General features: G+C 72.6%; 53 protein-coding genes (2 of these 53 running past the window's edge). 26 read left to right on the top strand and 27 right to left on the bottom strand.

Annotation, left to right across the window (positions count from 1 at the left end; genetic code table 11):
* Positions 1 to 552: the 3' portion of a MerR family transcriptional regulator gene (locus ABD999_RS37045; RefSeq protein WP_271276014.1), read on the top strand. The gene continues 90 nt to the left of window position 1, outside the view; only the last 552 of its 642 coding nucleotides appear in the window; its start codon lies off the left edge, out of view; the stop codon is at positions 550 to 552.
* Here the strand turns inward: ABD999_RS37045 and ABD999_RS37050 are convergent.
* The gene (locus ABD999_RS37050; protein WP_271276015.1) at positions 540 to 1322 is read right to left on the bottom strand and encodes an SDR family NAD(P)-dependent oxidoreductase; all 783 of its coding nucleotides are present in this window, start codon (positions 1320 to 1322) and stop codon (positions 540 to 542) included. The genes ABD999_RS37045 and ABD999_RS37050 overlap by 13 nt on opposite strands.
* Before the next feature lie 100 nt (positions 1323 to 1422).
* Between ABD999_RS37050 and ABD999_RS37055 the strand changes: the two genes are divergently transcribed.
* A complete protein-coding gene (locus ABD999_RS37055; protein ID WP_148033668.1) occupies positions 1423 to 1902 on the top strand; it encodes a MarR family winged helix-turn-helix transcriptional regulator in 480 nt (159 codons plus the stop codon).
* A gap of 36 nt (positions 1903 to 1938) precedes the next feature.
* Complete coding sequence (locus tag ABD999_RS37060) at positions 1939 to 2811, top strand: alpha/beta hydrolase (RefSeq protein ID WP_271276016.1); 873 nt, start codon at positions 1939 to 1941, stop codon at positions 2809 to 2811.
* Here ABD999_RS37060 and ABD999_RS37065 read toward each other — a convergent pair.
* Entirely contained in the window at positions 2797 to 3291 is a 495-nt protein-coding gene (locus tag ABD999_RS37065) for an NUDIX hydrolase (protein ID WP_148033670.1), read from the bottom strand. The two genes, ABD999_RS37060 and ABD999_RS37065, sit on opposite strands and share 15 nt — an antisense overlap.
* Positions 3292 to 3323: 32 nt before the next feature.
* Complete coding sequence (locus ABD999_RS37070) at positions 3324 to 3998, bottom strand: ThuA domain-containing protein (RefSeq protein WP_271276017.1); 675 nt, start codon at positions 3996 to 3998, stop codon at positions 3324 to 3326.
* A 126-nt stretch (positions 3999 to 4124) separates the two neighbouring features.
* Here ABD999_RS37070 and ABD999_RS37075 point away from each other — a divergent pair, with 126 nt between their 5' ends.
* From ABD999_RS37075 to ABD999_RS37090, 4 genes are read left to right on the top strand one after another with little or no spacing between them, the layout of a single operon-like run.
* Positions 4125 to 4985, top strand: coding sequence for an RNA polymerase sigma-70 factor (locus ABD999_RS37075; RefSeq protein ID WP_271276018.1), 861 nt, complete (start codon positions 4125 to 4127; stop codon positions 4983 to 4985).
* A gap of 27 nt (positions 4986 to 5012) precedes the next feature.
* Entirely contained in the window at positions 5013 to 5774 is a 762-nt protein-coding gene (locus ABD999_RS37080) for an SDR family NAD(P)-dependent oxidoreductase (protein WP_148033673.1), read from the top strand.
* A gap of 57 nt (positions 5775 to 5831) precedes the next feature.
* Positions 5832 to 7481 carry an NAD(P)/FAD-dependent oxidoreductase gene (locus ABD999_RS37085; protein WP_148033674.1) on the top strand — a complete coding sequence of 550 codons (1650 nt, stop codon included), beginning with the start codon at positions 5832 to 5834 and terminating at the stop codon, positions 7479 to 7481.
* Positions 7478 to 8920, top strand: coding sequence for an ATP-binding protein (locus ABD999_RS37090; protein ID WP_271276019.1), 1443 nt, complete (start codon positions 7478 to 7480; stop codon positions 8918 to 8920). The genes ABD999_RS37085 and ABD999_RS37090 overlap by 4 nt, the downstream gene beginning before the upstream one ends.
* Here ABD999_RS37090 and ABD999_RS37095 read toward each other — a convergent pair.
* Complete coding sequence (locus tag ABD999_RS37095) at positions 8892 to 10118, bottom strand: alpha/beta fold hydrolase (RefSeq protein ID WP_271276020.1); 1227 nt, start codon at positions 10116 to 10118, stop codon at positions 8892 to 8894. The two genes, ABD999_RS37090 and ABD999_RS37095, sit on opposite strands and share 29 nt — an antisense overlap.
* Positions 10119 to 10153: 35 nt before the next feature.
* On the opposite strand from ABD999_RS37095, the gene ABD999_RS37100 reads away from it, so the two are divergent.
* On the top strand, positions 10154 to 11287 hold the full coding sequence (locus ABD999_RS37100) for a M20 family metallopeptidase (protein ID WP_271276021.1): 1134 nt from the start codon (positions 10154 to 10156) through the stop codon (positions 11285 to 11287).
* A 37-nt stretch (positions 11288 to 11324) separates the two neighbouring features.
* Here ABD999_RS37100 and ABD999_RS37105 read toward each other — a convergent pair whose 3' ends face one another.
* Genes ABD999_RS37105 through ABD999_RS37115 form a run of 3 tightly spaced genes read right to left on the bottom strand, consistent with a single transcriptional unit; the run spans position 11325 to position 14587 of the window.
* A complete protein-coding gene (locus tag ABD999_RS37105) occupies positions 11325 to 12569 on the bottom strand; it encodes a cytochrome P450 family protein (RefSeq protein WP_271276022.1) in 1245 nt (414 codons plus the stop codon).
* A 3-nt stretch (positions 12570 to 12572) separates the two neighbouring features.
* Positions 12573 to 13652 (bottom strand): NAD(P)/FAD-dependent oxidoreductase, encoded by a 1080-nt coding sequence (locus ABD999_RS37110; RefSeq protein ID WP_148033678.1) that lies wholly within the window; start codon positions 13650 to 13652, stop codon positions 12573 to 12575.
* Positions 13649 to 14587 (bottom strand): cucumopine synthase-related protein, encoded by a 939-nt coding sequence (locus ABD999_RS37115; protein WP_261808774.1) that lies wholly within the window; start codon positions 14585 to 14587, stop codon positions 13649 to 13651. The genes ABD999_RS37110 and ABD999_RS37115 overlap by 4 nt, the downstream gene beginning before the upstream one ends.
* 128 nt (positions 14588 to 14715) lie before the next feature.
* Here ABD999_RS37115 and ABD999_RS37120 point away from each other — a divergent pair, with 128 nt between their 5' ends.
* Complete coding sequence (locus ABD999_RS37120; protein ID WP_271276023.1) at positions 14716 to 16404, top strand: serine/threonine-protein kinase; 1689 nt, start codon at positions 14716 to 14718, stop codon at positions 16402 to 16404.
* On the opposite strand, the gene ABD999_RS37125 is transcribed toward ABD999_RS37120, so the two are convergent.
* Entirely contained in the window at positions 16373 to 16972 is a 600-nt protein-coding gene (locus ABD999_RS37125) for a PaaI family thioesterase (RefSeq protein ID WP_219550213.1), read from the bottom strand. The genes ABD999_RS37120 and ABD999_RS37125 overlap by 32 nt on opposite strands.
* A 380-nt stretch (positions 16973 to 17352) precedes the next feature.
* On the opposite strand from ABD999_RS37125, the gene ABD999_RS37130 reads away from it, so the two are divergent.
* From ABD999_RS37130 to ABD999_RS37145, 4 genes are all read left to right on the top strand, one after another.
* On the top strand, positions 17353 to 19194 hold the full coding sequence (locus ABD999_RS37130) for a CHAP domain-containing protein (RefSeq protein WP_271276024.1): 1842 nt from the start codon (positions 17353 to 17355) through the stop codon (positions 19192 to 19194).
* 129 nt (positions 19195 to 19323) lie between these two features.
* Positions 19324 to 19821 (top strand): cupin domain-containing protein, encoded by a 498-nt coding sequence (locus ABD999_RS37135; RefSeq protein ID WP_271276025.1) that lies wholly within the window; start codon positions 19324 to 19326, stop codon positions 19819 to 19821.
* Positions 19821 to 20465 (top strand): ArsR/SmtB family transcription factor, encoded by a 645-nt coding sequence (locus ABD999_RS37140; RefSeq protein ID WP_219550209.1) that lies wholly within the window; start codon positions 19821 to 19823, stop codon positions 20463 to 20465. The genes ABD999_RS37135 and ABD999_RS37140 overlap by 1 nt, the downstream gene beginning before the upstream one ends.
* 78 nt (positions 20466 to 20543) lie before the next feature.
* Positions 20544 to 20981: a DUF4149 domain-containing protein gene (locus ABD999_RS37145; protein WP_219550207.1), complete on the top strand. Its 438-nt coding sequence runs from the start codon at positions 20544 to 20546 to the stop codon at positions 20979 to 20981.
* Positions 20982 to 20985: 4 nt separating this feature from the next.
* On the opposite strand, the gene gdhA is transcribed toward ABD999_RS37145, so the two are convergent.
* Both gdhA and ABD999_RS37155 read right to left on the bottom strand, forming a co-directional pair.
* Positions 20986 to 22329, bottom strand: coding sequence for an NADP-specific glutamate dehydrogenase (gene gdhA, locus ABD999_RS37150; RefSeq protein ID WP_148033685.1), 1344 nt, complete (start codon positions 22327 to 22329; stop codon positions 20986 to 20988).
* 117 nt (positions 22330 to 22446) lie between these two features.
* Positions 22447 to 24654, bottom strand: coding sequence for an MMPL family transporter (locus tag ABD999_RS37155; RefSeq protein WP_271276026.1), 2208 nt, complete (start codon positions 24652 to 24654; stop codon positions 22447 to 22449).
* A 96-nt stretch (positions 24655 to 24750) separates the two neighbouring features.
* Here ABD999_RS37155 and ABD999_RS37160 point away from each other — a divergent pair, with 96 nt between their 5' ends.
* Positions 24751 to 25287, top strand: coding sequence for a TetR/AcrR family transcriptional regulator (locus tag ABD999_RS37160; RefSeq protein WP_271276027.1), 537 nt, complete (start codon positions 24751 to 24753; stop codon positions 25285 to 25287).
* Here ABD999_RS37160 and ABD999_RS37165 read toward each other — a convergent pair whose 3' ends face one another.
* Together ABD999_RS37165 and ABD999_RS37170 are read right to left on the bottom strand one after the other, a co-directional pair.
* Positions 25288 to 26151: a hypothetical protein gene (locus ABD999_RS37165; RefSeq protein ID WP_271276028.1), complete on the bottom strand. Its 864-nt coding sequence runs from the start codon at positions 26149 to 26151 to the stop codon at positions 25288 to 25290.
* Positions 26152 to 26222: 71 nt separating this feature from the next.
* The gene (locus ABD999_RS37170; RefSeq protein ID WP_271276029.1) at positions 26223 to 26816 is read right to left on the bottom strand and encodes a TetR/AcrR family transcriptional regulator; all 594 of its coding nucleotides are present in this window, start codon (positions 26814 to 26816) and stop codon (positions 26223 to 26225) included.
* 75 nt (positions 26817 to 26891) lie between these two features.
* Here ABD999_RS37170 and ABD999_RS37175 point away from each other — a divergent pair, with 75 nt between their 5' ends.
* Positions 26892 to 27887, top strand: a complete 996-nt coding sequence (locus ABD999_RS37175) for an SDR family NAD(P)-dependent oxidoreductase (RefSeq protein ID WP_271276030.1) — start codon at positions 26892 to 26894, stop codon at positions 27885 to 27887.
* Between the two features lie 26 nt (positions 27888 to 27913).
* Here the strand turns inward: ABD999_RS37175 and ABD999_RS37180 are convergent, their stop codons facing one another.
* From ABD999_RS37180 to ABD999_RS37190, 3 genes are all read right to left on the bottom strand, one after another.
* Positions 27914 to 30313: a serine/threonine-protein kinase gene (locus tag ABD999_RS37180; RefSeq protein ID WP_271276031.1), complete on the bottom strand. Its 2400-nt coding sequence runs from the start codon at positions 30311 to 30313 to the stop codon at positions 27914 to 27916.
* A 108-nt stretch (positions 30314 to 30421) separates the two neighbouring features.
* Entirely contained in the window at positions 30422 to 31843 is a 1422-nt protein-coding gene (locus ABD999_RS37185; protein WP_271276032.1) for a serine/threonine-protein kinase, read from the bottom strand.
* A gap of 20 nt (positions 31844 to 31863) precedes the next feature.
* Positions 31864 to 32427: a TetR/AcrR family transcriptional regulator gene (locus ABD999_RS37190; protein ID WP_271276033.1), complete on the bottom strand. Its 564-nt coding sequence runs from the start codon at positions 32425 to 32427 to the stop codon at positions 31864 to 31866.
* A gap of 38 nt (positions 32428 to 32465) precedes the next feature.
* Between ABD999_RS37190 and ABD999_RS37195 the strand changes: the two genes are divergently transcribed.
* Complete coding sequence (locus tag ABD999_RS37195) at positions 32466 to 33023, top strand: hypothetical protein (protein ID WP_271276034.1); 558 nt, start codon at positions 32466 to 32468, stop codon at positions 33021 to 33023.
* Here ABD999_RS37195 and ABD999_RS37200 read toward each other — a convergent pair.
* Entirely contained in the window at positions 32983 to 33447 is a 465-nt protein-coding gene (locus ABD999_RS37200) for a MarR family winged helix-turn-helix transcriptional regulator (RefSeq protein WP_271276035.1), read from the bottom strand. The genes ABD999_RS37195 and ABD999_RS37200 overlap by 41 nt on opposite strands.
* 79 nt (positions 33448 to 33526) lie before the next feature.
* On the opposite strand from ABD999_RS37200, the gene ABD999_RS37205 reads away from it, so the two are divergent.
* Genes ABD999_RS37205 through ABD999_RS37215 form a run of 3 tightly spaced genes read left to right on the top strand, consistent with a single transcriptional unit; the run spans position 33527 to position 35080 of the window.
* Entirely contained in the window at positions 33527 to 34345 is an 819-nt protein-coding gene (locus tag ABD999_RS37205; protein WP_271276036.1) for a HipA family kinase, read from the top strand.
* Entirely contained in the window at positions 34342 to 34719 is a 378-nt protein-coding gene (locus ABD999_RS37210; RefSeq protein ID WP_271276037.1) for a DUF3037 domain-containing protein, read from the top strand. Before ABD999_RS37205 ends, ABD999_RS37210 begins: the two co-directional genes overlap by 4 nt.
* A gap of 58 nt (positions 34720 to 34777) precedes the next feature.
* Entirely contained in the window at positions 34778 to 35080 is a 303-nt protein-coding gene (locus tag ABD999_RS37215; protein WP_271276038.1) for a hypothetical protein, read from the top strand.
* On the opposite strand, the gene ABD999_RS37220 is transcribed toward ABD999_RS37215, so the two are convergent.
* From ABD999_RS37220 to ABD999_RS37230, 3 genes are all read right to left on the bottom strand, one after another.
* Complete coding sequence (locus ABD999_RS37220) at positions 35061 to 35903, bottom strand: GNAT family N-acetyltransferase (protein ID WP_271276060.1); 843 nt, start codon at positions 35901 to 35903, stop codon at positions 35061 to 35063. The two genes, ABD999_RS37215 and ABD999_RS37220, sit on opposite strands and share 20 nt — an antisense overlap.
* 36 nt (positions 35904 to 35939) lie before the next feature.
* Positions 35940 to 37541: an alpha/beta hydrolase gene (locus tag ABD999_RS37225; RefSeq protein WP_271276039.1), complete on the bottom strand. Its 1602-nt coding sequence runs from the start codon at positions 37539 to 37541 to the stop codon at positions 35940 to 35942.
* Between the two features lie 122 nt (positions 37542 to 37663).
* Positions 37664 to 38281, bottom strand: a complete 618-nt coding sequence (locus ABD999_RS37230) for a hemerythrin domain-containing protein (RefSeq protein ID WP_271276040.1) — start codon at positions 38279 to 38281, stop codon at positions 37664 to 37666.
* Between the two features lie 124 nt (positions 38282 to 38405).
* Between ABD999_RS37230 and ABD999_RS37235 the strand changes: the two genes are divergently transcribed.
* Entirely contained in the window at positions 38406 to 39242 is an 837-nt protein-coding gene (locus ABD999_RS37235) for a MarR family winged helix-turn-helix transcriptional regulator (RefSeq protein WP_148033699.1), read from the top strand.
* Positions 39243 to 39261: 19 nt separating this feature from the next.
* Here ABD999_RS37235 and ispG read toward each other — a convergent pair whose 3' ends face one another.
* Together ispG and dxr are read right to left on the bottom strand one after the other, a co-directional pair.
* Complete coding sequence (gene ispG, locus ABD999_RS37240) at positions 39262 to 40428, bottom strand: flavodoxin-dependent (E)-4-hydroxy-3-methylbut-2-enyl-diphosphate synthase (protein ID WP_219550183.1); 1167 nt, start codon at positions 40426 to 40428, stop codon at positions 39262 to 39264.
* Positions 40429 to 40469: 41 nt separating this feature from the next.
* Entirely contained in the window at positions 40470 to 41660 is a 1191-nt protein-coding gene (gene dxr, locus ABD999_RS37245) for a 1-deoxy-D-xylulose-5-phosphate reductoisomerase (RefSeq protein ID WP_271276041.1), read from the bottom strand.
* 115 nt (positions 41661 to 41775) lie between these two features.
* Here dxr and ABD999_RS37250 point away from each other — a divergent pair, with 115 nt between their 5' ends.
* Positions 41776 to 42873, top strand: coding sequence for a trypsin-like serine peptidase (locus tag ABD999_RS37250; RefSeq protein ID WP_271276042.1), 1098 nt, complete (start codon positions 41776 to 41778; stop codon positions 42871 to 42873).
* 22 nt (positions 42874 to 42895) lie between these two features.
* Here the strand turns inward: ABD999_RS37250 and ABD999_RS37255 are convergent, their stop codons facing one another.
* Complete coding sequence (locus ABD999_RS37255) at positions 42896 to 44323, bottom strand: aldehyde dehydrogenase family protein (protein WP_271276043.1); 1428 nt, start codon at positions 44321 to 44323, stop codon at positions 42896 to 42898.
* A gap of 230 nt (positions 44324 to 44553) precedes the next feature.
* Here ABD999_RS37255 and ABD999_RS37260 point away from each other — a divergent pair, with 230 nt between their 5' ends.
* Complete coding sequence (locus tag ABD999_RS37260; RefSeq protein WP_148033704.1) at positions 44554 to 45180, top strand: TetR/AcrR family transcriptional regulator; 627 nt, start codon at positions 44554 to 44556, stop codon at positions 45178 to 45180.
* 7 nt (positions 45181 to 45187) lie between these two features.
* Here ABD999_RS37260 and ABD999_RS37265 read toward each other — a convergent pair whose 3' ends face one another.
* Positions 45188 to 47026, bottom strand: coding sequence for a PucR family transcriptional regulator (locus ABD999_RS37265; protein WP_271276044.1), 1839 nt, complete (start codon positions 47024 to 47026; stop codon positions 45188 to 45190).
* A gap of 113 nt (positions 47027 to 47139) precedes the next feature.
* On the opposite strand from ABD999_RS37265, the gene gabT reads away from it, so the two are divergent.
* The gene (gabT, locus tag ABD999_RS37270; RefSeq protein WP_271276045.1) at positions 47140 to 48468 is read left to right on the top strand and encodes a 4-aminobutyrate--2-oxoglutarate transaminase; all 1329 of its coding nucleotides are present in this window, start codon (positions 47140 to 47142) and stop codon (positions 48466 to 48468) included.
* Between the two features lie 173 nt (positions 48469 to 48641).
* Entirely contained in the window at positions 48642 to 48875 is a 234-nt protein-coding gene (locus ABD999_RS37275; RefSeq protein ID WP_261808779.1) for a hypothetical protein, read from the top strand.
* A gap of 124 nt (positions 48876 to 48999) precedes the next feature.
* On the opposite strand, the gene ABD999_RS37280 is transcribed toward ABD999_RS37275, so the two are convergent.
* The 3 genes from ABD999_RS37280 to ABD999_RS37290 are packed head-to-tail and all read right to left on the bottom strand — an operon-like array spanning position 49000 to position 52966.
* Positions 49000 to 50130, bottom strand: a complete 1131-nt coding sequence (locus ABD999_RS37280) for an extracellular solute-binding protein (protein ID WP_271276046.1) — start codon at positions 50128 to 50130, stop codon at positions 49000 to 49002.
* A 53-nt stretch (positions 50131 to 50183) separates the two neighbouring features.
* Positions 50184 to 51689 (bottom strand): CoA-acylating methylmalonate-semialdehyde dehydrogenase, encoded by a 1506-nt coding sequence (locus ABD999_RS37285; protein ID WP_271276047.1) that lies wholly within the window; start codon positions 51687 to 51689, stop codon positions 50184 to 50186.
* Entirely contained in the window at positions 51686 to 52966 is a 1281-nt protein-coding gene (locus ABD999_RS37290) for an aspartate aminotransferase family protein (protein ID WP_271276048.1), read from the bottom strand. The genes ABD999_RS37285 and ABD999_RS37290 overlap by 4 nt, the downstream gene beginning before the upstream one ends.
* Positions 52967 to 53209: 243 nt before the next feature.
* On the opposite strand from ABD999_RS37290, the gene ABD999_RS37295 reads away from it, so the two are divergent.
* Positions 53210 to 53479 carry a WGxxGxxG family protein gene (locus tag ABD999_RS37295; protein ID WP_148033709.1) on the top strand — a complete coding sequence of 90 codons (270 nt, stop codon included), beginning with the start codon at positions 53210 to 53212 and terminating at the stop codon, positions 53477 to 53479.
* Between the two features lie 70 nt (positions 53480 to 53549).
* Here the strand turns inward: ABD999_RS37295 and ABD999_RS37300 are convergent, their stop codons facing one another.
* The gene (locus ABD999_RS37300) at positions 53550 to 55001 is read right to left on the bottom strand and encodes an MFS transporter (protein ID WP_271276049.1); all 1452 of its coding nucleotides are present in this window, start codon (positions 54999 to 55001) and stop codon (positions 53550 to 53552) included.
* A 55-nt stretch (positions 55002 to 55056) separates the two neighbouring features.
* Between ABD999_RS37300 and ABD999_RS37305 the strand changes: the two genes are divergently transcribed.
* Positions 55057 to 55727, top strand: the 5' portion of a protein-coding gene (locus tag ABD999_RS37305) for a TetR/AcrR family transcriptional regulator C-terminal domain-containing protein (protein ID WP_271276050.1). Its footprint extends 31 nt past the window's final position; only the first 671 of its 702 coding nucleotides appear in the window; it begins with the start codon at positions 55057 to 55059; its stop codon lies off the right edge, out of view.

The following is a 55727-nucleotide window of genomic DNA, read 5'->3' on the forward strand; positions in this document are numbered from 1 at the left end:
CAGGTGGCCGCCACCCGCGCCGAATACGACGAGTCCCACCTGCGCAGGCTCCGCCTGATCAGGGCCATGGTGGAGGTCGGCAGGCTGCCGATCGCGGCCGTCAAGAAGGTGGTGGCCGCGATCGAGGACGAGTCGCTGCCCTTCCACCACATGCTGGGCACCGCCCACTACGCGCTGAGCCCCCAGGTCGAGCCGGAGCCGACGCCCGAGTGGGAGGCCGCGAAGGCCGAGGTGGACGCGCTCATCGCCGACCTCGGCTGGCAGGTGAACCCCGAGGCCCCGGGCAGGAACGAACTGACCCAGACCATGGCCAGGATGCGCCGGCTCGGCATGGGCGACGATATCCGCAAATATGCCGAGATGGCGGAGCGGCTGGTGCGGGAGGTGGATCTCGACGCCATCCCGGCGAGCGACGACCGTGACACCGCCGTCGAGGCGCTGGTGCTCGGCACGGTCCTGTACGGGCGGGCACTGGAGGCGCTGCGCCGCCTCGCCCAGGAGTCGGAGTCGGCCCGCCGCTTCACGCCCGAGGGGCCCGATCAGCCCACGTGAGGCGCGCGGGCGGCCGACGACCCCTCGCGGACCAGCTCGCCCGTCAGGTTGCCGTTGGCCGCCGAGCCCAGGAAGACCACGAGCCTGGCCACGTCCTCCGGATCCGACAGCCGCCGCGTCGGCACGCCGGCCGCCAGCTGATCGATGATCGCCCGCGGGAATCCGGAGGCCTTCTCGGTCAGCGTGAAGCCGGGCGCGACCACGTTGACCAGGATGCCGTCGCGCCCGCCCTCCCACGCCAGCGCGCGGGCCATCCCGTGCAGCCCCGCCTTGGCGGTCCCGTACGGACCGGGACCGGGCAGGCCCTCCTCCGCGACCCCCGAGGAGATCAGCACGATCCGCCCCCAGCCGCGGGCACGCATGCCGGGCAGCACGCCCCGCACGGCGGCCGCGGCGCCCACCAGGTTGGCGCCCACCATGGCCAGCCACTCCTCGACCGGCACGTCCTCGAACCGGACCGTCGGGTCGGGCGCGTCGCCGCCCCAGCGGACGGCGTTGGCCACGAGCACGTCCACCCGCCCCCAGCGCGCCAGCACGGCGTCCACGGCGCGCCGCGCCGACGGCAGGTCCTCCAGGTCCATCGGGGTGACGAACGGCTCGCCGCCCGCCTCCGTGATCGCCGCCGCGACCGCGCGGGCCGCCTCTTCCCCCTTCCGGTACGTGATCGCGACCTTCGCGCCTTCACGGGCGAAGGCCACGGCGGTGGCGGCGCCGATGCCGGACGACCCTCCGGTCACCAGGACGACGCGCTCTCGCAGGCCGGTGTCCATGCCTGCTCCTCTCGTTCGGACCGATTCGTTGGCGTACGAGATAGATGCAATCATAAATCGTCTCAAAGGCAAATTATTTGTCGCTGATACGCTTTGCGTTATGTGTGGTCAGATGGGCAGCCCGCTCCGGCGAGACCTGCACTGGCTGGCCGCCCGGCTCAAGATCGGCCTGCACGGGATCGAGGAGCGGATCGCCGCCCGCCACGGCATGAGCCTGTGGGGCTACACGGTCCTGGTCGAGGTCGTGAGCGGCCCGGCGCGCACCCAGCTCGCGCTGGCCGCCGCCGTGCCGGTGGACAAGACGAAGCTGGTGGCCATCCTGGACGAGCTGGAGTCGTCGGGCCTGGTGCGCCGCCGCCCCGACCCGCGCGACCGGCGGGCTCGGCTGGTCGACCCGACCGACGCCGGCCGCGAGGCCTGCGAGGCCGCCTCCGCCGAGATCAGGGCGGTCGAGGACGACCTGCTCTCCGACCTCGAACCCGGCGAGCGCGAGCGGTTCGTCGACGCGCTCCAGCGCATCGTGCTGACCCGGCTGGAGGACGCGTCCGGCCACGTGCCGGGCGGGCAGGGCTGTCCCTGACGCATCCCGGGCCCGCCGCCGGGTAGAGCGGGCCGGATGTTCGACGGATTCGCGGAGAGCCGCGTGGACACCGGCGAGGCGGAGCTGTACGTCAGGCACGGCGGCGACGGGCCGCCGCTGCTGCTCCTGCACGGCCACCCCAGGACGCACGCCACCTGGCACCGGACGGCTCCCCTGCTCGCCGCCCGCCACACGGTGGTCTGTCCTGATCTGCGGGGGTACGGGCGCTCGTCCAAGCCGCAGACCACTCCGGGCCACGAGCCCTACTCCAAGCGCGCCATGGCACGGGACCTGGTCGCCCTCATGCGCGCGCTGGGCCACGACCGGTTCGCCGTGGCCGGCCACGACCGGGGCGCCTACGTGGCGCACCGGCTGGCCGCCGACCACCCGGACGCGGTGACGCACCTGGTGATCATGGACGCGGTCCCCATCGGCGAGGCGCTGGCCCGCTGCGACGCGGAGTTCGCGGCGCGCTGGTGGCACTGGTTCTTCCTCGGTCAGACGGCCAAGCCCGCCGAGCGGGTGATCAACGCCGACCCGGACGCGTGGTACGGCTCCGGTCCCGAGCAGATGGGCGCGGAGGCGTACGAGGACTATCGCCGCGCCATCCACGACCCCGCGACCGTGCACGCGATGTGTGAGGACTACCGGGCCGGGCTCGGCCCGGACCGCGCCGCCGACGACGCCGACCGGGCGGCGGGCCGCAGGATCGGCTGCCCGGTGCTGGTGCTCTGGGCGACCCGCGACGACATGGAGGAGTTGTACGGCGACCCGGTCGGGGTGTGGCGCTCGTGGGCGGAGGACGTGCGGGGCCACGCCGTGGAGGGCGGGCACCACCTGGCCGAGGACGCGCCCGCCGAGCTGGCGGCGGCCCTCGCGGGCTTCCTGAAGGAGTCAGCGGCGGGCTAGGGCGAGATAGCGGGTGAAGGCGTCCTGGCCGTCGGGGGTGAACGGCCAGCGCCAGACGGCCAGCCGCAGCTCGCCCTCGCTCATCCACCCGTGCCACGGCACCCGCTCGGGGTCGGGCCGCGGCTCCCCCGCCAGGACGGCCTCGTGCACCCCCAGCCAGTAGGAGCCGGACACGCCCCGGCACAGGAACCTGACCACGGGCCGCACCGGCACCCGCGCGCCCAGCTGCTCGGCCAGCCCGCGGGCCGCCGCCTGCTCGTAGGACTCCCCTGGGGTGACGGCCCCGCCCACCGTCACGTCGTAGTAGCCGGGGAAGCGGTCGGCACGGTCGGAGCGCCGGAAGACGAGGATCCGGCCCTCCTCGTCACGGCAGATCGAGGTGGCGACGCGGTGCAGCCAGCCCCGCCTGGCGGCCTCCGCGCGGTCGGCCACGCCGAGCACATCGTCCTGTTCGTCGACGCGTTCCACGAGTTGGTTCACCCGCCCACGATCGCAGGCGGGTGTGACGTTTTTCAGTCTCGGACCGTGACCGGCCGTTTCAGCAGCCAGAGCGCGGCACGTTGCAGCAGTGTCCGGTGGACCTCGTTGTCGTAGGCGCGGGTGTCGTGGCCGAGCGCGTCGTAGAAGACCCGGCCGCGCCGGACCGGGCGGGCCCACATGAGCGGCTGGCCGTTGGACGAGGCCAGCGGCCGCACGTCGGGCAGCAGGTCGAGGTCGCTGTAGACCTCGTCCACGACGTCGAAGTCGCGCAGCCCCTCCACGACCGGGTGGCCGCCGTGGACGCGCACGCCGGTCCAGCCGAGCGGCGGGTGGTGGGACTTGGGCCAGGCCCAGCAGCCGCCCAGGACGCGCGGCCAGCCCTGCCAGTCGTCGAAGCAGATGGCCGCGGCGTGCATGCACAGCAGGCCGCCGCCCTGCTCCAGGTGGTCGAGCAGAGTGGTGCGGGCCTGGGCGGGGAGCGTGAAGCGCCACCGGTCGCGCAGGTCGGCGAACCGGTCGAGGTCCATCTGCCAGCGCAGCGCGTTGACGGTGATGAGCTGGACCTCGGGCGGCTCGCTCAGCGCGCCGGCGATGTCTTCGGTGACCTCCGACTCGACCCCCACCTCCGCGAGCACCTCGGCGAGCGCCGCCGAGGTCGCGTCGAAGTCGTGGAACGGGCCTCCTGACAGGATCAGATTGCGTGCCACCCGCCAAGCTCATCACGCCCGCCCCGGGTTTTCCACCCGGTGCCCCGCCACATCCGGCTCCGCTCTCCGGCGAAGCGGATGCGCCCAGCGGAGGAGCGGCGGTCCCTGACGGGTACGCTGCGCGGCATGACCAGGGTGGACGACTTCGAGGCCTACCGTCCCGTGCTGATCGGGCTGGCCTACCGCCTGCTGGGCAGCATGTGGGACGCCGAGGACGTGGTCCAGGACGCGTGGTTGCGCTGGTCGGCGACGGACCGGGAGGACGTGCGGGAGCCGCGGGCGTTCCTGATCACCGTGGTGTCGCGGCTGGCGCTCGACCAGTTGCGCTCGGCCCGGGTGAAGCGGGAGGCCTACACCGGCCCGTGGCTGCCCGAGCCGGTCGCGGACGGCGACGCCGGGCCGATGGACACGGCCGAGCTGCGCGACACGGTGTCGTTCGCGACCCTGCACATGATGGAGCGCCTGTCGCCGCCCGAGCGCGCGGTGTTCGTGCTGCGGGAGGCGTTCGAGCTGCCGTACGACCAGATCCGCGAGATCATCGGCGTGTCCGTCGCGAACGCGCGCCAGCTGCACCACCGCGCCACCCGCCGGCTGGCCGAGGGGCGCGACCGGTTCCGGCCGTCGCCGGAGGAGCACGCCGAGCTGTTCAACCGGTTCATCGCGGCGGCCGCGGAAGGCGAGCTGGAAGCGCTCGCGGAGCTGCTCCACGACGACGTGGTGTTCTACGGCGACGGCGGCGGCAAGGTCCGCTCCGCGCTGCGCCCGGTGGTCGGCCGCGACAAGGTGGTGCGCTTCCTGGCCGGGCTGTGGACGCGCTACCCGTACGGCAGGGCCGCGATCGGCTCGGCCAACGGCCAGCCCGTGCTCTGGAGCCTGCTGGGCGACCACATGCAGCTGCTCGCGGTGGACATGCGCGACGGCCGGGTCCGCACGATGTACGGAGTGCTCAATCCGGACAAACTCACCCGCGTGCGCCCGCCGATGTGAGAGTCCGTCCGGCTCTATAGTCCAGTCATGGATCTCGGTATCTCAGGCAAGGTCGCACTCGTCACGGGCGGCAGCGCGGGCATCGGGCTCGCCGCCGCCAAGAGCCTCGCGCGGGAGGGCTGTGACGTGTGCGTCGCCGCGCGCAACCCGGAACGCCTCGCCGACGCGGTGGTGGAGCTCCAGGAGTACGGCAAGGTGGTGCACGCCGTGCTCGCCGACGTGGAGGACCCGCAGTCGGCCGAGCGGCTGGTACGCGAGACGCGCGACGTCCTCGGGCCGATCGACATCCTGGTCGCCAACGCGGGCGGGCCGCCCCCGGGCCGGTTCGTGGACGTGACCGCGGCCGAATGGGACGTGGCGGTGCAGCGCAACCTGCTCGGCACCGTACGGCTGATGCGGGCCGCGCTGCCGGAGATGCGCGCCCGCGGCTGGGGCCGGATCGTCACCGTGACCAGCAGGTCGGCCAGGGAGGCCATCGACGGGCTGGCCCTGTCGAACGCCACCCGCTCGGCCGTGGCCGGCATGGTGCGCACCCTCGCCCGCGAGGTGGGCGGCGACGGCGTGCTGGTCAACAACGTGATGCCGGGGCCCATCGACACCGACCGGCTGCGTGACCTGTCCGGCGGCGTGGAAGGGCTGGCGGAGCGGGGGGCGAACGTGCCGCTGGGGCGCGTCGGCCGGGCGGAGGAGGTCGGCGACGTGGTGGCGTTCCTCGCCAGCGAGCGCGCCTCGTTCGTCAACGGGATCTCGCTGCTGGTGGACGGCGGCGAAAGCCGCGTCATCGCTTGACCCGACGGGCAGGAAAGAAGGCATCCTGCACATAGGGGACAAATGGAAGGCAGGGGCATGGACAAGCCGGTCATCGTGACGGTCGACGACGACCCGGGGGTGTCGAGGGCCGTCGCTCGCGACCTCCGGCGCCGTTACGGGCAGCACTACAGGATCGTCCGCGCCGAGACGGCCGTGCAGGGGCTGGAAGCGGTCCGTGAGATGCGGCTGCGGGGTGACGAGGTCTGCGCCATCCTCGCCGACTACCGCATGCCGCAGATGAACGGGGTGGAGTTCCTCGAAGCGGCGATGGACATGTACCCGTATGCCCGGCGGGTGCTGCTGACGGCCTACGCCGACACCGACGCGGCCATCCAGGCGATCAACGTGGTCGACCTGGATCACTACCTGCTCAAGCCGTGGGACCCGCCCGAGGAGAAGTTCTACCCGGTGATCGACGGCCAGCTCGACGCCTGGCAGCGCACCGACCGGGTGGAGGTGGCGGAGCTGCGGGTGGTGGGCGACCGCTGGTCCCGGCCGTCCTACAAGGTGCGTGAGTTCCTGGCCCGCAACCACGTGCCCTACCAGTGGATGCTGGCCGAGGACCCGGAGGGCGCGCAGCTCGTCGCGGCGGCCGGCGACGACTGCCACCTGCCGCTGGTGGTCACCGCCGACGGGTCGATGCTGCAGGCGCCCGACCAGTCCACACTGGCCTCGACGGTCGGCCTGTCGACCACGCCGGCCACCGACTTCTACGACCTGATCGTGGTAGGCGGCGGCCCGGCCGGGCTGGGCGCGGCCGTCTACGGCGCCTCCGAGGGGCTGCGCACGGTGCTGGTGGAGGCGCACGCCTCGGGCGGGCAGGCGGGCCAGAGCTCGCGCATCGAGAACTACCTGGGCTTCCCCGACGGGGTGTCCGGGCAGCAGCTCGCCGACCGGGCCCGCAGGCAGGCACTGCGGTTCGGCGCCGAGCTGCTGACCACGCGCAGGGTGACCCGCCTGGAGCCGCGCGGGCAGGCGCGGGTGGTCGGCTTCGAGGACGGCGGCGAGATCGCCGCGCACGCGGTCATCCTGGCCACCGGCGTCGCCTACCGCCGCCTCGACGCGCCCGGCCTGGACGACTTCGTCGGCCGGGGCGTCTTCTACGGGGCGGCGCTGACGGAGGCGCCGTCGTGCCGCGGTCAGGACGTCTACATCGTGGGCGCCGCCAACTCGGCCGGCCAGGCGGCCGTCTACCTGTCGGGATTCGCCAGGACCGTGCATCTGTTGGTGAGAGGTGACGGTCTGGAGAAGTCCATGTCCCACTACCTCATCGAGCAGATCCAGGCGGTCCCCAACATCGAGGTCCACCTGGAGACGCGGGTGACCGGCGGCAAGGGCGACGGGCACCTGCAGCACCTGACCCTGTCGAGCGGGGGCCAGGAGCGCGTCGTCGACGCGCAGTGGCTGTTCGTGTTCATCGGCGCGCAGCCGTACACCTCGTGGCTGGACGACACGGTCGAGCGTGACGAGAAGGGGTTCGTGCTCACCGGGCCCGACCTGGTGCAGGGCGGGCAGCGGCCGCGCAACTGGACGCTGCGCCGCCAGCCCTACTTCCTGGAGACGAACGTGCCGGGGGTGCTCGCGGCCGGTGACGTGCGCGCCGAGTCGATCAAGAGGGTGGCCTCCGCCGTCGGGGAGGGCGCGATGGCCGTCGCGCTCGTACACCGCTATTTGGAGAAGCAGTGACAGACACAGTCGACATCGACGAACTGCGCAAGCTCTTCCTGTTCGAGCGGCTGACCGACGAGCAGCTCACCAAGCTCGCCACCAGCGGCCGGATGACGACCGCCGAGCAGGACGAGGACGTCGTGTGCCAGGGCGAGCCGGCCGACTGCTTCGTGGTGCTGATGGAGGGCGAGGTGCAGATGATCTCCGAGACCGTCAGCGCCGGCACCGTCGCCATGCCCCGCACCTCGCAGCCCGGCGTCTACGGCGGCGCCACCTCCGCCTACCTGGGCGACCGGGCGCCGCAGACCTACCAGCACACGCTGCGGGCCACCGCGCCGTCGCGGCTGTTCGTGCTCCCGGCCAAGAAGTTCGCCTACATCGTGACCGAGTGGTTCCCGATGGCGATGCACCTGCTCGACGGGCTGCAGTCCGGCGGGCGCATGCAGCGGGAGATGATCGACAGGCGGCAGCGGCTCACCGCGCTCGGCACCATCACGGCCGGGCTCACCCACGAGCTGAACAACCCGGCGGCGGCCGCGGTCCGCGCGGTGAGCGAGCTGCGCTCACTGGTCAGGTCGTCGCGGGTGGAGCTGGCCCAGCTCGCCGAGAACGGCATCCCGCCCGAGCGGCTGCGCGCGCTCATCGAGATGCAGGAGGCGTGCATGGAGGCGGTCGGCAAGCTGCCCTCCCGCAGCCCGCTGGAGATCTCCGACGCCGAGGACGAGCTGGGCGACGCGCTGGACGAGCTCGGCGTCGAGGACGCGTGGGACCTGGCTCCCGCCCTGGTCAGCGCCGGGTTCGGCACCGAGCACCTCGACAAGGTGCGGCGCGAGGCCGGCGCGGAGCACGCGCCGGCGGCGCTGCGCTGGCTGTCGGAGGCGGTGGAGATCTCGCAGATGCTCAACGAGGTCACCGAGGCCACCGAGCGGATCACCACGCTGATCCGCTCGGCCAAGGAGTACTCCCAGATGGACCGGGCCCCGTTCCAGGTGCTCGACCTGCACGGCCTGCTCGACAGCACGATCGCGATCTTCCGCGGCAAGCTGCCGCCGGGCATCACCGTGGTCACCGACTACGACCGGACGCTGCCGCCGGTGCCCTGCTACGGCGGCGAGCTCAACCAGGTGTGGACCAACCTGATCCACAACGCCCTCGACGCCATGGACGACGAGGGCACGCTGACCATCCGCACCGCGTACGACGAGGACGAGGCGATCGTGGAGATCGGCGACACCGGCCACGGCGTGCCGGAGGAGATCAAGGATCGGATCTTCGAGCCGTTCTTCACCACCAAGTCCGTCGGCCAGGGCACCGGGCTGGGGCTCGACATCTCGTACCGGATCGTGGCGGGGCGGCACGGCGGCGAGATCAAGGTGCGCTCGGTGCCGGGCGAGACCTGGTTCGAGGTGCGGCTGCCGCTGCGTGAGGCTAACGGGGGTCGATCACCATCCGCATGAGCCGGGGCACGATCTGATCCGCGGCGACGCGGAAGCCGTCGTGCTCGAACTCGTTGGTCACCCACACGCGCAGGTTGCCGACCCTCCCGGCGGTCTCCAGCGACAGCCCGGCGTCCACGAACATGTCGTCGTGGTAGACGACGGCGGCGACCGGCACCTCGTTGGCGGCCAGCCGGTCCAGGTCGTAGAGCGGCGGCCAGTCGTCGGCGGCGGCGAGCAGCTCGGCGGCGCCCTTGAACGGCCGCAGGGACCGGATCGCGTCGAACATCCAGGGATAGACCATCTCGCCGGTGAACATGCCGAACGTGCCGAAGTCGGCGGGGAACAACCGCTCGGCCGCCCAGCGGGTGGCGGCGCCCTGGGCGTAGATGATCTCCTGCAGCACGGCGTAGAGCGGGTTGCCGACGAACCCGGTCTCCGTCATGACCTCGTACAGGAACGGGTCGGCGAGCCGGTCGCCGTCCCAGGCCTCCGCGAGCTGCCAGTGGAGGCGCTCCGAGCCGTCGCCCATGCCGAGCTTCATGCCGAGGGTACGGAAGCGCTCCACGGTCAGCCGGTCGCCGTCGGGCAGCAGCACCTCTTCCCCGGCCAGGTGCTCGGCGACGCGCCGGGCCGCGGCCTCGTCCCCGGGATAGCGGAGGTGGTGGCGGCGGACCTTGGCGCGGACCCGCTCGTAGGTGCGGGCGTAGACGTCGTCGGCGGTGGCGTCGAGGCCGGGCAGCCCGCCGGTGACGTGGCACGCCCTGAGCCCTTCCGGCGCCCTGGACAGGTAGGTGAGGGTGATGAAGCCGCCGTAGCTCTGCCCCCACGTCTCCCACTTCTCGACGCCGAGCGCCTTCCTGATGTGCTCGCAGTCGTCCACGATCGCGTCGGCGCGGAAGTGCCGCAGGTAACCCGCCAGTTCCTCGTCCGTGCCGACGGGCGAGACCGGGGTGCTGCGGCCGGTGCCGCGCTGGTCGAGCAGGAGCACGCGGTGGGTGCGCAGCAGCGGCCGCCAGTGACCGGGGCCGGTGGGCCTGGGCGAGCTGCCGCCGGGGCCGCCCTGGAGGAACAGCGCCCACGGCAGGTCGCCGGTGACGGCCGGGTCGCGGATCTCCCGGGCGAACACCTGGATGGTCCGGCCGCCGGGGTCGGCGTGGTCGAGGGGGACGGTGAACACGTGGTCGGCGACCGTGATGCCGGGCATGGTGACTTTCACGCTTGGATGGTCTCACCTCTGAAGGAAGGAACCCCATGTCGATCGAGGAGTGGTCCCGGCAGGCGCTGCCCGCGATGCTGGACGACATCAGGGCGCTGGTCGAGCTGGAGACCCCCAGCCACGACAAGCCCGCGCTCGTCCGCGGGCTGCGCGCCGTCCGCGAGCTGACCGCCGAGCGACTCGGCCCGCCCGCGGGCGAGACCCTGCACGACGGCGGACAGTACGGGGACGTGCTGGAGCTGCGGTACGCGGGCACCGCGCCGGGTGAGGTGCTGCTGCTCGGCCACTACGACACGGTGTGGCCCGCGGGCACGCTGGCGGCCTGGCCGTTCGCGATCGAGGACGGGCGGATGACCGGGCCCGGCGTGTTCGACATGAAGACGGGGCTGGTGCAGGCGATCTGGGCGGTGCGCGGGCTTCGTGCGTTGGGGCTGCCGCATCCGGGCGTGCGGTTCCTGTTCAACGGTGACGAGGAGATCGGCAGCCTGGCGTCACGGCCGCGCATCGAGGCCGCGAGCGAGGGGATGCTGGCCACCCTCGTGTTCGAGGCGTCGCTGCGGGGCGCGCTGAAGACGTCGCGCAAGGGGGTGGGCCTGTTCGACGTGACGGTGACCGGTGTGGAGGCGCACGCCGGGCTCGACCCGGCGGCGGGCGCGAGCGCCATCCACGCGCTGGCCGAGCTGGTCACCCGCATCGCCGCCGGGGCCGCGCCTGAGCGTGGCACGACCGTGAACGTCGGCCTGATCAGCGGTGGCTCCGGCCGCAACGTGGCCGCCGGCCTGGCGACGTGCGGGGTGGACGTACGGGTGAGCGACTTCGCGGAGATGGCCAGGGTCGACGAGCTGTTCGCCGGCCTCGACGCCGCGGACCCGCGCGTGACGGTGTCGGTGACCGGCGGCTGGAACCGGCCGCCGATGACGCCGAACCCGCCGTCGCAGCGCCTGTTCAAGGAGGCCCAGGCGGTGGCCGCCGGGCAGGGCTGGACGCTGGAGGAGGCCGCGGTGGGCGGCGCCAGCGACGGCAACTTCGTCTCCGGGCTGGGCCGGCCGGTGCTCGACGGCATCGGCGCGGTCGGCGACGGCGCGCACGCCCGGCACGAGCACGTCCTCGTCGGCCACATCCCGGAACGCACCGCCCTGACGATCGGACTCCTCACCGCCCTGGCCTGAGGCGGCCCGCTCCGCCGTGGCGGAGCGGGCGCCCTTCTCAGTTGTGGCGCTCGCCGAGCAGGACCGGCAGGCTGCGCGTGCTGTTGCCGAGCACGGATCCGAGCGGGCGGGTGCCCGCGTCGGGCCCGGCGAGCCGCATGTCCGGGAAGGCCTCGAACAGCGCGGCCAGCGCCACCTCGCCCTCCAGCCTGGCCAGCGGCGCCCCCAGGCAGAAGTGCCGGCCGTGCCCGAACGACAGGTGACCGGGCTGCTCCGCCACCGCGTCGAACCGGCAGGCCCGCGCCCCGTACCGCTCCGGGTCGCGGCCGGCCGAGGCGAAGCAGGCGACCACCGCCTCCCCCTTGCGCACCCGTACCCCCTCGATCTCCAGGTCGCGGACCGCGTACCGCATCGGGAAGTGCGCGATCGGCGAGTCCCACCGCATGGTCTCCTCCACCACGGCGCTCCACGCCAGCTCGCCCCCGAGCGCGAGGGCGAGCTGGGCGGGCTCGCGCAGCAGGGCGCGGGCGCCGTTGGTGAGCAGGTTGACGGTCGTCACGTGCCCGGCGATGAACACCAGCTCGACCGTGTCCAGCAGCTCCTTCCCGGTCAGCTCGCCCTCCTGGACGAGCGCGCTGATCAGGCCGGGCCCCGGCGTGCGGCGCAGGCCCTCGATGATCTCGGCGACCATCCCGTACAGGACCTTCCTCGCCTCGGTGACGTCCACCGGCGTGTCGCCGACGCCGGCGGCCACGTCGGTCAGCTCGTGCACCCGGGCCCGCATGGCCGGCGGGATGCCCATCAGCTCGGTGATGACGTCCCTGGGTATCGGGTAGGCGAACTGCTCGCGCAGGTCCACCGGCCCCGGCGGCAGCGTGGCCAGGTGGTCCACCCTCTCCGCGGCCAGCCTGGCCACCCACGGCCGCAGCTCCTCGACCCGGCGGGCGTTGAAGACGCGGGCCATCGGGCCGCGCAGCCGCCGGTGCTCCTCCCCCTCGGCGTTCAGCATGGACGTGTCGAAGGTGATCCGGCGCACCGCGGTGCCGTCGCGGACGGCGGCCCGGCCTTCCGGATCCCAGTAGGCGATGTCCCTGGACAGGTCCGGGTGGGCGAGGACCGCGGCCAGGGTCGCGTGCCGGGTGGCGGCCCAGGCGCGCACGCCCTCCATCTCCACCCGGACCAGCGGCCCCAGCTCCCGCAGCCGCTCGCAGTCCGCGTGCACGTCGAGGGTGGCCGGGTCGAGCACGAACTCGACCCCGGCGCCCGTATCGGCGCCCGTATCGGCGTCCGTCGTGGCGTCCACGGCTCAGCCCACCCCTTCCCGCGTGACGGCGAGCGTGGCCGTGTCGAGCCACGGCTCGCGCCCCAGGTAGAGGTCGCGGACCAGCTCGCCGGCGGCGGGCGCGTTGCACAGCCCGTGCCCGGAGAACCCGGCCGCGTACAGGAACGCGGGCGGCCCCGGCCGGTGGCCGATGAACGCGGTCCTGTCCGGGCTGGCGTCGCGCGCGCCGGTGACCGCCGTGTGCAGCCGGACCCCGCTCAGGCTCGGGTACGTGACCGCGAGCTGGGCGGCGACCCCGGCGCGCCAGGCGGCCCTGTCGTTGTCCGGGTAGCCCATGCCGATCAGCAGCCGGTCGCCGCGCAGCCGCACCAGCAGCCGGCTGGCGGCGTCCAGGGTGATCGGGAGCTCGGGCAGCGCTTCCAGCGGGTCGGTGACCAGCAGCTCCTGGGTGACCGGCTCGGGCAGCGGCAGATCGACCCCGGCCGACCTGGCCAGCGGCGCCGACCAGGCGCCGGCGGCGCACACCACGGCGTCGGCCGTGATCGTGCCGCCGGGCGTCTCGACCCGGCCGTCGTGGACCGCGAGCGCCGGGCAGCCGGTGCGGATGCGCACCCCGGCCATCCTGGCGCCCTGCGCGTAGCCGTCGACGATGGCCGCGGTGTCGGACACGTACGCCTGCGGCGACCAGGCGGCGGCCAGCAGCGGCAGGTCACCGCCGATCAGCGGGTTGAGCCGCCTGGCCCGGCGGGCGTCGATCAGCTCGACGTCCACCCCAACGGCCCGCTGCGCGGGCAGGTCGGCCTCGAACGCCGCCACCTGGTCCGCGTCGGTGAACAGCACGAGGTAGCCGACCTGGCGCATCGGCAGCCGGGCGCCGGGCCGCGTGGCGAAGTCGCGGTAGGCGTCCAGGCTCCGCACGGCCAGCGCGGAGCTGACCGGGTCGCCGGCGAAGTAGGCCCGCAGCACGTCGGCCGTGGCGCGTGACGCGCCGGAGCCGAGCGTGCCGCGCTCCAGCAGCACGGTGCCGACGCCGGCCTCGGCCAGGTGGTAGGCGACGGACAGGCCGATCACGCCGCCGCCGACGACCACGACCCGGCCGCTCATTCGAGCGACCCCTTGCGGCGCAGGTGGTCGCCGAGCTGCCACGGGAACAGCTGCAGGTTCCAGCTGCCCAGGCAGTTGACGTACAGGGCCAGGTGCGCCATGAGCGCGGCGAAGTCGTCGCGGTTGTCGATCCGGTCCAGCCCGGCGAGCGCCCTCGTGGTGAAGTCGTGGAGCTTGCCGAGCCCGCAGTAGCCGAGGAACTCGGCGGGGGTGGCGGCCAGCAGCTGCGCCATGTGGCGCAGCGACTCCAGAGGCATCTCCTCGTACGCGGCCCGGACCAGCCCGGTGAAGCAGGAGTAGCCGAGCGGCCGGGTCTCGCCGTTGACGAACACCAGCGTGGTGAGCACCGTCTCGAAGCTGCCCGCGCAGGACGGGATGCGGCCCTCGTGCATGTCGGCCAGGTCGTCGGGCGGGCTCAGCCAGATGCGCTCGGTCTCGGCGTGCACGTCGCCGATGAGGGCGTCGATCTGCGGGTCGGTGACGCTCAGCCGGGTCAGGCGGTGGCCGCCCGGCTCGCCGGCCCGCCGGACCTCGGCGATGACGACCTTCTTGGTCCGGTAGACCGACTCCCAGATCTCGTGCCCCGACTCGACCAGCGTGTCGAGGTGCTCCGGGAGCACCTGGCCGATGGGTACGGCGGGCATCGGCTCGGTCAGCTCGCCGTACTTGATGCCGAGGTGCTGCAGCCGGGAGGCGAACAGCGTGCCGTCGGGCGCCTCGCGACGGTCCACCTTGTGCGTGCCCTGCACGTGCAGCAGGCCGTGGACCGGGGCGACGTGGTAGAGGTGATGGCCTGCCACCAGGGCATGCCCCTGCAGGCTCCGGTACGGCAACGCGTCCCACACGCTCTGGGCCAGGACGGCGTTCCGTTCGTCCAGTTCGGCGATCACGGCGGTGCCCAGCGTGGGCCAGCCGATTTCTACTCGTCTAGTCACAATCTGTGACTCTATCAGCACATATTGTGATATTGAGGGATGGCCCCCACCCGTCCACGCACGTGACAATCGCGACCTCCGGTGAGACGGTCGGAAACAGATCGGCTGCCGTTCCGGAGGGGTTGGACGTGGTCCCTGGTTACCGCGATGTACGCCAGCTTGACAGCGGGCGCACCGGCCGGGTCTTCCTGGCCACGTACCAGGAGACCGGCGCGTACGTCGCGATCAAGTACCTCAACGCGACCCTGCGCAGGGACGACGACTTCATGACCCGCTACCGGCAGGACGCGGCCGAGCTGGTGGAGATCGACCACCCGCACGTGGTCAGGGTGTACGAGTACGTCGAGACGCCCAGGCGGGCCGCGGTCGTGATGGAGCTCGTCGACGGGGTGTCGCTGCGGGAGATCCTCAGGGAGAACGTCCGGGTCAGCCCGGAGGCGGCGCTCGTCGTGGTCAAGAGCACGCTGGAGGCGCTGGCGGCCGCGCACGGGCGCGGCGTGGCCCACCGCGACGTGCGGCCGGAGAACCTGCTCGTGCAGGCCGACGGGACGGCGAAGCTCTCCGGCTTCGGCATCGTGACGCACGCCGAGGAGCCCGGCGTGCCCGCCGGCAGCCCGCCGTACATGGCTCCCGAGCTGTGGACACGGGGCGAGGCGGGCCCGCTCGCCGACCTGTACGCGGCGGCGTGCGTGCTGTTCGAGGCCGTCAGAGGGCGCGCGCCGTACCGCGGCGAGGACCTGGCGGCCCTGCGCGACAAGCACCTGGTGGAGCCGCCGCCGCTGGAGGTGGTGCCGGACGCGCTGCGCGGGCTGCTGCGGCACGGGCTGGCCAAGGCCCCCGCTCTCCGGTACGCGTCCGCCGTGGAGTTCCTGGCCGAGCTGGAGCGCGACGCGGTCGCCGGCTACGGGACGGAGTGGGAGCAGCGGGGCCGCCGCCATCTGGCCGAGCCGGCGACCGCGCTCGCGCTGCGCTTCCCGCTGGCCAGGACCGAGCGCGAGCCCGCCCCCAGGGCCGCCGTCCCGCGTCCGCTGCCCGCGCTGCCGCCCTATCTGTGGCTGGCGGTGGCGACCGTGGTGGCGGTGGCGATCTCGCTGCTGGCGTCCGGCGGGACGTTACCCCCGGGGCCGGCCACGGCGCTGATGCCCCCGGAGACCACCGCGGACGTCCCCCCGCCCGCCACGGAACCGCCGCCGGACCCCTCCGGCACGACGTCCCCCGGCCCGCCGTCGGCGGACCCCTCCGGCACGGCGTCCCCCGGCCCGTCCGCCTCCGGCCCGGATCGGAGTGCCTCCGACCAGCGCCCCACCGGCCCTCCTCCCTCGGACAGCCCGGGCCGGCCGCGCCCCGATCCGACCACGCGGCCCAGCGTCGCCCCCACGACGTCCAGAGCCCCCGCCTCCCCGCCGCCCCGCGGGAGCACCGCCGTGACGGGGATCGGCATCCTGTCCTGGGACGGTTCCACGGGCTCGGTCCGGGTCACCGCCGACGGTCCGGGCAGCGTCCGGCTGCGGCTGTCGTACCTGCGGCGCGACGACGGCGGCGTGTCGCGCGAGGTCGCCGGCGAGAGCCGCACCCTGTCCGGCGGCACCGACTACACCAGCCGGGCCCGCCGCGACCTCGGCCAGGTGGCGTGCGGCCACCGCGCCCACCTGACCCTGGTGGCGATGACGGAACCCGCGGCGGCGAACGGGCCGCAGATCAGCGAGGTGGCCGTGGACGGCCCCGCCTGCGCCTCGCCCTCCCAGCCCACCCCCACACCGGACGGCCAGGCGGCCCTGCGCCCCGTCAGGCCTCCTGCGGGAGCCAGCCCGGGGTGATGAAGAGACCGGTGGCCTCCACCAGGACGGTTCCGTCGGGGAGGGCGATGCGGCCCTCCGCCCAGGACTTGCGGCCCTCCGACCGGGTGTACTCCGCCGTCGCCACGACGAGGACCCCCAGCGGGACGGGAGCGCGGTAGCTCATGGTGAGCGAGGCGGTCAGTCCGACGCGTCCGGCCACGCCGACCGCCGTGCCCAGCAGGTGGTCGAGGACCATCGCGCTGACCCCGCCGTGCACCAGCCCCGGCGGGCCCTCGTGCAGCGGCCGGAAGACCTGCTCGGCGCGGACCCCGCCGCCGGGCGGGTACTCGACCTCGACCGGGGGCGCGAACGGGTTGGCGGCTCCGACGGCGGCGTTGCCCAGGAGCCACCGGGGCTCGCCGAACTCCACCGGGGGCCGCCGGGCGGCGTCGAGGCGGGCGGTGAGGGCGCGCAGTTCCTCGGTGACAGCGGCCAGTTCGTCGTCGTCGGCACCGGTCGCGAGCACGGCGTCCATCAACTCACGGGTCTGTGCGGCCAGGGCGAGGAGCGCCGCGTGGGTGGCTTCGGACGTCACGTCGATCGACATGGGACATCATCTTAGAACGAATTCTACCGAATTTCATTCTAGAGCCGGGGAACGGTCCATGAGATCCGTCACGCTCCGCACGATCACGACGGCGTAACGAAGTAGTCACGCCGGAGTCAGTAGATCTTTTGGGATTAAATCCTCTTTGGGGCGTTCCATCCGGAAGACTGCTGACCTGCCGGTTGAAGCAGAGGATCTCGTGACGATTTCTTGACGCAGGCTTGACCTGGCCATCCGTGACGGTAGCCTCCTTCATCACGGATGACTACTGGTATCCGGTTTCGACACAAGTGTCCCGGGGTTCCCCGCTGTACCCCTGGTCGCTCGGACGTAACCGGTCTCCTGGAAGGATTGGCCCCCGCACTTCCATGACCCCAGAGATGCGGAAGTTCATCGAGCTTCTCGAGAGCCAGCTCGGCTACTCGGAGAAGTCCGGTGCGTACACCAAGTTCGGCAACTGGTACGGCGAGAACATCGAGTTCGACGCCGACTACAGCTCCGCCCCGTGGTGCGACATGTTCCTGGGCTGGGCTGCGACCAAGCTCGGGTACGAGGAGTGGATGGGCCAGTTCGCCTGGACCGTGGCGCACGCCAAGTGGTTCAGGAAGCAGGACGCCTGGGGCACCAAGCCGGAGCCGGGCGCGTTCGTCTTCTTCGACTGGGGCGGCTCCGACAGCATCGCCCGGATCGACCACGTCGGCGTGGTGACCAAGGTCGCGGGCGGCCGCATCCACACCATCGAGGGCAACATCGACGGCGGGGTGGCCAAGCGCAAGGTGCGTGACACCGGCAAGGTCGTCGGCTACGGGTACCCGTGGAAAATCAAGGAGCGGCTGGACGCCGAGGCGGCCCAGAAGGCGGCGGACGAGGCCGCGGCCATGGAGGCCAAGGCCGGGGTCGGCACACAGGACGGCAGCGGGCTCGCCATCGTGGTCCCGCACGTCGAGCTGGACGGACAGCAGAAGGTCCCGTCGGCCACCCGCCCCGAGAAGGAACAGAAGAAGAAGGACGCGACCCCGCCGAAGGCCGGGAAGTCCGACACCGGGAAGAAGTCCGAGCCCGCCCCCAAGGCCGTCCCCGGCGCCGCCGACTCTCCCGCGCCGAAGTCCGGCAAGCACGCCAAGCCCACCACGGCCGACACCAGCGCCGTCACCACCGGCCCGCTGCCCGTCATCACGGACGCCTCCGCCACCTCCCCGTCCGTCACGGTCGACTCCCCCGCGCTGCTCACCTCCGCGCTGGTGGCCGCCCTCGCCGTGCTGGCGGTGGCCAAGGCCAAGACGCTGCGGCTGCGGCCCGCCCCGGCCGGAGCGGCGGTCGCGCAGGACTCCGCGTCCCGCTCCCACCGCCGCCGCAAATCACGCAAGCAGGCCCGTACCGCGTCCTCTCGCCCGCTGCAGGAGCCGATGGAGCTGGAGGCGCCACGGCCGCTGGTCGACGTCGCGGAGCCGGTCACCGCGCTCAGGTCCCTGCGGGCGCTGTTCCCCCACGAACCGATCGTCATCCCGGAGGCGACCAGCGAGTTCGACGCCTTCTCCCGCCCGCGCCGGCCCGCCCCCGCGCCCGAGCGGCCGATCACGCTCGTCTGGGAGGACGACGGCTCGACCCGCCGGCTCATCACCGACACGGGGCCGATCGAGATCCCGCGCGAGCCGGGGCTGTACGAGCTGCCCGACCCCTACAGCGCCTTCCACCTCCTGGGCGGCGCGTCCGGACCGTTCCCGATCCGCGAGGAGCCGGTCCTCCCGCTCGCCTCCGCCAACCGCGGGGAGCCGGTCCTCCCCCTCGCTGCCCCCGACCGCGGGGAGCCAGTACTCCCGCTCGCCTCCGCCGACGCCCACCCCGGCCGCCGCCGCCGCGACCACCCGGCCGCACCGTCCCGCGTCCGCCCGGAGGAGCGTCCCACGGCGGACACACCCCTGCGCGGCCGCCGCCACCGGCAGTCCGTCGACATCCAGCGCCTGGAGCCGTTCGTCCCGGACGCCCCGCTCCGCGGCCGCCGCCACCGCCCGCACGACCCGGCTCACGGCACCCAGCACGCCCGCACCCACGCAGCGTCCCAGAATGCCCCGTACGAGCCCGCAGGCCCGATCTCCACACGGACGTACGAGCCCGCCCTGACCGGCACCCCACGCTCAGCCGACCGCGCGCCCGCCGCCCGGGACATCCGCGGCACCGCCGAGGGTCGCAGAGGCCCCCGCCGAGGCCGCCACCGCGCCTGACCCCCGGCGCCCTCGTCCGGACGCGCCTTCCGCGGGCCACGGCCGCCCGGCCGTCGATCATTTTCCCCCTTCCGCACCGACCCGTCAGCCGTTAATCTAAAGAACGTTAGAAAACGAGAGGAGCCCCCCATGTCCTACCCAGACGCGCGCTACCTCGACGAGAACGGCGAGGCCAGCGGACGGCTGCGACGCACCACCCAGGGCCCGGACCTGGTGATCGGCAAGGACCCCGGAACGCAGGTGCACTACCTGGGCACCGGCGAGTCCACCAACGGCGCGTTCGGCCTGTACCGGTGGGAGATGGGCCCGCGCCCCGGCGGCCCGCAGCCGCACTTCCACCGCACCATGACCGAGTCGTTCTACGTCCTGTCCGGATCGGTGCGGCTCTACAACGGCAAGGAGTGGGCCGACGGAAACGCCGGCGACTTCCTGTTCGTCCCCGAGGGCGGCATCCACGCCTTCAGGAACGAGTCGGGCGAGCCCGCGTCGATGCTGATCCTCTTCACCCCCGGCGCCCCGCGCGAGGCGTACTTCGAGGAGCTGGCCGCCATCGCCGCCGAGGAGCGGCAGCTCAGCCCCGAGGAGTGGACCGAGCTGTACCGCCGCCACGACCAGTACATGGTCTGATGTTCCCCGAGGAGCCCGTCTACCAGCAGCTCGCCCGCATCGGCAAGGCGCTGGCCAGCCCGGTGCGGCTGCGCCTGCTCGACGTGCTGGACCAGCAGGAGCGCACCGTCGAGGAGCTGGCGCGGGAGGCGGGCGTCCCGCTGAAGAACACCTCCGCCCAGCTCCAGCAGTTGCGCGCCGCCCAGCTGGTGACCGCCAGGAAGGAAGGCACCCGGGTCTACTACCGGCTGGCCGACGAGCGGGTGTCGCGGTTCCTGGGCGCGTTCCAGGGGTTCGCCCAGGACCGGCTGGCCGACCTGCGGGACGCGGTGGCCGACCTGCTGGGCTCGTACGAGACGGTGACGGCGGACGAGCTGGCCGCCAGGCTGGCGGACCCGGCGACTCTCGTGCTCGACGTGCGCTCGCCCGGCGCCTTCGCCGCCGGACACGTGCCGGGCGCGGTGTCGGTGCCGTTGCGCGAGCTGGAGGAGCGCCTGGGCGAGCTGCCCGGCGGCAAGGAGATCATCGCCTACTGCGGCGGCCCCTACTGCGTGGTGTCCCCGCGCGCGGTCGAGCTGCTGCGCGGGCACGGCTTCCGGGCCCGGCCGCTGGAGGGCGGGCTCACCGCGTGGCGGCGGTCGGGACGGGCCGTGCGGGGACTTTAGTCCTGCCCGCCACGGCCTTTGGGCCCGTCCCCTGCCCGCCGGGGGACAGTACCGTGAGGCGGCGGAGGTGGTGGTGGAGTGACCTGGTGGGCGGTGGTGCGCTTCCTGCACGTGCTGTCGGCCGCGCTGTGGGTCGGCGGGCAGCTCACGGTCTCGCTGGTGGTGCTGCCGCTGGCCCGCCGCATCCTGGACGAGGAGCGGCGCGGCCAGGTGATGAACGCGGTCGGGCGGCGGTTCGGCATGTTCACCGGCGCGGTGTTCCTGCCCCTGCAGATCGGCACCGGCGTGGCCATCGCCTGGCACAAGGGCGTCACCTGGGAGTCGCTCGCCGAGCCCGGCTACGGCCGGATCCTGGCCGCCAAGCTGGCGTTGTTCGCCGCGGTCATGGCGGCGGCGGCCCTGCACGGCTGGGCCACCGGCGCCGGACGGCGCGGTTTCGCCCGCGCCATGGCGGTGACGTCGCTGGTCGGGTCCGTCGGCGTGATCCTGCTGGCCACCGCCCTGCCCGCGACCTAGACCCTCAGATCAGCCCCAGCGCGAGCATCGCGTCCGCCACCCGGCGGAACCCGTCGATGTTGGCGCCGGCCACGTAGTTGCCGGGCATCCCGTACTCGTCGGCGGTCTCGAGGCAGCGGTCGTGGATGTCGCTCATGATCTCCTGCAGCCGGTGCTCGGTGGACTCGAAGCTCCACGAGTCGCGGCTGGCGTTCTGCTGCATCTCCAGGGCGCTGGTGGCGACGCCGCCGGCGTTGGCGGCCTTGCCCGGCCCGAAGGCGACGCCCGCCTCCAGGAACACCTTGATGCCCTCGGGCGTCGTCGGCATGTTGGCGCCCTCGCCCACCGCGACGCAGCCGTTCTCGACCATGACGGCGGCGTCGCGGCCGGTGATCTCGTTCTGGGTCGCGGACGGCATCGCCACCTCGCACGGCACGTCCCACACGCTGCCGCCCGGCACGAACGTCACGTGGTCGCCGCGGCGCGCCGCGTACGCCTCCAGCCGGCCGCGCTCCACCTGCTTGACCTGCTTGAGCAGGTCGAGGTCGATGCCCTTCTCGTCGACGACGTAACCGGAGGAGTCGGAGCAGGCCACCACCACACCGCCGAGCTGCTCGACCTTCTCGATCGTGTAGACGGCGACGTTGCCGGCGCCGGACACCACGACCCGCTTGCCGTCGAAGGACGTGCCGCGCGACTTGAGCATCTCCTCCACGAAGAACGCGCACCCGTAGCCGGTGGCCTCGGTGCGTACCTGTGCTCCCCCGTACACCAGGCCCTTGCCCGTGATCACGCCGGACTCGTAGCGGTTGGTGATGCGCTTGTACTGGCCGAACAGGAAGCCGATCTCGCGTCCGCCGACGCCGATGTCGCCCGCGGGCACGTCGGTGTACTCGCCGATGTGCCGGTAGAGCTCGGTCATGAAGCTCTGGCAGAACCGCATCACCTCACGGTCCGAGCGCCCCTTCGGGTCGAAGTCGGAGCCGCCCTTGCCGCCGCCGATGGGCAGGCCGGTGAGGCTGTTCTTGAAGATCTGCTCGAACCCGAGGAACTTCACGATGCCGAGGTAGACCGACGGGTGGAAACGCAGACCACCCTTGTACGGGCCCAGCGCGCTGTTGAACTCGACCCGGAAGCCGCGGTTGATGTGGACCTCGCCGCGGTCGTCCTCCCACGGCACGCGGAAGATGATCTGCCGCTCGGGCTCGCAGATGCGCTCGATGATCTTCGACTCGGCGTACTCGGGGTGCTTGCCGAGAACCGGGCCGACGCTCTCCAGCACCTCCCGCACCGCCTGGTGGAACTCGATCTCCCCCGGGTTACGGCGCAGGACGTTGTCATAGATCGACGACAGTTTCTCGTGCAACACGGACTCTCCCAGCTTATGTGCGATACGCGTCCTCACCTTACGAGGAAGCCTCCTGTGAGTCGTACGCGCCCCCCGCAGTGACCTGCGACTACCCGGCACGACCGGTAAGAATCCAGGTCAGGCCCCCGCGCCTACCCTGGGCCGGTCGGCCCGCACCGGCGGCGCGGGCTCCTCCTCGTGCCCCTCCACCGAAAGGTTGGGCAGCAGCCGGTCCAGCCAGCGCGGGCACCACCAGTTGGCCCGCCCCAGCAGCACCATGGTCGCCGGCACCAGGAATCCTCTGATCAGCGTGGCGTCCACGGCGATCGCCACCGCCAGGCCGACGCCGAACGTCTTCACCATCGAGTCGGGGTACGCGATGAACGCGGTGAACACCGCCACCATGATCAGCGCCGCCGACGTGATGACCCGCCCGGTCGACCCCAGCCCCTCGGCCACCGCCCTGGCGTTGTCGCCGTGCTTCAGGTACGCCTGCCGGACCGCCGTCAGCAGGAAGACCTCGTAGTCCATCGACAGCCCGAACAGCACCGCGAACAGCATCAGCGGCACGTAACTCTCGATCGGCACCGAGAAGAACAGCGCCTGCACGTACGACGCGTTCACGGGCGGGTCCATGCCCACCAGCCCGCTGCCCACGCCGAAGGAGAACACCGCAGCCAGCGCGCCGAAGGCGGCCCCGAGCGAGATGAGGTTCATCAGCGCCGCCTTGATCGCCACCACCGGCGCCCGGAACGCCAGCAGCAACAGCAGGGCGCTGAGCAGCACGACGACGCCGATGACGAGCGGGGTGCGCTCGGTCAGCCGGTCGGCGGCGTCGGTGAGCGCGGCGACCTCACCTCCCACGTGCACCTCCAGCCCGTCGCCGTCGAACGTCCTGATCTCGCGTACGAGGTCGGCGGCGCGCGGGTCGCTGGGCGGGTAGTCGGGGATGACCTGGATCATGGCCGCCCGCCCGGCGTCGTTCAGCTTGGGCTCGGCCACGTGGGCGACGCCGCCGAGGTCCCCGATCCGGTCGGCGAGCCGCTCGGCGGCGGCCTCCGTGACCTCGCCCCGCCCGCTCGCCACCACGGTCAACGGCCCGGTGCTGCCGGGCCCGAACCCGACCGACATCAGCTCGTACGCCCGCCGCGGCTCCGACCCGTGCGCGCCGTACCCGTCGTCGAGCGTCCCGAGCTTGAGCGAGAGTGCGGGCGCGGCGAGCGCGGCCAGCACGAGCACGCTGCCGACGAGCACCCGCCACGGCCGCCGCGCCACCCACATGCCGAGCGCAGTCCACCCCGACGACTCCGGCCGGCGGCCGAGGAACGGCACCTTCAGCGCGTTCACCCCGTGGCCCAGCAGGCCGAGCTGGGCCGGCACGAGCGTGATCGCGGTGAGCACGGCCATCACGACGGAGATGCCGGTGATCCAGCCGAGCGTGGCCAGCAGCGGGAACCCGGCGAACATGAGCGCGGTGAGCGCGATGACGACCGTGCCGCCCGCGAACACCACCGCCCCGCCCGAACTGGACACCGCCCCGCGCACCGCCTGCTGGACGGGCAGTCCGGAGGCGAGCAGCCGGCGGTAGCGCGACAGCAGGAACAGCGCGTAGTCGATGCCCACGCCGAGGCCGATCATCGTGGCCATGATCCCGGCCTGCTTCGGCACGTCCATGACATGCCCGAGCAGCCCGATCACGCCCAGTCCCGTGGCCACGCTGACCAGCGCGGTGAAGATCGGCACGAGCGCGGCCGTGAGCGTGCCGAACGCGAAGATCAGCACCAGCAGGGCGCAGATCACGCCGATGATCTCACTCGGCCCGGTCTTGATCTCCTTGTCGGCGGGCGTCGAACTGTCGTTCGCGACGACCTCCAGCCCCGCGTCGCGGGCCGGCTCGGCGGCCGCGGAGATCCGCTGCGTGTTCTCGGCCACCTTGCTGCTGTCGTGGCCCTCCAGCCGCACGGTGATGACGCCGATCTGCAGGTTCGAGGCGATGCCGCCCTGCCGGAACGGCGAGTCGGCCTCCTTGACGTGCTCCTGCTCGCGGATGTTCGCGACCGCGTCCTCGACGGCCCCCTTGCGCGGCTCCTCGATGAGCGGCCCGTCCGGGGAGTAGACGATGAGCTGTACGGTGCCGCCGGGCTGGAACCCCGGCCCGAAACCGTCACGCATCAGGTCATGAGCGCGCTGGGCGTCCGTGCCGGGGATGCTCACCTCGGTGCTGACGGGACTGCCCAGCACCAGGCTGCCGCCCATCGCGGCCACGGCCAGCGTCACCCATAAGGCCAGAACGGCCCTCCCGTGCCGGGCGCACCAGCCACCGAGCCAGCCCAGAAAGCGCGCCATCGCGACCCCCAGCCTCGAACGCCCGTCCTGTACGGTCGTACAGCACTACGATAAAGGGCGATAAAAGGGGGAAGGTTGCGCGAACCCGGAAATGAGATGATGACCACAGCCAACGACACCCGCAGCCGCATCCTGGCCGCCGCCCGCGAGCTCTTCGCCGAGCGCGGCTACGCCAACACTTCCCTCGCCGACATCGCCGCCGCCGTGGGCCTGACCAAGACCGCGATCGCGTACCACTTCCACCCCAAGGACAGGCTCGCCGCCGAGCTCATCGCCCCGGCGGCGGAGGACATGATCGCCCTGCTGGGCGCCGACTTCGCGGGCGACCGCCGGGCTTTCGTGACGGCGCTGGCCGGCTTCATGGTGCGGCACCGGGCGGTGATGCGGCTCTTCATGGAGGACCTCGGCACCGCCGACGCCGCCCCTCCCGGCTCGACGGGCGAGGCGGTCAGGACCTTCCGCGACGAGATCTACCTCAAGCTCGTCGGCCCCCGCCCGGACGAGGCCGCGACGGTGCGCGGCTGGGCCGTGCTCGGCGCCCTGCAGTCGGCCGTCGTGCACACCATGGACCTCCCCCAGGACCAGGTCCACGCCACCCTCCTGCGGGCCGCCCTCGCCATCGAAGACCTCTAGTCAGTCGAAGAGCTCGTCGACGGTGGCGACGCTCATCGCGCGGACGAGCCACGTGTCGAGCCGCGCCACCTCGGCGCACCCCTCGATCCGCGCCCGCGCCGCCTCGTCCACGGCCACCCCCCTGCGCTCCAGCAACAGCAGAATCGACCTCGTCTCCCCCCGGACCTGCCCTTCCTCCCGCAACTGCTGGGCGAACTCGGACTGGTAACGGTACGTCCCGGTGGACATCATCTTCCTCCAGAGCTGCCGGGCTGTGGTGTCGCCGAGGCCGACTTCGATGAACTCGGCGAGGAAACCCGCATCATCGACGTCGAGGGTGTCCAGCGCTGGTGCCAGCGCCTCCAGTATGGCATTCACGCTACGTGAGAGGGCGTGCGCGAGCGCGGAGAACACGGCGAGGACCACGTCCTCCGCCGCCACGGCGGGATCGACGACGGCGGGGACGTTGTCGGGGCCCAGGGCGATCGGCCACATGGTCATGGTCGGCATGCCGGGAAGGCCGATCGACTTCGGGCCCCGGGCCCATCGCGCGGTGGACGCGTGCTGACAGATGACGATCAGCACGACCTCGCGCCGGAACTTCGCATGCAGGTAGCTGATGTAGTAGGCCCAGGCGGGAGGCTTCTCGGGGTCCCGCTTCCCCTGTGACTCGATGATGACCAGGTGTTCGCCGAGCTCGGACTTCACCTGGAGCAACGTGTCGACGCGTCGCTCGATCGGCAGGATCTCCGTGAGGTCGGTGTTGACCACCGACAACGAGCTGACTTCGGGGAACGGGATGTCCAGCGCCTTGAGGGTGCGGGAGAAGAGCGAGGGTTCCTCCTGGAAGATGCGGTGGAGGGCCTCGTGCGGCGCCGATGGCATGCGCTCTACGTTACCAGTCGATTACTTTGGGTTGAACGAGGCGGCACCCCCGGGAGTCACGCGAGCCGACGTCACTTCGGCAGGTGGGTGGCGGCGGTGGCCGGGGCTTTCAGCATGGCCTCGCGGACCTGCGCCGGGGGGAGGCCGTGGCGTAGGGCGACGACCGCGGCGGCGCTGACCGCGCCGATCGCCGCGCCGGCGACGGCCGCCGCCGCCACGGGGTCCAGCTCGTCCGGGTACGCGTGGTGGAGCGCGTCGGCCAGGGCGGTCTGGGCGGTGGCCATGCGCTGCAGCAGCCGCGCCTGGACCGCCGGCTCGGTGGCCACGAGCCGGGCGCGGGCGGCGGCCAGGCCGGTCGGGAGGTCCTTCGCGGAGGCGTCGGCGACCATCGCGCCGATCGCCCGGAGCAGCGCGTCACCCGGAGTCTCGCCGGGCCGCCGGTCGCCGAGCGCCGCGACGCCCAGATCCACCCTGGGGACGCTGTTGGCCAGCAGCACGTCCTCCTTGGCCGCGAAGTGCAGGAAGAACGTACGCGTCGAGAGCTGGGCCGCGGCGGCGATCTGCGCGACCGTCGTCCGCTCGTACCCCTTCTCCTCGAACAGCCGGACGGCGGCCTCGACCAGCGCCTCCCGGGTTCGTTCCTTCTTCGCCTCACGCAACCCCATGCCCGCGACTTTACTACATCGCATGTATTGCTACATTGAGTGTATTAATGCATGAGTGCAGCGAAAGGAGCTGTCATGGGCACCCTGGACGGACGGGTCGCGCTCATCACCGGCGCGGGACGCGGGATCGGCAGGCAGGAGGCGCTCTTCTTCGCCTCCGAGGGAGCGAAGGTCGTGGTCAACGACCCGGGCGTGACGCCGGAGGGCACCGGCGGCGACGCGGGCGTGGCCAGGGCTGTGGCCGCCGAGATCAGGGACGCCGGAGGCCAGGCCGTGGCCAGCACCGACGACGTCACCGACTGGGACGGGGCCAGGCGGATGGTCCAGACCGCGGTGGAGACGTTCGGCGATCTGGACGTGGTGGTCAACAACGCCGCCATCCACCGCAGGCGGGCGCTCGTGAACATGACGGAGGACGAGTTCGACGCCGTGCTGGCGGTGCACCTCAAGGGGACGTTCGCGGTCACCAGGTGGGCCGCCCGTCACTGGCGCGACCAGGGGGACACCCGCGACCGCGCGGTGGTCAACACCGTGTCCGCGTCGGGGCTGCTGCTGCCCGGGATCACGCAGGGCAACTACGCCGCGGCCAAGGCCGGCATCGCGGCCCTGACCACCGCCCACGCCGTGGAGCTCGCCCGGTACGGGGTGCGGGTCAACGCCGTGTCCCCGTCCATGGCCCGTACCCGGCTCACCGAGGGCGTCCCCGGGATGTCCGGCCCGCCGGACGTACCCGAAATGTCCGGCCCGCCGGACGGCGCGTTCGACCCGCTCGACCCCGCGCTGACGGCTCACGTCGCGGCCTACCTGGCCACGCCGGGGTGCCCGGTCAACGGGCAGGTGCTGGCGGTACGGGGGACGTCGGTGACAGTCCTGAACGGGTGGAGCGCCGGCGAGAGCGTGACCAAGGACGGCGCGCCCTGGACGGTCGCCGAACTCGGCGAGGCCATGGCGGCGCTTCCCCGGCGGGACCCGCTGGCGGAGGCGGTGGCGATGGTGGGAGGCAGTCTCGGCGACGGCAACCGCGACAAACTGCTGGCCATGGTCGACGCCATGCTCGCCGACCCCCGCTGACCCGGCCCCGGCGAGGAGAGGCCCTGTCAGGGCTCGGTCGAAGGTTCCGGGGTGGGGGTGGGAGTGGGCTCGGTGGGGTCGGGGCCGTCGGGAGGCCGGGCGCCGACCATGATCGAGACGCGGGCGCCGGGTTCGGCGCAGGTGCCAGGGGCGGGGTCCTGGGCGATGGCGACGTTCCACTGGGACTCGTCCTCGACCACCTGCGTGCGTACCACCGGGACGAGGCCGGCGGCGCGGAGGGCCGCGAGCGCGCCGTCACGCGACTGACCGGCCACCGGGGGCACGGGGGCGCCGCGGCGGGCCACGACCAGCGCGACCGGGGTGCCGCCCGAGACCCTGGCGCCCGCCTCCGGGGCCGTGGACAGGACCTGACCGTCCGGTTTCGCGGCGCAGGAGGCGGAGACCTTGCCCACCTTCAGGCCCGCGCCGGTGAGCGCCGCCTCGGCCGCCTCGCGCCGCTCGCCGGTGACCGCGGGCACCTTCACCCCCGCCGACACCTCCAGCGCGACGGCCGAGCCCTTGGAGACGTAAGTGCCGACGGCCGGTCGGGAGGCGAGCACCTGGCCGATCTTCCGCGGTGAGTCGGCCTTGGTGATGTCGCCGGCGGCGAGCCCGGCGCGTTCGAGCGCCCTGACGGCGGCGGCCCGGGAGAGCCCGGCCAGGGCGGGCACGGCGATCTCCACCGGTTTCCGGACGGGCGGCTCCTTCGACGCCGGGGTCCGGTCGTCCTGCGGGCGTTCCTCCGTCGGCGGCCGCTCCTTGGCGGGCTGGTCGTCGGCCGCCTGTCCGGACGGCTCGGCGGTGGGTCCGGAAGTCGGCGTACCGGCCCGTACCCGCATGCCGTCCTCCCTGAACAGCGGCACGAACAGGCTCACCAGCACAGCGGCGGTCACCAGCAGCGCCCCGACCACCGCCAGCCCCGCCTTCCCCAGCGCCCACCGCGGCGACCCGGGCCCGCCCGTCCCCACCCGCGAACCACCCTCACGCCCCGGCGGCCCGGCCGTGTACGGCCCGCCCGTCCCCACGCGCGGCGCAGCCTCGCGCCCCGACGACTCCGCCGAGTACGGCCCAGGGCGAGCCGTCCCCACCCACGAACCGACCTCGCGCCCCGACGACTCGTTCGAATACGGCCCGGGCGGAGCCGTCCCCGCCCGCAGACCACCCTCGCGCCCCGACGGCCCGCCCGTCCCCACCCGCGGACCAGCCTCGCGCCCCGACGAGTCGGCCGAGTACGGGAGGCCAGGCGGAGCCGTTCCCACCCGCTCGGGCGGGGCGGGCTCGCGTGGCACTCGTTCGACGGGATACCCGGCGGGTGACCCGCGATAGGCGGCCCCGCCCAGCCTCGGCCTCGCCTCCCGCCCAGAACCACCTGCCCCGGCGCCGTCCGCAGCCGGAGGCGATGCGTCGTCTCGGCTCCCTCCTGCCGAAGCCGGGGCACCCGACCCGCCGTCACCTGGTCGGCTGGACGAGGGAGCGGGTGGTTCCGGCAGGTGGTAGTCGTCCGGGGTGCCCGTGGTCTCCGGTTCCGCGAGAGGGACCGGGCGGGAGTCGGCGACCGGCGGGCGGGGCGGGGGGACGGCACGGAGGATGTGCGGCGGAGGCGAGCGCAGCACCTCCGCCGGCACGCCTTCCGACGTACCCAGCAGTTCCAGCAACAAGTCCCGGCTGGTCGGCCGGTTCCTGGCGTCCTTGTCGAGGCACGCCTCCACCAGCGCTCTGAGCGGCCCTTCCAGGCTCCCCAGGTCGGGCGGCGCGGTGAGGATGCGGTGCAGCACCGGCGCCACCGAGTCCTGCCCGAACGGCGCCGTCCCGTTGGCGGCGAAGCAGATGGTGGCGCCCCACGAGAACACGTCCACCGCCCCGGTGACCGCGCTCGCGGTGATCTGCTCGGGAGCCATGTACGCGGGAGTGCCGACGCTCCTGTTGGACAGCGTGGCGGCCGCGTCGAGCGCCCTGGCCAGGCCGAAGTCGATGACCCGCGGCCCGTCGGGCCCGAGGAGCACGTTCTGCGGCTTGAAGTCGCGGTGCACGATGCCCGCGCGGTGGATCGCCGCGATGGCCGTGACGGTGCCGACGGCGAGCCGCTCCAGCCCGCCGCCGCGCCGCGGCCCGGTGAGCATGACCTCGCGGGCCAGCGAGGGCCCGTCGACGTACTCGCTGACGATGTACGGCCTGCCCTCGTCGAACCCGGCGTCCACCACCTGCGCGGTGCAGAACCTGGCCACGTGCTTGGCCAGCTCCACCTCCCGCAGGAACGCCCCGCGCCCGTCGCCCACCGGCCCGTGGAGCAGCTTGACCGCGTAGCTCTCTCCGGCGAGGGTCCCGAGGAACACCACACCCTGGCCGCCCTCGCCCAGACGCCCGGACAGCTCGTAGGGCCCGAGTGTCCGTGGATCCCCCGTCCTGAGCGGCTGCGCCGTTGGCACGGGGCGCCTCCCCTCGCCGCCACCCCACCTACCCTTCCCACTGAAGCAGCCGGTGGCGGAGAGTCAACGGCGGCCGGGCCATCGCCACCTGACCGTGACCGTTCGAGGTCAGGACGACCGGGCGACCTTGCCCGAATACGTCACTTCTTCCTCACCCTGGCGGGTGACCGTGATGACCATCTGGCCACTGTCGCCGATCGGCCGCATCCGGAGCGTTCCCGGATGGCACGCGGTGCCGGCGACGTGCAGCAGCTCGTACACGAGGTCGCCGACGGGCCGCAGGATGCCGGAGCAGTGCAGATCGGCGCCCCACCGCATGCTGGACTCCCCGCCGTCATCGAGCCGGATGTCGACGGGGAACACCCGCCCGGCGCTGGGATGCGTCGCCGAACCGGTCCAGCGCCCCGCCCGGCCCTCACCCTGCGGCCAGAGCACGAACGCGGCCACCGCGCACGCCGCCAGCAGGGCCGCGGCGACGACGGGCCACTTCGCTAATCGCCGCTTGACCGGCCGAGCCTGCCGAACGGGCGCGGCGGTGTCGACGAGCCGCGCGAGCGCCCGGCTCCCGGTGAGCTCGTGCCGGCCGGTCAGAGGCACCCGCCACGCCACGGTGGCCGGCCCGTCGGTGCCCGCGTCATCTGATGGAACGGGCCGCGTGCCACCGGGCGGCACGGGACCGGACGCGGCCCCGAGCGCGGCCATGGCGCCCGAGGTCAGCACGTCGCCGGTGGCGTCCTGGCCGAGCAGGCGCCGCAGCACCTCCTCCGCGTCCGGCCGGTCGCCCGGCTCGGGCGCCAGGCAGGCGTCGACGATCGCCCTGAGCGGCCCGGACAGCGTGCCCAGGGCCGGCTTCCCGTACAGGATGCGCGCCATGACCTCCTGGACCGTCGCCGCCGTGAACGCGTGGCGGCCCGTGGCGGTGAAGGCGACGGTCAGCGCCCACGCGTAGAGGTCGGCGGGCGGCCCCGCGGGCTCGCCCTTGATGCGCTCGGGGGCGAGGTACGAGGGCGTGCCGACGGGGATCTTGCCGGTGGTCGCGGTGCCGTCCATCAGCCGGGAGACGCCGAAGTCGATCACCCGCGGCCCGTCGAGGCTGAGCAGCACGTTCCCGGGCTTGAAGTCGCGGTGCACGACCCCGGCCCGGTGGATGGCGCCCAGGGCGGTGGCGGTGCCGATGGCCAGCCGGTGGAGCGAGCCGCCGGTGCGCGGCCCCTGCTCGGCGATGTGCTCGCGGAGCGAGACGCCGTCGACGTACTCGCTCACCAGGTAGGGCCGGTCGCCTTCGAGGTCGGCGTCGAGGAGCTGGGCGGTGCAGAAGGGCGCCACCCTGCGCACCGCCTCGACCTCGGCCAGGAACCGGCGCCGCACCGCCGGGTCGGCCGACAGGCTGGCGTGCAGCAGCTTGACCGCGACCTGCGCGCCCTGGCCGGTGTGGCCGAGGTAGACGACGCCCTGCCCGCCCTGACCGAGCCGCGCCGAGAGCCGGTACGCGCCCAGCAGGCGCGGGTCATCGGCTCGGAGCTCGGACATAAGGCGTCATTATTGCAGGATCATGGAGGCCCGGACGGGTCGTTCCCGGTCAGCCCGAGTTCCGCCATGGCGAGACCGGCCAGGTCGTCGGGCATCTCCCGGATCGTCCCGATGCGCACGAGGGCGGCGACGCCGAGGTAACCGCCGTAGGCGGCGAGCACCCGCCGGCGCGCCTCCTGCCGGGGCAGCCCGAGCTCGCGCAGCACGCCCTCCATGTAGGCGAGGCGCCGCTCGCTCACCTGGCGCGCCACCTCACCGACCAGCGGGTCGTCGGCCTCGCTGATCAGCCGGAACGCGATCGCGGCGTCCCGCCCCTCGCCGAACGCCCGCTCCAGCAGCACGCGCATGCGCTCCAGAGGGTCGGCGACGTCCTCCAGCCGGGCGATGACCCGCTCGGTCTGCGCCTCCCAGCGCCGCAGCGCGGCCTCCAGCAGCGCCCGCCGGTTGGCGAAGTGCCAGTAGAAGCTGCCCTTGGACACGCCCAGCCGGGCGGCCACCGGCTCCACGGCGACGGCGGCGACGCCGCCTTCCGCCAGCGCGGCCAGGGCCGCCTCCGCCCAGTCGTCCGCACTCAGTCGTCCCACCCGGCCAGCCTTCCATACGGTGGCGTATAGTCCGAACCATGCGCAACCGTACGGAGGCTCCAGTGGTCACCAGCGCCGCCCGGCTCATCCCCCGGCCCGACATGTCCGAACGGCACGCGATCCTGATCGACGCCTCCCGGGAGCGCGTGTGGGAGGCGCTCACCGGCATGAGCGCGGACGACGTCCCCCTGGCCAAGCCCCTCTTCGCCGCCAGGTCGCTGGTCTCCCGCCTGGTCCACGGCCGCACGCCGCAGCCCGGCCCCGGCTTCACCCCGCTGGTCGTGGACCCGGGCCGGGAGGTGGTGCTCGGCCTGATCGGCCAGTGGTGGCGGCTGGGCAGGTCGGAGGACGTGCCGGTCGGCTCGCTTGAGACATTCGAGGCGTTCGACCGGCCCGGGTTCGCCAAGGGCACGTTCGCCTTCTCTTTGGCGGAGGAAGGCGGCCGCGTCCGGCTGACGACGGAGACGCGGGTGGTCGCCACCAGCCCCGACGCGTTGCGCGCCTTCCGCCCGTACTGGATCGTCATCCGGCCGGGCAGCGGGCTCATCCGCCGCCTCATCCTCTCGGCGGTGCGCTCCCGGGCTCTGCGGTCTTGAGGTTGTCCAGCATCCGCCGGAGCAGGCCGGCCATCTGAGCCATCTCCTCCCCCGAGAACCCGGCGAACACCCGCCGGCTGATCGTGCCGAATATCGGCGTCAGCTCCGGCACCAGCGCCTGGCCCTCGGGGGTGAGCTCGATGACGACGGACCTGCGGTCGCCGGGATGCGGGACCCGCCGCACCAGCCCTTTGGCCTGCAGCCGGTCCAGCAGCCTGGTCATGCCCGCGGTGTCGGTGCCCAGGTGGTGCTTCAGCTCGCTGGGGGTGGCGTTGCCCGCGGCGGCGTTCCCCAGCAGGGCGGCCTGCTGCACGGTCAGGCCGTACGGCGCGAGCAGGCGTTCGGTCTCGGTGTTGAGCTCCCGCCCGACGAGGGCCAGCAGGGAGCCGCCACCCAGCACGAGAGCGATCGAGGCTTCGGTCATGCGCCGATGATAGCTGTTCGAACATTTACTGTCGCAACAGTTATTTTGCCCGCGCTGCTCGGCGCGATAGGTTTTGCGGGTGCTGGAACAGGTTGTGGCGACGCGTTACGTGACGCCGCTGCGCGAGGGCGGGTCGTTGCCCGGCGTGGTCGAGGGCGACGACCTCGGCACCTACGTGGTCAAGTTCCGGGAGGCCGGCCAGGGCCGCCGGGTGCTGGTCGCCGAGATCATCGCCGGCGAGCTGGCCCGCCGCCTCGGTTTCCACACCCCCGAGCTGAAGATCATCGACGTCGACCCGCAGCTCGGCGCCCGCGAGCCCGACGAGGAGGTGCAAGATCTGCTCAAGGCGAGCGCGGGCCGCAACCTCGCGGTCGACTTCCTGCCGGGCGCACTGGGCTTCGAGCCGCTCGCCTGGGCCCCCGACCCGGCCTTCGCGGCCCGGCTGGTCTGGTTCGACGGTCTGATCCACAACCTCGACCGCACCTGGCGCAACCCCAACCTGCTGCTCTGGCACGGCGACAGCTGGCTGATCGACCACGGCGCGGCGCTCTGGTTCCACCACAACTGGAAGACGGCCGACCCGCAGCGCCCGTTCGACGCCGGCGACCACGTGCTGGCCCCGTTCGTCGAGGGCGCCGAGAGCGTCGAGGAGGCGGCCGCCGCCCTGTCCGCGCCGATCACCCGTGAGCTGCTCCAGGAGGTGACGGCGCTGGTGCCCGACGAGTGGCTCGACGGCGAGCCGGGCTTCGCCTCACCAGGAGCCGTGCGCGAGGCGTACGTCGATCACCTGCTGCGGCGCGCGCACGGTCCCGGCGGGTGGCTGACCAGCGCGGCGCCGAAGGCGCAGCGGCCGGGCCCGGGGTCGGTCGGCGAGTTCTGGCGAGGTGGGCGCGGGTGAGCAGGGACGTCTACGAGTACGCCGCGATCAGAGTGGTGCCGCGGGTGGAGCGCGGCGAGCTGATCAACGCGGGCGTGCTGCTCTACTGCCAGCCGCGCGCCTACCTGTGCGCGCGGGTCGAGCTGGACGCGTCCCGCCTGCGCGCCCTCGACCCCGAGGCCGACGTGGCGCGGGTCGAGGAGGCGTTGAGCGCTTACGCGCTGGCCTGCGGCGACGAGGCGGGCCCGCTGTCGGCCGAGTCGCTGGGCGGCAGGTTCCGCTGGCTGACCGCGCCCCGCAGCACGATCGTGCAGACCGGCCCGGTCCACGCCGGGCTCACCGCCGACCCGGAAGCCGAGCTGACGCGCCTGTTCGACAAGCTCGTCCGGATCTGACCCCCGCCCGGCCCTTCCTGCAGGGGACGAACGTACGTAAATGACGTAAAATCCTGTCATGGCGGTGCGGCAACCCCGGCGGGTCGCCTGGGAGGCTGCCCGGATCTTCGTGCCCGCGGCCGCCACGGAAGTCTACTGGTGGCTCAGCGAGGCGGTCGGCCACTACCTCGGCGTCATGTACGAGCTCAAGCTGGCCGAGACCCGCCTGAGGCTGGCGGAGGAGCCGGGAGCGACGCCCCTGGAGATCATCACGTGGCGGATCAGCCTGGACGAGCTGCTCGACGAGCGGCCGGGCGAGCTGTCGATCCTCGCCCAGCTCGCCGAGGAGACCGCCGACCGGATCAGAAGAGCACGGACATGAACGTGTCGACCTCGTGGAAGCCCACCCGGCGATAGACCGCCCTGGCCGAGTGGTTGAAGTCGTTCACGTACAGCGTCACCACGGGCGCGAAGCAGTCGAGCGCGGCCTCCACGATCGCGGCCATGCCCGACACCGCGTAGCCCTGCCCGCGCAGGTCGGGATGGACCCACACGCCCTGGATCTGGCAGGCGTGCGGGGTCACCGCGCCGATCTCGGCCTTGAACACCACCCGGCCGCCCTCGATCCGCGCGTACGACCGGCCGATGCGGATCAGCTCGGACACCCGGGTGCGGTAGAGCGCGCCACCGTCGCCGAGGTTGGGCGAGACGCCCACCTCCTCGGTGAACATCGCCACGCAGGCCGGCAGCAGGATCTCGAACTCCTCCGGCCGCACCCGCCGCACCAGCGGGTCGGCGGGCACCGGCGGCCTGCGTGAGGTCGCCATGACCGGCTGCGCCCAGCGGATCGCGCGGGCCCGGCCCCAGTGCGGCTCCAGCCGCTCCCACAGCTGCCCCACCGCGTCGGCGGGACCCACGATCGAGGAGCAGCGGCGGCCCTGCTTGCGCGCGCGGTCGGCGAAGGCGTGCACCGCTTCGGGGCCCGCGTTGATCGGCACCAGGTTGGCGCCCGCGTAGCAGAGGGAGACGAGCGCGCCGCGCGGCCCGAAGCCCCACATCTGCCCGCCGAGCCGGGCCGGGTTGAGCCCCACGCTCCGCACCCGGGACGCGACGAAGACGTTCGCGACCGGGTCGGTGTCGAGCAGAGCGAGCACCTCGTCCCGGTCGCTGTCGTCGAGGACGCGCGACGCCGATGTACGCAGCATCACATGGTCAGACTACGCGAACGACCACGGAATAGCTCATCTGGCTAGCACGTCGGTGAGCCTTTCGTGACCTAGAGAGGAGCGGGACTTCATGCGGGCCTTCGGTCGCGGCTCCGCCTTGGCCGCACACCGCGCCCCCTGGGCGGGTACGGTGCCGTCCTGCAGGTAGGCCACCAGGTGGCGATCCACGCACCGGTTGCCGGCGAACGAGATGCCGTGGTCGCCGCCCGTCTCGACCACCATGCGCGCGGTCGGGAACCTGCCGCGCATCGTGACCGCTCCCGCGTACGGGGTGGCGGCGTCGTCGCGCGACTGGAGCATGAGGATCGGCGGGAGCCGCCACGAGCCGCGCACCTTGACCGGCTCCCCGCCGCGCACCGGCCAGAACGCGCACGGCGCGTTGAACCACGCGTTCGGCCAGGTGAGGAACGGCGCCTCCTGGTGCAGCCTGGTCATGTCGCGGCGCCAGGTGTTCCAGTCGCGCGGCCAACGCGAGTCGCGGCACTGGACGGCGAGGTAGACGGCGTAGCCGTTCTCGTCGTCCGCGTCGTTCTTGCCGTGCTTCTCCCAGGCGGCGACGAGCGGCTTCGGGTCGCCCTCGCGGACGTAGGCGGACCAGGCGGCGATCAGCTCGGGCCAGACCCTCTCGCTGTAGCCGGCGATCGTGAAGGTGTCGTCCAGCTCGCTCGGGCCGACCACGCCGCCCGCCGGCTGCTCCGCCAGCCGGGAGCGCATCGCGTACCAGGCGAACCTGGTCTGCCTGGCGGTGCGGCCGAGCTGGTAGGTCCGGTTGTGGCGGGCCGTCCAGGCCATGAGCGCGCGGTGACGCTTCTCGAAGGCGCGGTTCTGCGTCAGGTTGCTCCGGTACCACTCGCCGTCGGGCTCCACCACGCTGTCCAGCACCAGCCGCTTGACCCGCTGCGGGAACAGGGTGGCGTAGACGGCGCCGATGTAGGTGCCGTAGGAGTAGCCGAGGTAGCTGATGCGCTGCTCGCCGAGCGCGGCGCGGATCCGGTCGAGGTCCCTGGCGACGTTCTCCGTGTTCATGTGCGGCAGCAGCCACGACCAGGCGCTGCCGCACCGGTTGGCGTAGTCGGCGGCCCGGCTGAGCAAGGTGTTCTCGTCGGCGCGATCGACCGGCACCGAGTCGGGGCGGGGCGGCCGGTGGTAGACCTCGGGGTCGACGCACCGCATCGCCGGCTGGCTGGCGCCCACCCCGCGGGGGTCGAAGCCGACGACGTCGTAGCGGTCGCGCAGCTCGCGCGGCAGCGCCGCGGCCACGTACACGGCCAGGTCGCGGCCGGACGCGCCGGGGCCGCCCGGGTTGACCACCAGGGTGCCGAGATGGTTGCCGTCACGGGGCTCCTTGGCCTTGATCCGGTTGACGGACAACCGGATGGCGTGCCCCAACGGCTCCCGGTAGTCGAGCGGCACCCGTACGGTGCCGCACTGGGTGCCGAGGCTCTCCGCCAACGTGGTGAGCTTCTTCTCGCCCTTCTTCGGGCAGGCGCCCCACGTGACCCGCGCCGGCGGGGTCTCCGGCTTCGCCTCGGCGCCCACGCTCGCCGGCGCCACGCACACGCCCAGCATGGCCACGCCGCCCACCATGCCGCCCACCAGTGTCACGAACCGCTTCATCCGGCTCCTCCCCCATTCCATAGGCGAGGAATACTGCCGTACGTAGCGACTCGGTGACAGACGGTATGGAGAATTGCTTGCCATTCCGTGATGCCGCCCTGGTCTCCGGCGCGGGGTCCTCGTCAGTAGAGGTTCAGACGGTCGTAGGCGGGGCGCCACTCGTCGCGGTACGCCTCCCGGAGGGCGGCGGGCATGCCGTCGAGGATGGCCGCCACCACCCGGGGGTCCTTGTCGTCGAGCAGCCAGGGCAGATAGGTCGGGGCGTCGCCCCCGATGCGCTCGCGGTGGGTCTGGCCGAACCGGCTCCACTGCTCCTCGCCGAGCGTGGCGTCGATGAGCGCGAGCCCTTCGGACTCCTCGTGCCGCAGATGCCCGCCCAGACCGGTCACCAGGGCGTCGACCAGGCCGCCGAGCCGCTCGGCGCCGCTCTCGCGGTCGGCGAGAGCGGCGTCCACGCCGTCCAGCAGCGGGTCGATGGCGGCGTGCTCGTCCTCCATCGCGTCGAGCAGCGCCAGACCGTCGGCGCTCACGGCGTCGCGCATCGCGGGCCAGAGCGCGACGTCCTCGGACGTGTGGTGCACCCGCAGGAACTTCTTGAACAGCTCCCATCCGACGGCGGCCCGCAGGATCCGCCGCGGGTCGTCGCCGGTCTTGGCGGCGACGCGGGCGACGCGCTCCAGCTCGCGCCGGAGCGCGTCGTGCATCGCGAGCATCATCGACATGTCCAGCCGGTAGGTCATGGCTGCCTCCTCGTTCAGGTGTCAACCACGCTAACCGTCACTATGTCCAATCGTCAACATGCCAACTATTTGTGCGCTTAACCATCAGCTCCATGGGTAAGCTGCCTTGCCGGAGGTGTGCCGCATGCAGGACAGGACGCTCGCGGAAACCCTGAGCAGGTCTCCAGGGAGGCTGCTGCGCCGGGTCTACGCCCGCTTCACCGCGGAGGCGCTGAGCGACGACCCGCGCTCGCGCGACTTCGTGGTCCTCGACACCCTCGCCGACCAGGACGCCGACTCCCAGCTCGAACTGGCCGAGCGGCTCGGCATCAACCGGACGATCATGGTACGGCTGGTCGACAGGCTCCAGCAGGCCGGGTACGTCACCCGTACCCGCAACCCCGCAAACCGGCGCTCCTACGTGCTGTCGATCACCGAGGAGGGCCGCAAGGCACGCGACGCCATGCGCGAGGCGGTCGCCGAGCGGGACGCCCGCGTCACCGCGTCACTGACCCCCGGCGAACGCGAGCGGCTCAACGAGCTGCTCAGCCTGCTGCTGCCCGAGCCCGAGCCGCTCCGGACCACCGCCTACCTGGTGGCGCAGGCGCACTACCGGCTGCGCCGCATGGGCGACGCGCTCCTGGCCGGCTCCGGCCTGCGCACCCGCCACTTCGGCAGCCTGGCCGCCCTGGAGACCCTGACCCCGTGCGCCCAGCAGCAGCTCGCCCGCCGCCTGGACATCACCGAGCCGGCCGCCGCGCAGATCGTCGACGAGCTGGTGCGGCTCGGGCTGGTCGCCCGCGGTCAGGACCCCGCCGACCGCCGCCGCTACGCGCTGGAACTGACCCCCCTCGGCAGGCAGCGCCTCACCACCGTCCGCGAAGCCGCCGAACACCTGCAGGCGGAGATCCTGTCTCTCCTGGGCCCCGAGGCCGAGCACGAGCTCCGCGTCCTCCTCACCAAGCTCCTCCCGGACCCCTGAGAGTCGCGGGAGGCACGGGTCAGCGCACGACGACCTCGGGCCCGGAGGCGTCGTCGTCGAGGTCGACCGCCACGCCCATCTCCTCGGCCAGGCGGAGGGCCTCCTCGATGAGGGTCTCGACGATCTGCGACTCCGGCACGGTCTTGATGACCTCGCCCTTGACGAAGATCTGGCCCTTGCCGTTGCCCGAGGCCACCCCCAGGTCGGCCTCACGCGCCTCGCCTGGACCGTTGACGACGCAGCCCATCACGGCCACCCGCAGCGGCACCTTGAGCCCTTCGAGCCCGGCCTGGACCTGGTCGGCCAGCGTGTAGACGTCGACCTGGGCGCGCCCGCACGACGGGCAGGACACGATCTCCAGCCCTCGCTCGCGCAGCCCGAGCGACTCCAGGATGGCGGTGCCGACCTTGACCTCCTCCACCGGAGGCGCCGACAGCGACACCCGGATGGTGTCGCCGATCCCCTCGGCCAGCAGCGCGCCGAACGCCACCGCCGACTTGACGGTGCCCTGGAAGGCCGGGCCCGCCTCGGTGACGCCGAGGTGGAGCGGGTAGTCGCACTGGGCCGCGAGCAGCCGGTAGGCGTTGATCATGACGACCGGGTCGTTGTGCTTGACCGAGATCTTGATGTCGCGGAAGCCGTGCTCCTCGAAGAGCGAGCACTCCCATAGCGCCGACTCGACCAGCGCCTCGGGCGTGGCCTTGCCGTACTTCTGCAGCAGCCGCGGATCGAGCGACCCGGCGTTGACCCCGATGCGGATGGGCACGCCGTGCTCGGCGGCGGCCTTGGCGATCTCGCCCACCTTGTCGTCGAACTTCTTGATGTTGCCCGGGTTGACGCGCACCGCCGCGCAGCCCGCCTCGATGGCGGCGAAGACGTACTTCGGCTGGAAGTGGATGTCGGCGATGACCGGGATCTGCGACTTCTTCGCGATGATCGGCAGCGCCTCCGCGTCGTCCTGGGACGGCACGGCCACCCGGACGATCTGGCAGCCGGACGCGGTGAGCTCGGCGATCTGCTGCAGGGTGGCGTTGACGTCGGCGGTGACGGTGGTGGTCATCGACTGCACGGAGACGGGCGCGTCACCGCCCACGGGCACGCCGCCGACCATGATCTGGCGGGAGTGTCGGCGTTCGGCGAGCGGCTTGGGACGGACCGTGGGGATGCCGAGTGCTACAGGAGACATTTCAACCCTTGTGTGTCGACGACGCTTCCCAGTCTAGGGAGCTAGCGGGACTGCCCGGCTGTGAGCTCCGCCGCACGGGCGCGGGCCCACGCGTCGGCGGCGAGCACCTCCTCGACGGAGCCGGCCGGGGTGACCTGATGTTCTTCGACGACCTTGGCGACCGTGTCGACGATGCCGAGGAACGGCAGCCCGCCCTTGACGAACGCCTCCACGCACACCTCGTTGGCCGCGTTGTAGACGGCCGGGGCGGTGCCCCCCGCCGAGCCGACGTGGCGGGCCAGCGCGACCGCCGGGAAAGCGGCGTCGTCGAGCGGCTCGAAGGTCCAGGTGTGGGCCCTGGTCCAGTCGACCGGCGGGGTGGCCGCGGGGACCCGCTCGGGGTGGCCGAGCGCCAGGGCGATGGGCAGCCGCATGTCGGGCGGGCTCGCCTGGGCGATGGTCGAGCCGTCGATGTACTCGACCATCGAGTGGATGATCGACTGCGGGTGGACCACGACCTCGATCCGGTCGAAGCCGAGGTCGAACAGCAGGTGGGCCTCGATCACCTCCAGGCCCTTGTTGACCAGGGTGGCCGAGTTGATGGTGATCACCGGGCCCATGGACCACGTGGGGTGGGCCAGCGCCATCTCCGGCGTCACGCCGGTCATCTCGGCGCGGGTGCGGCCGCGGAACGGGCCGCCGCTGGCGGTGACGACCAGCCGCTTGACCGCGCCAGGATCGTGGCCCCGCGGCCCCGACGCCCACAGGCACTGCTGCAGCGCCGAGTGCTCGGAGTCGACCGGCACGAGCTGACCGGGCCTGGCCAGCCGCTTGACCAGCGGCCCGCCGACGATCAGGGACTCCTTGTTGGCCAGCGCGAGCATCCGCCCGGCCTCCAGGGCCACCAGCGTGGAGGTCAGGCCGAGCGCGCCGGTGATGGCGTTGAGCACGGTGTCGCACGGCCGGCCGGCCACCTCGGCGACCCCGTCGGCGCCGGCGAGCACCTCGGGGCTCGCCCCGAGCGCGGCCAGCGCCTCACGCAGCGCGGGCACCGCGGCGGGATCGGCGACGGCGACGACCTCGGCCCCGGACTCGGCCGCCTGGCGGGCGAGCAGGTCGGCCCTGCCGCCCCCGGCGGCGAGGCCGGCGACCCTGAACCGGTCGGGGTTGGCGGCGATCACGTCGAGGGCCTGGGTGCCGACGGAGCCGGTGGATCCGAGGACGGTGACGGAGCGGAGGGTCGGTGCGCGCACCCGTCCATTGTCCCCCGACACCGCACGTGCCCGCGCACAGAACCCGCGACCCGCCATGAGGAATTTCACGGAAAGTAGCCGCAAGGACACATCTCGTGGTGCACACTCGGTGGGCATGACCCTGAGCACCCCCTTGCTCGCGGCGGCGCCCCTCGTCGCGGGCCTGCTGGGCCCCGCCCTCGTCGGGGCGACTCCCGAGCGACACTCGAGCGTCGTCCCGCCGCCGCCCGCGGCGGCCACCCGCCTGCCCGAGGCCCCGGCGCCCGCCGACGTCGTCGAGCACATCGCGGCCCGGGGCGCGGCCGACCACCTGCGCGTGCTCTCCTACTGGACCCCCGACCGCATGGACAACGCCCTGCCCATCGACCTGCCCGGTCTGGTCACCGAGGGCGGCCTGCTGAGCGGCCTCACCGGCGGCACCGGCCTCGGCGTCGCCCCCGGGGTCACCGGCGGCGACGTCCGCCTGGTCCCGCCCCGGCATGGCACGCGGGCCGAGGCCCGCCACCAGTCGGCCCGCCCGCTGGCCCAGACCTCCGGCTCCCGCTGGGCGGTCGGGGGCGCGGTGGCCAGGACCACCGGCCGCGTCTTCCTCACCATGAACGGCGTCGACTTCGTCTGCTCGGCCAGCACCGTGCGCAGCCGCAACCGCGACGTCGTGGTCACCGCCGGCCACTGCGTCAAGGACGGCTCCGGCGCCTGGGCCAAGAACTGGACGTTCGTCCCCGGTTACGGCACGAACGGCGCCAAGCCGTACGGGCAGTGGACCGCGCGCCGCATGTTCGTGGCCGGGCCCTGGTCGCGGGGCTCCGACGACAGCTACGACGTGGGCATGGTGGCGCTGGCCCCCTCACGCGGCCGGCACGTCGCCGACGTGGTGGGCGTCCAGGACATCGCCTTCAACGCCCCGCGCGGCGGCCACGCGATCGGCTTCGGCTACCCGGCCGACCCGCCCTACGACGGCCGGCACCTGGTCTACTGCGCCGGCCGCCTGCGTGACGACCCCTACGGAGACACCCACGACCAGGGGCTCGGCTGCGACATGACGGCGGGCTCCAGCGGCGGCCCATGGCTGACGCGCTTCGACACGTCCACCGGCAGGGGCACGATCACGTCCGTGAGCAGCTTCAAGTACAGCGACGACCGCCGCACCATGTACGGCCCCATCCTGGGCGAGCCCGCCAGGAAGCTCTTCCACACCGCGGAGCGCGCCTGAAGGCCGTGCCCGCGCCCGTCTCTCAGAGGCTGAGCCCCGTCAGCACCATGACCTTCTCGTACGTGAGATCTTCCATGGCCGCGCGCAGGCCCTCGCGCCCGACGCCGGAGTCCTTCACCCCGCCGTACGGCATCTGGTCGGCCCGGTAGGACGGCACGTCGCCGATGATCACGCCGCCGACCTCGAGCTCGCGGTTGGCCCGGAACGCCGTGTCGAGCGACCTGGTGAACACCCCGGCCTGCAGCCCGTACGCGGAGTCGTTGACCGCGGCGAAGGCCTCGTCCACCGAGTCGACCGGCTGCAGCACCATGACGGGGCCGAACACCTCCTCGCGGCAGACCTTGGCGTCGGCGGGGACGTCGGCGAGCACCGTGGGCGCGAACGTGGCGCCCACGCGGGTGCCGCCCGCCAGCACGCGGGCGCCGCCCTCGACGGCCTCGCGCACCCACTCCTCGACCCGCTCCGCGGCGGCCTCGGAGACCAGCGGCCCCACCTGGGTCTTCTCGTCGGCCGGGTCGCCGACGACGAGCCCGGCGACGGCGGGGAGCAGCCGCGCCACGAAGTCGTCGTACACCGACCGCTCGACGATCACCCGCTGCACGGCGATGCAGCTCTGGCCTGCCTGGTAGTTGGAGAACAGCGCGACGCGCCGGGCCGCCCAGTCGAGGTCGGCGTCGGCCAGCACCACGGCGGCGGCGTTGCCGCCCAGCTCCAGCGTGACGTGCTTGCGCGGCACCTGGTCGGCGATGGCGTAGCCGACGGGGGCGGAGCCGGTGAACGACACCACCGGCAGCCTCGGGTCCAGCACCAGGCCGGAGGCCCGCTCGTTGGCGACCGGCAGCACCGAGAACATGCCCGCGGGCAGCTCGGTCTCGGCCAGGATCTCGCCCAGCACCAGCGACGACAGCGGCGTGGCCGGGGCGGGCTTGACCACCACGGGGGCGCCGACGGCGATGGCCGGGGCGACCTTGTGCGCGACCAGGTTGAGCGGGAAGTTGAACGGCGTGATCGCCAGCACCGGACCGTACGGGACGCGGGACACGTAGGCCATCCGGCCGGCGGCGGCGGGCTCGGTGTCGAGCCGCTGCACCTCGCCCGACCAGCGCCGGGTCTCCTCGGCGGCGAAGCGGAAGGTGGAGACGGCGCGGCTCACCTCGCCGCGCGCCCAGAAAATAGGCTTGCCGTTCTCGGCCGTGATCAGGTGGGCGATCTCGTCGGACCTTTCGGCCAGTCGCCGGGAGACGTGGGCGAGCGCCTCCGCGCGCACGTGGATCGGCAGCGCGGCCGCTTCGCGCGCGACCGCCTTGGCGGCGGCGACGGCCTCCTCCACCTGGGCATCTGTCGGCACGGAGACCCGGCCGACCTCGCGACCGTCGTCGGGATTGGTCACGGTGAGCTCGGCGTCGCCTGTGGCGGGGCGGCCTGCGAGCCAGAAGGTACGCACGTCCATGCCTCCGACGTTATGCCAAGCCCCGCGCGGGGGAATTGCACCAAGGTGCACAAGACCGCCGGGGGGCTTCTGCCGTCATGTACAACCTGGTTGTATACCCGGCTTGTAACAGAAGTAGGCCTAATTCGGGATGTTTAGCATGCGAAGCGGTTTGAACGATCTCCGCCATGGCTAAGTCATCGATGCGGGTCTCCCAGAGCGGCGGGCCCTCGGCAGAAAGGCGTGGGCCCATGACCTCCTCGGCGCCGCTTGGGCTTCAGGGCGCCTACTTGCAGGGCGAGCGGGCCAACCATGACGAGCTCCGTTCCAGGCTGCTCGACGTCGCGGTCAACGTCCTGGTGGCCGACGGGCCCGACAGCCTGACGATCCGCCGGATCGCCACCGAGGCCGCCTGCACGACCACCGTCGTCTACACGATGTTCGGCAACCGTGAAGGCCTGGCCGAGGCGCTCTACCTCGAAGGATTCGAGCGCTTCCGCCGCCTGCTGGAGCGGGTGCCGCAGCGCCGCGACCCCTTCGAGTACCTGAACGCGCTCGTCCCCGCCTACCGCCAGGCGTGCCTGGCCGAGCCCGGCTACTACAGCCTCATGTTCGAACGGGCGATCCCCGGCTTCGAGCCCAGCGAGCGTGCCAGGACCCTCGCCAGGGCGGCGCTCAACATCCTCGACCGGGTGATCTCCGACTGCATCTCCGCCGGCTACCTCGGCCCCACCCAGCCACGCAAGATCGCCGACGCCCTGTGGGCGGCCGCCCAGGGCGCGATCAGCCTGGAGCGCTCGGGTCACCTCCGCGACGCGACCAGCTACGAAGCCGTCACCCAGGCGACGATCGCCTACTACGCGGCCGACAAGGACTGACAGCTCCTCAGGGGTGCGCCGCGCCGTTCGAGGACCTGCCGCCGGCCGCCTGCAGCGCGAACCAGAGCTCGGCCCGCACCCCCGGGTCGTCCAGGTCGCGCCCGAGCAGCTCGGCGACGCGCCGCATCCGGTAGCGCAGCGTGTGCCGGTGCACGCCCAGCCGCTGCGCGGCCGCGTCCCAGTGACCGTTGCTCTCCAGGTACGCGCGCAGCGACTCCACCAGATCGGCCCGCGACCCGTACGCGGCGAGCGGCGCCAGCAGCGCGGCGGCGAACGCCCCCGCCGCCTCCGGCTCGACCAGCGCCATCAGCCCCTGCCCGGCCAGCTCGCCGAACCTGAGCACCTGCCCCCCGGCGTGCTCGTAGGCCCGCCGCGCCTGCTCCACCCCCGCCCGCAACTCCCGGTACGAACACGGCCCCCCGATCCCGACACCCCCACCGGCCGCCCGGACGACCTCCCCCTCCGACCCTTCTTCCACAAGCACCACCACGACACCTCCCCCACTCCCCCGCCCGGAGACCGCCGCCCTTTCACCGCCACCCCTCACGGAGGCGTCGCGTCTCTCTTCGGACGGGAGGGAACGCGCCCCTGATACATCACGCCGCCCCTCACCCGAGCCGGGGTGCCGACCGGCCCCTGCGGCCCTCTCCCCCACGGACGCCCGCACCCCGGGCACATCACGCCGCCCGGACGCGGCCACGTCCCGCCCACCGCTCTCCCCCACAACCGGCCGCTCACCCCGTGAGGTGCCGCGCCGATCGTCCGGCCCGGAAGCAGCATCCTGCCCCTCATCCGGAACCCGCAGGCCCCCCGCCGGAGCACGGCCCGGCCCGTCGCCTTTTGAGGTGCCGCGCCGATCGTCCGGGTTGGGGAGGCGGGCGGTGAAGGCGAGGGGTTCCAGGGGTTCCAGGGAGTCCTCGCCGACGGCCAGGACCACGAAGGGCTCGCCGGGGAGAGCCGGACCGAGGGGGCCGAGGACCGTACGGGCTTCCGGCAAGGCCGACGGCCGCTCGGACAGCAGCAGCCGCAGCACCGCGTCCCGGACCCGGCGCTCGCCTTCGAGGTGGGCGCGCCCCTGCTCCAGGGCCAGCGTGAGCAGCGACCCGGCGGCGTTGACGACGGTGTGGGAGACGGGGGTGAAGGCCCGCGCGGTCCCGACGGCGAAGAACCCGCGGGGCCGCGGCCCGCCGCCCACCGGCTGCACCACGACGTTCTCGCCGGGCCACGCCAGCGCCAGCGTGGCGGGCGCCCGCTCCGCCTCCCCGTCCTTGCGGGCCGCCGCGGGCCCCCGGCCGCCGCGCAGCCGCCTGATCTCGGCCGCCACGGTCCGGACCTTGGCGCCTCGTGTGGCGTGCAGCGGCTCGCCGGCGTCGTCGAACAGCGCCGCCCACCCGCCCAGCTCCTTGGCCAGCCGGTCGATGACCGCGTGGGTGCCGTCGGGGTGGAGGGCGGCGCGGGTCAGCCGGCCCTGGGCGGCGAAGGCGCGGGTGACCTCCTCGTACTGCTCGGCCGCCAGCAGTTCGCTGACGACCTTGGTGACCGCGATGAACGGCGTCTCCCTGGGCACCTCCAGCAGCGGCAGCCCCGCCGCGCCGGCCGCCTCGACCAGAGCCGGCGGCACCTCGTCGTGGGTGAGCCCGACCGCGACGCCCAGCCCGGCCACCCCGCGCGCCATCAGCCGCCCGACATATCGAGCGAAGTCGTGGGTCAGCCGCATCCCGGTGGTGAGCACCAGCTCGCCGCCCTCCAGGAACGGCGTGGGGTCCTCCAACTCGCTGACGGCGACCCAGCGCACGTCACGGTCGGGCGATCCGGCGAGCAGGCGGAGCCCGGTCCGACGGGCCACGACCTGCAACGATGGTGCCATCCGAATTTTTATCCATTCAGGCGAGACAAGCACCTTCAGTGTGACATATCGACGTATCGGGAGTGGTCGGCGGTCACCGTACCGTCGGAGGCATGAGCATTCCCCAGGAGCGGCGCGTCGTCACCGCGATCCCCGGCCCGAAATCGCAGGAGCTGCTGGCCCGCAAGCAGGCCGCCGTCCCGTCCGGCATCGGCACCACCCTGCCGGTCTTCGTCACCCGCGCCGGCGGCGGCGTGCTGCAGGACGCCGACGGGAACTCGCTGATCGACTTCGGCGCCGGCATCGCCGTGACGAACGTCGGCAACGCCGCACCGAAGGTGGTGGAGCGGGTCAGCAAGCAGGTCGCCGACTTCACCCACACCTGTTTCATGGTCACCCCGTACGAGTCGTACGTGACCGTCTGCGAGAAGCTGAACGAGCTCACCCCGGGCGACCACGACAAGCGCACGTTCCTCGTGAACAGCGGCGCCGAGGCGGTGGAGAACGCGGTCAAGATCGCCAGGCACGCGACCGGCCGCCAGGCGGTCGTCGTGTTCGACCACGGCTACCACGGCCGCACGCTGCTCACGATGACGCTCACGGCCAAGAACATGCCGTACAAGCACCGGTTCGGCCCGTTCGCCCCTGAGGTGTACCGGGTGCCGCTGGCCTACCCGTTCCGCTGGCCGACGGGCCCCGAGAACTGCGCCGAGGAGGCCGCGGCCGAGGCGATCGACATGATCAACAAGCAGGTCGGCGCGGAGAACGTGGCGGCCGTGGTGATCGAGCCGATCGCCGGCGAGGGCGGCTTCATCGAGCCGGCCAAGGGGTTCCTGCCGCGGATCGCGGAGTTCTGCCGCGAGAACGGCATCGTGTTCGTGGCCGACGAGGTGCAGACCGGCTTCGCCCGCACCGGCACCCTGTTCGCCTGCGAGGACGAGGGCATCGTGCCCGACATCATCACCACCGCCAAGGGCATCGCGGGCGGCCTGCCCCTGGCCGCGGTGACGGGCCGGGCGGACCTGATGGACAAGGTGCACGTGGGCGGCCTCGGCGGCACGTACGGCGGCAACCCGCTGGCCTGCGAGGCCGCGCTGGCCGTGCTGGAGACGATCGCCGAGGAGGACCTGGTCGCCAGGGCCCGCCGGATCGGCGAGATCATGCTGCCCCGGCTGCACGCCATGAAGGAGCGGTTCGACGTGATCGGCGACGTGCGGGGGCGCGGCGCCATGATCGCGATCGAGCTGGTGGTGCCGGGCACCAAGGAGCCGAACCCGGCGGCGGTCCAGGAGATCGTCAAGCGCTGCCACGCCGAGGGCCTGCTGGTGCTAACCGCGGGCACGCACGGCAACGTGCTGCGGTTCCTGCCGCCTCTGGTCATCCCCGAGCACCTGCTGGAGGAGGGCCTGGGGATCCTCGAAAAGGCGGTCGCCGCCCTCTGATATACCCATGAATCGGGCATCCGGCTTGTAGCTGGATGCCCGATTTTGTGGTGTAAAGCAGGCGTCTTGGGTAGAGAATTCACCCTTACTTGACACGGAACTAGACGATCACGGATCCGGCCGGGGTTATAACGGATCCGACACGAGGACGGGCGACCTCTGCGGGGAGCGCGATGAACTGGGGTCCCACCAGAACGGCACCGGACATGCTGACGTTCGACCCTGAGGGCATGACGAGCGCCCAGCGCGACGGCGAGGCCTGCGTGGTCTGCTACAAGAGGTGGCCGCGCCCGAGAGTGCGCGTGGGCCGCTTCCCCGACGACACGACGGCGATGGCGTGCGCCGACTGCGCCGAGGCGCTGGTCCCCGCCCCACTGGCCACGGTGGTGGCCTTCCCCACCCGCTGAAGGCCCGCGGACGGCGAGACGCCCCGGGACGGGGGGAAGGCCCGGGGCGTCTCAGCAGGTCGCGCCCAGCGGGGGTTGGGCGCGCCCGCGGCATGGTCACGCGGGGCGGCGGAAGCCGGCCCCGCTACTCGATGAGCTCGCGCCACCGCTGCGACCAGGCGGCGTAGTCGGTGCACTCCCCCTTCGGCGGCAGGCAGTCCCCCGGAGGGCGCGTGGCGAACACCACGCGGTCCAGCCGATGGGACCTGGTGGCACCGTACGCCTCGCAGACGCTTCTGGCACGGCCTTTGCACGCCTTGGTATTGGCGGGGGCCAGTCCGTTCCACGCGGCGGCGTCGCGCTGGGTGCCGGGCTCGATCATCCGGCCGAGCCAGCGGTAGGCACAGTCGGTGGCGGTGACCCCGGCGCCGAGCAGCCACGAGTCGGCCCAGCCGGTGACCTTGCGCGCGGACACGGCCTTGACCGGCAGGCGCGCCTTCACCAGCAGCTCGCGCAGGTGAGGGGTGGCCTGGCCGTAGTCGACGGAGCCGGTGGCGAAGCCCTTGACCAGGTCGAGCTGGTTGGCCCAGAGCGTGCGCTCCTCCGGGGCCGCCAGGCGCCCGGCCGCCTCTTCCAACTGCTCGGCGTCGAGCTCGAACGGATCTGCGGCGCCGCCCGCGAGCGCCGCGTCAGCGAGCGTGAGCGGGCTGTCGCGCAGCATGACCCGGTCGGAGCCGAACACGTCGGCCAGATCGCCGCCCGTGGTCCGGCGCGTGTCGTACAGGAACTCGTGGTAACCCCACAGGAACGGCACCCCGTAGACCGTGTCACCGACGGTGAGCAGGTCGCGCAGCCGCTCGGGGATGTCGTCGTAGCCCTCGACCCGGTCGGTGTCGATGGCCTGGACCTGCCCCGCCTCGATCATCTCGGCCGCCACCACGGGCCCGGCGGCGACCAGGTCGTAGGCGCGTGTGCGGAGCCTGGCGGACATCTCCTCGGGAGTCTGCACGGTGTCGATGCGGGCCAGCCGGCAGCCGGTGGCCTTCTCGAACGTGCCGGTCCAGTTGGCCTGTGGGCTGATGCCGCCGTATTCGGCGTAGCCGCGGTAGGCGAGGATCTGCAGCGTGCCGTCGCTCTGCGTGGGGCTCGCCTCGGGCGTGGGGCTCGTCGCGGGGCTCGCCGTCGGGCTGGGGGTGAGCTGGGCGGGCTGGGCCGCGCCCGTGCAGCCCAGCGCCGTCAGGGCGAGGGCCAGCGCGGGCAGACGGCTGCGGATCACGCCCTGGAGCCTACCGGGGGCGGGCGGTGATCGTCGCCGCCCGCCCCGGCGCCTTACTTGTTGGTGGGGAATCCGAGGTTCACCCCGCCGTGCGACGGGTCCAGCCAGCGGGAGGTGATGACCTTGCCACGGGTGTAGAAGTGGACGCCCTCGGTGCCGTGCACGTGCGTGTCGCCGAAGAGCGAGGCCTTCCAGCCGCCGAAGCTGTAGAATGCCATCGGCACGGGGATCGGCACGTTCACGCCGATCATGCCGACCTCCACCTCGTTCTGGAAGCGCCGGGCGGCGCCGCCGTCGTTGGTGAAGACGGCCGTGCCGTTGCCGAACTCGCCGCCGTTGATGATCTCCAGGCCTTCCTCGTACGAGGAGACGCGGACGATCGACAGGACGGGGCCGAAGATCTCCTCGGTGTGCACCCGCGTCCCGGGCTTCACCTGGTCGAGCACGGTCGGGCCGAGCCAGAAGCCGGGCGTCTCGGACGCCTTGCCGCCGCCCTTGACCGCGGTCTCGCGGCCGTCCACGACCACCTTGGCGCCCTCCTCGACGGCCAGGTCGAGGTAGGAGGCGACCTTGTCGCGGTGCGGCCCGGTCACCAGCGGGCCCATCTCCGAGTCGGGGTCGTCGCCGGGGCCCACGGTGAGCCGCTCGACCCGCTCGACGATCTTCTGCACCAGCTCGTCGCCGACCGGGTCGACGGCCAGCACGACCGAGATGGCCATGCAGCGCTCGCCGGCCGAGCCGAAGCCCGCAGAGACGGCCGAGTCGGCCACCAGGTCGAGGTCGGCGTCGGGGAGCACGAGCATGTGGTTCTTGGCGCCGCCGAGCGCCTGCACCCGCTTGCCGTGGGCGGTCCCGGTCTCGTAGACGTACCTGGCGATCGGGGTGGAGCCGACGAAGGAGACGCCGCGCACGTCGGGGTGCTCCAGCAGCCGGTCCACGGCGACCTTGTCGCCCTGCACGACGTTGAACACGCCGTCGGGCAGCCCGGCCTCCTTCCAGAGCCGCGCCATGAGCAGCGACGCCGAGGGGTCCTTCTCCGACGGCTTGAGGATGAACGCGTTGCCGCAGGCGATCGCGATCGGGTACATCCACATCGGCACCATGGCCGGGAAGTTGAACGGCGTGATGCCGGCCACGACGCCGAGCGGCTGGCGGATCGAGTAGGAGTCGACCCGGGTCGAGACGCCCTCGGAGAAGCCGCCCTTGAGCAGGTGCGGGATGCCGCAGGCGAACTCCACGACCTCCAGGCCGCGGGCCACCTCGCCGAGCGCGTCGCCGTGCACCTTGCCGTGCTCGGCGGAGATCAGCGCCGCCATCTCGTCGCGGTGCGCGTACATCAGCTCGCGGAACTTGAACAGCACCTGCGCCCGCTTGACCAGGGAGGTGTCGCGCCAGCCGGGGAAGGCCGCCGCGGCGGCGGCGACGGCCGCGTCCACGTCCGCCACGGACGCCAGCGCGACGGTGCCGCTGACCTCTCCGGTGGCGGGGTTGAAGATCTCCGACGTGCGGGGGTCGCCGTCGGTGAGAGCTCCGTCGATCCAGTGCTTGACTGCCTTCACTGCTGCGCTGCCTCCGCGTTGATGACTTCGAGTGCGTTGACGATGATGCCGAGCCCCTCGGTGGCCTCGTCGACCGAGATCGTGAGCGGCGGGGCCATGCGGATGGCGGTGCCGCGCAGGCCGCCCTTCCCGGCGAGCAGACCGGCCTTCTTGGTCTCCTCCATGAACCTCGCGGCCTGGGCAGGGGTGTCGAGCTCGACGGCGAACATCAGGCCCTTGCCGCGCACGTCCTTGACGACGGGGAGCCGCTGGGCGGCGGCGCGCAGGCCATCGATGATGATCTTGCCGGTCCTCGCGGCGTTGGCCTGCAGGTCGTGGTCGAGCACGTAGTCGAGGGTCGCGTTGGCGGCCGCCATGGAGACGGGGTTGCCGCCGAACGTGGCCACGCCGGCGGCGTGCAGCGCGTCCAGCAGGTCGCCCCGGGCGACGACGCCGCCGACGGCGAAGCCGTTGCCCAGGCCCTTGGCGAAGGTCATCATGTCGGGGGTCACGCCGTGGTTCTGGATGCCGAAGAACGCGCTGCCGGTGCGGCCCCAGCCGGTCTGCACCTCGTCGGAGATGAACAGGATGCCCTGCTCGTCCAGCACTTCCTTGTAGGCGGCGAACAGCCCGTCCGGGGGCATGGTGAAGCCGCCGACGCCCTGGATGGGCTCGGCGATGAGGGCGGCCACGTCGTTCGAGACGGCGGTCGACAGCACGTGCCGCAGGTCGTCCACGCACGCCGCGATGTAGTCGGCGTCGGACATGCCCCTGAACTGGGCGAGATGCTGGTCGGCGCCGTGCAGGAAGTGCACGTTGAGCGGCGACAGGGAGTTGTTCTTCCAGGACCTGTTGGAGGTGACGCTGACGGCGCCGAAGCTGCGGCCGTGGTAGCTCTGCCGCATGGCCAGCACCTGGTCGCTCTTGCGCGCGTACGTGGCGAGCAGCAGGGCGGTCTCGTTGGCCTCGGTGCCCGAGTTGGTGAAGAAGACCTTGGCGTCCGGGATGCCGGACAGGCGGGCGATCTTCTCGGCCAGCTCGATCTGCCCGCGCAGCAGGTAGACGGTGCTGGTGTGGACGACGCCGGTGGCGAGCTGGCGTTCGACGGCTTCGCGCACCTCGGGGACGTCGTACCCGATCATGTTGGTCAGGATTCCGGCGAAGAAGTCGAGATAACTCTTGCCGTCGGCGTCGACGACGCGGTTGCCCTTGCCGCTGACGATCTCGATGGGGTCGTTGTAGTAGAGGCCGACCCAGTTGGGGATGACGGCCCTGTGGCGCGCGAGAAGCTCGGACATGTCTTGAGTATCGCCGTAATCCCCACAGGTCCCCAAATGCAAGGTGTCGCCGTACGCCGGAATCCTCTTACAAGGTGTCGGCCGCCGGGAGCAGAGGTTTCATCATGGAGCGAGATGGTATGGCTACGTCTAGCAGGGAATACGAAGATCCGCCCCATCAGGGGGAAGCCTTCCGGGAACAAGGCCGGGAGACGCGACAGGCGGTCTTCGAAGGTCGAGGGACCGCCGGATCGGGGGAACCCAATGCGCAAGACTCTCACGGGCCTGGGGCTGGCCTTCTTTCTGACGCTCGCCCCGGCCGCGGCCGCGACGGCGGAGGCTCCCGCCGCTCCCGTCGCGCAGAGCCAGGTCAACCCGTCGCCCGCACCTCAGCAGCAGGACCAGGGCGGCGGCAACGCCGGCCTGTGGGGCCTGCTCGGCCTGCTGGGGCTGCTGGGCCTGGCCGGCATGCGCAAGCAGAAGCAGCATGTCGGCACCGCCGAGCACATGACCAACCGCCCGCAGCGCCCGTAAGGTCAGGCGCACTCACGGAGCCCCGCGCCGGCCGGCCCGGCACGGGGTTCCGCCCTGTGGGGGATGCGATCTAGACGGTCACCGGCTCAGGGCTCTCGGTGGGCGCGAGCGGGCGCAGCAGGACGGCGGCGACCACCGCCGCGGCGACGCAGAACGCGGCGCCCACCCACGACCCGACGTGCATGGCGGTGGTGAAGGCCGCACCGGCCTGCTCCGCCAGGGCGGGCGCCTGGATCGCCACCCCGATGGACTCCCTGGCCGCCTCGGGCGCGGAGACGGGCATCTGCCCGGTGTAGACCTCGGCCAGCACGCTGCCCAGCACGGCGATGCTCAGCGCCAGCCCGACCTGCTGGACGGTGTCGTTCATGGCCGAGCCGACCCCGGCCCGCTCCAGCGGGATCGCGTTCATCAGCGAGGTGTACGCGGACGGGCCCGCCAGCCCGCCGCCCACGCCCATGACCAGCAGCGCGACGAGCAGGGGCAGGTAGCCGGTGGTGGTCGCCATGACGGCGAACCCCCCTGCCATGATCAGGAGCCCGCCGCTCACCAGCGCCCGGTTGCTCACCTTCTTCCCGAGCCCGGCGCCGATCCCGTTGAAGACGGCCGCCGCCACCGCGTACGGCAGCATGGCCAGCCCCGCGACCACCTCCTCGTACCCGAGCACGAACTGCAGGTACTGGGTGAGCATGAACATCACGGCGCCCGCCCCGAAGGACATCAGCAGGATGGACATCGACGCGCCGCTGAAGTTGCGGTTGCCGAACAGGAACAGCGGCAGCATCGGCTCCTCGCGCCGCCGCTCCCACACCACGAAGGCGACCAGCGAGGCGACCGCCACCGCGATGATCGCCCAGTTGAGCTCGCGCTCGATGATGACGTACACGGCGGCCGTCAGCCCGACGCTGGACAGCACCACGCCGACCGGGTCGAGCTTGCGCGCCGGCCCCCGCGTCTCCCGCATCAGGACCAGCGCGGCCACGATGGCCAGCCCGGCGATCGGGATGTTCATCAGGAAGACCGAGCCCCACCAGTAGCTCTGCAGCAGGAAGCCGCCGAGCGTAGGGCCGATGATCACGCTGACCATGGCCACCCCGCCCCAGACGGCCATGGCGGTGCGGCGCTCCTCGGCGTCGAAGACGGTCATCAGGATGGAGAGCGTCGACGGCATCAGGATGGCCCCGCCGACGCCCATGAGCGCGCGGGCGGCGACGAGCTGCCACGGCTCGGCCGCGAAGACGGCCGCCAGCGACGCCCCGCCGAACAGGGCGAGCCCGATGACCAGGAACCGCCGGCGGCCGAACCGGTCCGACAGGCTGCCCGCCGTCAGCAGCAGCCCCGCGAACGCCAGCACGTAGACGTCCAGGATCCACTGGATGTCGGAGGGAGTGGCCCCGAGCTCCTCGATCAGCGAGGGGATGGCCAGGTTGAGGATCGTGCCGTCGACCGACAGCACCATCAGCGAGAGACAGAGAACGGCGAGCACCCACCAGCGACGGGGGTCTCGCACAGCGTTCGATTCCACTCGCACACTGTACGAGGAAACCCGTACAGTGTGCGAGAGGATTTAATCTGGAAGCATGACCGGCAAGCAGTTCTCCTCGGTGTGGACGCGCGACCCCCGGCCCGCCAAAAGCCCGGGCCGCAGCCGCGAGGAGATCGTGCGCGCCGCGATGGAGCTGCTCGACGCCGAAGGGCTCGACGGGCTGAGCATGCGCAAGCTCGGCGCGAAGCTCGACGCGGGCGCGACCAGCCTCTACTGGTACGTGGCCAACAAGCGCGAGCTGCTGGAGCTGGTCTACGACGAGATCTGGGGCGAGATGACGGTGCCGCCGGAGGAGACGAAGTGGTGGCGCCAGACGGCCGGCGCCTTCGCCCACAGCATGCGCCGGGTGATGCTGCGCCATCCCTGGTCCGCCGGGCTCATCGGGCGCACGCCCGCGCTCGGGCCCAACGCGCTGGAGGTCACCAGCCGGCTCACCCGGGCCTTCAAGGGCGCCGGGTTCCGGGGGCTGGAGATCGACTACGCCGCGTCCACGCTGACCGCCTTCGTGTTCGGCACCACCATCCCCGAAGTGGCCTACAACGAGGCGATGGCCAGGGACCCCCTCGACGAGGACAGCATGCGCGAGGCCGTCGAGCGGGCCGCCGCCGCCCACCCCGACCTGCTGGAGCGGATGCGCGAGAGCAAGCCGGCCGACCTGAGGGAGTCGCGCGAGATGATGTTCACCTTCGGACTCGCGGCGGTGCT

Source organism: Nonomuraea ferruginea, assembly GCF_039540635.1.
GTDB lineage: Bacteria > Actinomycetota > Actinomycetes > Streptosporangiales > Streptosporangiaceae > Nonomuraea > Nonomuraea ferruginea.

Coding starts and splice junctions, on each gene's coding strand:
- ABD999_RS37050 (WP_271276015.1), bottom strand. CDS start 1,322: ATGGACACCGGCCTGCGAGAGCGCGTCGTCCTGGTGACCGGAGGGTCG.
- ABD999_RS37055 (WP_148033668.1), top strand. CDS start 1,423: ATGTGTGGTCAGATGGGCAGCCCGCTCCGGCGAGACCTGCACTGGCTG.
- ABD999_RS37060 (WP_271276016.1), top strand. CDS start 1,939: ATGTTCGACGGATTCGCGGAGAGCCGCGTGGACACCGGCGAGGCGGAG.
- ABD999_RS37075 (WP_271276018.1), top strand. CDS start 4,125: ATGACCAGGGTGGACGACTTCGAGGCCTACCGTCCCGTGCTGATCGGG.
- ABD999_RS37080 (WP_148033673.1), top strand. CDS start 5,013: ATGGATCTCGGTATCTCAGGCAAGGTCGCACTCGTCACGGGCGGCAGC.
- ABD999_RS37085 (WP_148033674.1), top strand. CDS start 5,832: ATGGACAAGCCGGTCATCGTGACGGTCGACGACGACCCGGGGGTGTCG.
- ABD999_RS37100 (WP_271276021.1), top strand. CDS start 10,154: ATGTCGATCGAGGAGTGGTCCCGGCAGGCGCTGCCCGCGATGCTGGAC.
- ABD999_RS37110 (WP_148033678.1), bottom strand. CDS start 13,652: ATGAGCGGCCGGGTCGTGGTCGTCGGCGGCGGCGTGATCGGCCTGTCC.
- ABD999_RS37125 (WP_219550213.1), bottom strand. CDS start 16,972: ATGTCGATCGACGTGACGTCCGAAGCCACCCACGCGGCGCTCCTCGCC.
- ABD999_RS37130 (WP_271276024.1), top strand. CDS start 17,353: ATGCGGAAGTTCATCGAGCTTCTCGAGAGCCAGCTCGGCTACTCGGAG.
- ABD999_RS37135 (WP_271276025.1), top strand. CDS start 19,324: ATGTCCTACCCAGACGCGCGCTACCTCGACGAGAACGGCGAGGCCAGC.
- ABD999_RS37140 (WP_219550209.1), top strand. CDS start 19,821: ATGTTCCCCGAGGAGCCCGTCTACCAGCAGCTCGCCCGCATCGGCAAG.
- ABD999_RS37155 (WP_271276026.1), bottom strand. CDS start 24,654: ATGGCGCGCTTTCTGGGCTGGCTCGGTGGCTGGTGCGCCCGGCACGGG.
- ABD999_RS37160 (WP_271276027.1), top strand. CDS start 24,751: ATGATGACCACAGCCAACGACACCCGCAGCCGCATCCTGGCCGCCGCC.
- ABD999_RS37165 (WP_271276028.1), bottom strand. CDS start 26,151: ATGCCATCGGCGCCGCACGAGGCCCTCCACCGCATCTTCCAGGAGGAA.
- ABD999_RS37170 (WP_271276029.1), bottom strand. CDS start 26,816: ATGGGGTTGCGTGAGGCGAAGAAGGAACGAACCCGGGAGGCGCTGGTC.
- ABD999_RS37175 (WP_271276030.1), top strand. CDS start 26,892: ATGGGCACCCTGGACGGACGGGTCGCGCTCATCACCGGCGCGGGACGC.
- ABD999_RS37185 (WP_271276032.1), bottom strand. CDS start 31,843: ATGTCCGAGCTCCGAGCCGATGACCCGCGCCTGCTGGGCGCGTACCGG.
- ABD999_RS37195 (WP_271276034.1), top strand. CDS start 32,466: ATGCGCAACCGTACGGAGGCTCCAGTGGTCACCAGCGCCGCCCGGCTC.
- ABD999_RS37200 (WP_271276035.1), bottom strand. CDS start 33,447: ATGACCGAAGCCTCGATCGCTCTCGTGCTGGGTGGCGGCTCCCTGCTG.
- ABD999_RS37215 (WP_271276038.1), top strand. CDS start 34,778: ATGGCGGTGCGGCAACCCCGGCGGGTCGCCTGGGAGGCTGCCCGGATC.
- ABD999_RS37220 (WP_271276060.1), bottom strand. CDS start 35,903: ATGCTGCGTACATCGGCGTCGCGCGTCCTCGACGACAGCGACCGGGAC.
- ABD999_RS37225 (WP_271276039.1), bottom strand. CDS start 37,541: ATGAAGCGGTTCGTGACACTGGTGGGCGGCATGGTGGGCGGCGTGGCC.
- ABD999_RS37230 (WP_271276040.1), bottom strand. CDS start 38,281: ATGACCTACCGGCTGGACATGTCGATGATGCTCGCGATGCACGACGCG.
- ABD999_RS37235 (WP_148033699.1), top strand. CDS start 38,406: ATGCAGGACAGGACGCTCGCGGAAACCCTGAGCAGGTCTCCAGGGAGG.
- ispG (WP_219550183.1), bottom strand. CDS start 40,428: ATGTCTCCTGTAGCACTCGGCATCCCCACGGTCCGTCCCAAGCCGCTC.
- ABD999_RS37250 (WP_271276042.1), top strand. CDS start 41,776: ATGACCCTGAGCACCCCCTTGCTCGCGGCGGCGCCCCTCGTCGCGGGC.
- ABD999_RS37255 (WP_271276043.1), bottom strand. CDS start 44,323: ATGGACGTGCGTACCTTCTGGCTCGCAGGCCGCCCCGCCACAGGCGAC.
- ABD999_RS37260 (WP_148033704.1), top strand. CDS start 44,554: ATGACCTCCTCGGCGCCGCTTGGGCTTCAGGGCGCCTACTTGCAGGGC.
- gabT (WP_271276045.1), top strand. CDS start 47,140: ATGAGCATTCCCCAGGAGCGGCGCGTCGTCACCGCGATCCCCGGCCCG.
- ABD999_RS37275 (WP_261808779.1), top strand. CDS start 48,642: ATGAACTGGGGTCCCACCAGAACGGCACCGGACATGCTGACGTTCGAC.
- ABD999_RS37290 (WP_271276048.1), bottom strand. CDS start 52,966: ATGTCCGAGCTTCTCGCGCGCCACAGGGCCGTCATCCCCAACTGGGTC.
- ABD999_RS37295 (WP_148033709.1), top strand. CDS start 53,210: ATGCGCAAGACTCTCACGGGCCTGGGGCTGGCCTTCTTTCTGACGCTC.